48 protein-coding genes (1 of these 48 cut by a window edge) are annotated in these 57,671 nt (G+C 46.5%); 20 read left to right on the top strand and 28 right to left on the bottom strand.

Features of this window, described 5'->3' with window-relative positions; translation table 11 throughout:
* Window positions 1-246: 246 nt before the first annotated feature.
* The 4 genes from H6G00_RS36540 (at window position 247) to H6G00_RS04450 (ending at window position 1,521) form a co-directional block, all read left to right on the top strand.
* Window positions 247-504: a KGK domain-containing protein gene (locus tag H6G00_RS36540; protein WP_190795815.1), complete on the top strand. Its 258-nt coding sequence runs from the start codon at window positions 247-249 to the stop codon at window positions 502-504.
* Between the two features lie 6 nt (window positions 505-510).
* Window positions 511-819, top strand: coding sequence for a KGK domain-containing protein (locus tag H6G00_RS04460; protein ID WP_190795784.1), 309 nt, complete (start codon window positions 511-513; stop codon window positions 817-819).
* A gap of 89 nt (window positions 820-908) precedes the next feature.
* Window positions 909-1,238: a KGK domain-containing protein gene (locus tag H6G00_RS04455; protein WP_190795783.1), complete on the top strand. Its 330-nt coding sequence runs from the start codon at window positions 909-911 to the stop codon at window positions 1,236-1,238.
* 46 nt (window positions 1,239-1,284) lie between these two features.
* Window positions 1,285-1,521: an HNH endonuclease gene (locus tag H6G00_RS04450; RefSeq protein WP_190795782.1), complete on the top strand. Its 237-nt coding sequence runs from the start codon at window positions 1,285-1,287 to the stop codon at window positions 1,519-1,521.
* Window positions 1,522-1,648: 127 nt separating this feature from the next.
* Here the strand turns inward: H6G00_RS04450 and H6G00_RS04445 are convergent, their stop codons facing one another.
* From H6G00_RS04445 to H6G00_RS04400, 10 genes are all read right to left on the bottom strand, one after another.
* Window positions 1,649-2,509: an alpha/beta hydrolase gene (locus H6G00_RS04445; RefSeq protein WP_190795781.1), complete on the bottom strand. Its 861-nt coding sequence runs from the start codon at window positions 2,507-2,509 to the stop codon at window positions 1,649-1,651.
* A 4-nt stretch (window positions 2,510-2,513) separates the two neighbouring features.
* Complete coding sequence (locus tag H6G00_RS04440; RefSeq protein WP_190683395.1) at window positions 2,514-2,936, bottom strand: thioesterase family protein; 423 nt, start codon at window positions 2,934-2,936, stop codon at window positions 2,514-2,516.
* A 74-nt stretch (window positions 2,937-3,010) separates the two neighbouring features.
* Window positions 3,011-3,292 (bottom strand): DUF6679 family protein, encoded by a 282-nt coding sequence (locus H6G00_RS04435; protein WP_190645612.1) that lies wholly within the window; start codon window positions 3,290-3,292, stop codon window positions 3,011-3,013.
* Window positions 3,293-3,468: 176 nt separating this feature from the next.
* Window positions 3,469-4,386, bottom strand: coding sequence for a glycosyltransferase (locus H6G00_RS04430; protein ID WP_190795780.1), 918 nt, complete (start codon window positions 4,384-4,386; stop codon window positions 3,469-3,471).
* A gap of 72 nt (window positions 4,387-4,458) precedes the next feature.
* Window positions 4,459-5,922, bottom strand: coding sequence for an MOP flippase family protein (locus tag H6G00_RS04425; RefSeq protein ID WP_190795779.1), 1,464 nt, complete (start codon window positions 5,920-5,922; stop codon window positions 4,459-4,461).
* On the bottom strand, window positions 5,919-7,139 hold the full coding sequence (locus tag H6G00_RS04420; protein ID WP_190795778.1) for a glycosyltransferase family 4 protein: 1,221 nt from the start codon (window positions 7,137-7,139) through the stop codon (window positions 5,919-5,921). Before H6G00_RS04420 ends, H6G00_RS04425 begins: the two co-directional genes overlap by 4 nt.
* A gap of 12 nt (window positions 7,140-7,151) precedes the next feature.
* Complete coding sequence (locus tag H6G00_RS04415; protein ID WP_190795777.1) at window positions 7,152-8,207, bottom strand: glycosyltransferase; 1,056 nt, start codon at window positions 8,205-8,207, stop codon at window positions 7,152-7,154.
* Window positions 8,208-8,259: 52 nt separating this feature from the next.
* Window positions 8,260-9,753 (bottom strand): NAD(P)/FAD-dependent oxidoreductase, encoded by a 1,494-nt coding sequence (locus tag H6G00_RS04410; protein ID WP_190795776.1) that lies wholly within the window; start codon window positions 9,751-9,753, stop codon window positions 8,260-8,262.
* Between the two features lie 92 nt (window positions 9,754-9,845).
* Window positions 9,846-10,901, bottom strand: coding sequence for a glycosyltransferase family 2 protein (locus H6G00_RS04405; RefSeq protein WP_190795775.1), 1,056 nt, complete (start codon window positions 10,899-10,901; stop codon window positions 9,846-9,848).
* A gap of 496 nt (window positions 10,902-11,397) precedes the next feature.
* Window positions 11,398-11,694 (bottom strand): hypothetical protein, encoded by a 297-nt coding sequence (locus H6G00_RS04400; protein WP_190795774.1) that lies wholly within the window; start codon window positions 11,692-11,694, stop codon window positions 11,398-11,400.
* A 7-nt stretch (window positions 11,695-11,701) separates the two neighbouring features.
* Between H6G00_RS04400 and H6G00_RS04395 the strand changes: the two genes are divergently transcribed.
* Window positions 11,702-13,117, top strand: a complete 1,416-nt coding sequence (locus H6G00_RS04395) for a hypothetical protein (RefSeq protein ID WP_190795773.1) — start codon at window positions 11,702-11,704, stop codon at window positions 13,115-13,117.
* A 72-nt stretch (window positions 13,118-13,189) separates the two neighbouring features.
* On the opposite strand, the gene H6G00_RS04390 is transcribed toward H6G00_RS04395, so the two are convergent.
* From H6G00_RS04390 to H6G00_RS04345, 10 genes are all read right to left on the bottom strand, one after another.
* Window positions 13,190-14,878, bottom strand: coding sequence for a hypothetical protein (locus tag H6G00_RS04390; RefSeq protein ID WP_190795772.1), 1,689 nt, complete (start codon window positions 14,876-14,878; stop codon window positions 13,190-13,192).
* A 60-nt stretch (window positions 14,879-14,938) separates the two neighbouring features.
* A complete protein-coding gene (locus tag H6G00_RS04385) occupies window positions 14,939-18,484 on the bottom strand; it encodes a glycosyltransferase (protein ID WP_190795771.1) in 3,546 nt (1,181 codons plus the stop codon).
* A gap of 51 nt (window positions 18,485-18,535) precedes the next feature.
* The gene (locus H6G00_RS04380) at window positions 18,536-19,591 is read right to left on the bottom strand and encodes a glycosyltransferase family 4 protein (protein ID WP_190795770.1); all 1,056 of its coding nucleotides are present in this window, start codon (window positions 19,589-19,591) and stop codon (window positions 18,536-18,538) included.
* A 6-nt stretch (window positions 19,592-19,597) separates the two neighbouring features.
* Window positions 19,598-20,533: a glycosyltransferase family 2 protein gene (locus H6G00_RS04375; RefSeq protein WP_190795769.1), complete on the bottom strand. Its 936-nt coding sequence runs from the start codon at window positions 20,531-20,533 to the stop codon at window positions 19,598-19,600.
* Between the two features lie 49 nt (window positions 20,534-20,582).
* Window positions 20,583-22,841: a glycosyltransferase gene (locus tag H6G00_RS04370; protein WP_190795768.1), complete on the bottom strand. Its 2,259-nt coding sequence runs from the start codon at window positions 22,839-22,841 to the stop codon at window positions 20,583-20,585.
* Window positions 22,842-22,857: 16 nt separating this feature from the next.
* A complete protein-coding gene (locus H6G00_RS04365) occupies window positions 22,858-25,287 on the bottom strand; it encodes a glycosyltransferase family A protein (protein WP_190795767.1) in 2,430 nt (809 codons plus the stop codon).
* Window positions 25,288-25,379: 92 nt separating this feature from the next.
* The gene (locus H6G00_RS04360; protein WP_190795766.1) at window positions 25,380-26,648 is read right to left on the bottom strand and encodes an ABC transporter ATP-binding protein; all 1,269 of its coding nucleotides are present in this window, start codon (window positions 26,646-26,648) and stop codon (window positions 25,380-25,382) included.
* Window positions 26,649-27,458 (bottom strand): ABC transporter permease, encoded by an 810-nt coding sequence (locus H6G00_RS04355; protein WP_190795765.1) that lies wholly within the window; start codon window positions 27,456-27,458, stop codon window positions 26,649-26,651.
* A 25-nt stretch (window positions 27,459-27,483) separates the two neighbouring features.
* The gene (locus H6G00_RS04350; RefSeq protein ID WP_190795764.1) at window positions 27,484-28,581 is read right to left on the bottom strand and encodes a glycosyltransferase family A protein; all 1,098 of its coding nucleotides are present in this window, start codon (window positions 28,579-28,581) and stop codon (window positions 27,484-27,486) included.
* 310 nt (window positions 28,582-28,891) lie between these two features.
* Window positions 28,892-30,109, bottom strand: coding sequence for a hypothetical protein (locus H6G00_RS04345; protein ID WP_190795763.1), 1,218 nt, complete (start codon window positions 30,107-30,109; stop codon window positions 28,892-28,894).
* Between the two features lie 274 nt (window positions 30,110-30,383).
* Here H6G00_RS04345 and H6G00_RS04340 point away from each other — a divergent pair, with 274 nt between their 5' ends.
* On the top strand, window positions 30,384-30,878 hold the full coding sequence (locus H6G00_RS04340) for a GNAT family N-acetyltransferase (protein ID WP_190795762.1): 495 nt from the start codon (window positions 30,384-30,386) through the stop codon (window positions 30,876-30,878).
* On the opposite strand, the gene H6G00_RS04335 is transcribed toward H6G00_RS04340, so the two are convergent.
* The 4 genes from H6G00_RS04335 to H6G00_RS04320 form a co-directional block, all read right to left on the bottom strand.
* A complete protein-coding gene (locus H6G00_RS04335) occupies window positions 30,862-33,957 on the bottom strand; it encodes a tetratricopeptide repeat protein (protein ID WP_190795761.1) in 3,096 nt (1,031 codons plus the stop codon). The genes H6G00_RS04340 and H6G00_RS04335 overlap by 17 nt on opposite strands.
* A gap of 416 nt (window positions 33,958-34,373) precedes the next feature.
* On the bottom strand, window positions 34,374-35,075 hold the full coding sequence (locus tag H6G00_RS04330) for a hypothetical protein (RefSeq protein WP_190795760.1): 702 nt from the start codon (window positions 35,073-35,075) through the stop codon (window positions 34,374-34,376).
* A gap of 35 nt (window positions 35,076-35,110) precedes the next feature.
* A complete protein-coding gene (locus H6G00_RS04325) occupies window positions 35,111-35,893 on the bottom strand; it encodes an actin-binding WH2 domain-containing protein (protein ID WP_190795759.1) in 783 nt (260 codons plus the stop codon).
* 15 nt (window positions 35,894-35,908) lie between these two features.
* Window positions 35,909-36,919 carry an alpha/beta hydrolase gene (locus H6G00_RS04320; protein ID WP_242042119.1) on the bottom strand — a complete coding sequence of 337 codons (1,011 nt, stop codon included), beginning with the start codon at window positions 36,917-36,919 and terminating at the stop codon, window positions 35,909-35,911.
* 138 nt (window positions 36,920-37,057) lie between these two features.
* Between H6G00_RS04320 and H6G00_RS04315 the strand changes: the two genes are divergently transcribed.
* The 6 genes from H6G00_RS04315 (at window position 37,058) to H6G00_RS04290 (ending at window position 42,963) form a co-directional block, all read left to right on the top strand.
* A complete protein-coding gene (locus H6G00_RS04315) occupies window positions 37,058-37,258 on the top strand; it encodes a hypothetical protein (RefSeq protein WP_190645590.1) in 201 nt (66 codons plus the stop codon).
* Between the two features lie 484 nt (window positions 37,259-37,742).
* Window positions 37,743-38,795, top strand: a complete 1,053-nt coding sequence (locus tag H6G00_RS04310; RefSeq protein WP_190683334.1) for a two-component system response regulator — start codon at window positions 37,743-37,745, stop codon at window positions 38,793-38,795.
* A gap of 142 nt (window positions 38,796-38,937) precedes the next feature.
* Window positions 38,938-40,308 (top strand): bifunctional UDP-N-acetylglucosamine diphosphorylase/glucosamine-1-phosphate N-acetyltransferase GlmU, encoded by a 1,371-nt coding sequence (gene glmU / locus H6G00_RS04305; RefSeq protein ID WP_190795758.1) that lies wholly within the window; start codon window positions 38,938-38,940, stop codon window positions 40,306-40,308.
* A 216-nt stretch (window positions 40,309-40,524) separates the two neighbouring features.
* Window positions 40,525-40,905 carry a hypothetical protein gene (locus tag H6G00_RS34595; protein WP_199318299.1) on the top strand — a complete coding sequence of 127 codons (381 nt, stop codon included), beginning with the start codon at window positions 40,525-40,527 and terminating at the stop codon, window positions 40,903-40,905.
* Window positions 40,906-41,511: 606 nt separating this feature from the next.
* Complete coding sequence (gene aroF / locus H6G00_RS04295) at window positions 41,512-42,408, top strand: 3-deoxy-7-phosphoheptulonate synthase (protein ID WP_190795812.1); 897 nt, start codon at window positions 41,512-41,514, stop codon at window positions 42,406-42,408.
* Window positions 42,409-42,549: 141 nt separating this feature from the next.
* The gene (locus H6G00_RS04290; protein WP_190795757.1) at window positions 42,550-42,963 is read left to right on the top strand and encodes a hypothetical protein; all 414 of its coding nucleotides are present in this window, start codon (window positions 42,550-42,552) and stop codon (window positions 42,961-42,963) included.
* Between the two features lie 18 nt (window positions 42,964-42,981).
* On the opposite strand, the gene trpA is transcribed toward H6G00_RS04290, so the two are convergent.
* The 3 genes from trpA to H6G00_RS04275 form a co-directional block, all read right to left on the bottom strand.
* Window positions 42,982-43,779 (bottom strand): tryptophan synthase subunit alpha, encoded by a 798-nt coding sequence (trpA, locus tag H6G00_RS04285; RefSeq protein ID WP_190795756.1) that lies wholly within the window; start codon window positions 43,777-43,779, stop codon window positions 42,982-42,984.
* 50 nt (window positions 43,780-43,829) lie between these two features.
* Window positions 43,830-44,195 (bottom strand): DUF3007 family protein, encoded by a 366-nt coding sequence (locus H6G00_RS04280; RefSeq protein WP_190795755.1) that lies wholly within the window; start codon window positions 44,193-44,195, stop codon window positions 43,830-43,832.
* Between the two features lie 136 nt (window positions 44,196-44,331).
* A complete protein-coding gene (locus H6G00_RS04275; protein WP_190795754.1) occupies window positions 44,332-44,553 on the bottom strand; it encodes an NAD(P)H-quinone oxidoreductase subunit L in 222 nt (73 codons plus the stop codon).
* Window positions 44,554-45,981: 1,428 nt separating this feature from the next.
* Between H6G00_RS04275 and H6G00_RS04270 the strand changes: the two genes are divergently transcribed.
* Window positions 45,982-47,397 (top strand): hypothetical protein, encoded by a 1,416-nt coding sequence (locus tag H6G00_RS04270; RefSeq protein WP_199318298.1) that lies wholly within the window; start codon window positions 45,982-45,984, stop codon window positions 47,395-47,397.
* A 14-nt stretch (window positions 47,398-47,411) separates the two neighbouring features.
* On the opposite strand, the gene H6G00_RS04265 is transcribed toward H6G00_RS04270, so the two are convergent.
* A complete protein-coding gene (locus tag H6G00_RS04265; RefSeq protein WP_190795753.1) occupies window positions 47,412-49,115 on the bottom strand; it encodes an ATP-binding protein in 1,704 nt (567 codons plus the stop codon).
* 290 nt (window positions 49,116-49,405) lie between these two features.
* Here H6G00_RS04265 and H6G00_RS04260 point away from each other — a divergent pair, with 290 nt between their 5' ends.
* The 7 genes from H6G00_RS04260 to H6G00_RS04230 all read left to right on the top strand — a co-directional run.
* On the top strand, window positions 49,406-51,475 hold the full coding sequence (locus H6G00_RS04260) for a GAF domain-containing sensor histidine kinase (RefSeq protein WP_190795752.1): 2,070 nt from the start codon (window positions 49,406-49,408) through the stop codon (window positions 51,473-51,475).
* Between the two features lie 24 nt (window positions 51,476-51,499).
* Window positions 51,500-52,180: an SRPBCC family protein gene (locus tag H6G00_RS04255; RefSeq protein ID WP_190795751.1), complete on the top strand. Its 681-nt coding sequence runs from the start codon at window positions 51,500-51,502 to the stop codon at window positions 52,178-52,180.
* Entirely contained in the window at window positions 52,177-53,064 is an 888-nt protein-coding gene (locus H6G00_RS04250; RefSeq protein ID WP_190795750.1) for a sugar ABC transporter permease, read from the top strand. Before H6G00_RS04255 ends, H6G00_RS04250 begins: the two co-directional genes overlap by 4 nt.
* Entirely contained in the window at window positions 53,054-54,667 is a 1,614-nt protein-coding gene (locus H6G00_RS04245; RefSeq protein ID WP_190795749.1) for a glycosyltransferase family 39 protein, read from the top strand. Before H6G00_RS04250 ends, H6G00_RS04245 begins: the two co-directional genes overlap by 11 nt.
* A 138-nt stretch (window positions 54,668-54,805) precedes the next feature.
* Complete coding sequence (locus tag H6G00_RS04240; RefSeq protein ID WP_190795748.1) at window positions 54,806-55,768, top strand: isopenicillin N synthase family oxygenase; 963 nt, start codon at window positions 54,806-54,808, stop codon at window positions 55,766-55,768.
* Window positions 55,769-55,929: 161 nt separating this feature from the next.
* On the top strand, window positions 55,930-56,988 hold the full coding sequence (locus tag H6G00_RS04235; protein WP_190795747.1) for a BMP family protein: 1,059 nt from the start codon (window positions 55,930-55,932) through the stop codon (window positions 56,986-56,988).
* 147 nt (window positions 56,989-57,135) lie between these two features.
* Window positions 57,136-57,671, top strand: the start of a protein-coding gene (locus H6G00_RS04230; protein WP_242042118.1) for an ABC transporter ATP-binding protein. It continues 1,012 nt past the right edge of the window; only the first 536 of its 1,548 coding nucleotides appear in the window; its start codon is at window positions 57,136-57,138; the stop codon falls past the right edge of the window.

Genomic DNA, 57,671 nt, shown 5'->3' with positions numbered 1-57,671 from the left:
ATTTCCGCCCGAATGCTACGCCCTCTCCGGAGAAATTTGCTTCAACTACACTCACCTTTCAAGCATTTATTTGTAACTGAACAAAATTACCATGAGTGAGAAGTTTGAAAAATGAAACTGCGGAAATGACGATGTGTTGGTGTTGGGCGATTCCACATACGAAGTTGGGGAATTTAAGAAAGCAGTAGATTTATCAGTTCTCTGGCAAGCCAGTTTAGCAATGAACTTAAAAGTAAAGGAATTTAAATAGATCTAAAAATTTTAGTTCTCAATAATAGAACTGATGATCATAACAGGTGGTTTGATTCCGGCATAAAATGCGAAATTCTTCAGGTTGGTTCTGACAGTTGGAAAGTAGGAAAGGTTCGAATTAAAGTCGAGGTTGAATTTTATGTAGAAGAGCTTGAATTCTTAGAAGAAGATGAAAGCGATATTTCGGAAACTATTCAGCCAGAATCATCTTTGGACAGCATTCGTCAAATGATAGTTGAAGACAAAGAATAGAATTTTATGCAAGAAACCCAACACCAAGACAACTTTGATCTACTGAACCGTGACGAAGTTTTATCAGTAGAATCTGCTAAACTTTTGCAGTATTTGGATTTGCCGCCAACTCTTAGAGTCACTGAGTTTGTGAAGGCGATCGCCCAACGGTTACTATCTCATGAAGAAGGCCACCTATTCTCACAAGGAATGTCCTGTGAAGTCCTGAAATTTGGTGAACGAAACTGGCAAAAAGGGAAAATTAGAGTCAGCATAGGATTCTGCCTGGATGTCCCTGAATCTCCCCTAGACGACATCCGCCAAACCATCCTCTAGTAGGTTGGGTGAAGCATAGCGTAACCCAACAGAACCAAAATTGTAAAACACTTTCAAGAATGAATCATCACTGAAGTCCCTAGAGGAAAATGAACAGTAAATTCAAAAGACTAGATCAAAATGCAGTAATTTCTTCTAAAGAAAATGTCAGTAGGTTAATCTATCACACCACATTCAAAGTAACAGAGTTACTAGAAGCAATACAAAATCATACTGGAGAACATAAAGAGTGGTTGGGTGAGGGTATGGACTGTGAGGTTTTGAGTTTAAATCAGGGTTGGCAAAAAGGAAAAGTTAGATGGTCTTTAGAATTTTGTCCTGATGAACCCGACTTGACTAATCCTTCAGGAGAAAACGATGAAACAAGTTCTCAACCTGAATCACCGCTTGATGATATTCGACGAACTATTGTTGATTAGGGCGATCGCCATCAGCACGTTAGAACTCTAAATTCTTAATTTCAAGATGAGTAAAACGTCCCGAATTTCGATTCCGTTAGAAGTTAGGAAATACGTGCTGGAACGCGATCAGCACCAGTGTAAAAGCTGTGGTTCTAGCACCAAACTTTCGGTAGATCACATTATTCCGCTTGCCAAAGGTGGTTCCAACGACATCAGCAACTTGCAAACGCTTTGTTGTTCTTGCAATTCGAGTAAGCGACACAAATTTGACCCACGGTTTCGGCGTGGGTTTGATTTTTGAACCTGCTTAATTGCGGGTCTTCTAATTTAAGCTGGGGGCTACAGTGCGGAATTTAGGCGATCGCCTCGGTCTCTTTGGGTTACGCTTTGCTTCACCCAACCTACGGGGAGTAATGACTGAGATCTGACTAGCTAGCCAGGTATTCTCGTATGTATTGATTTACCAGGTCAGGGCGTTCTTGCTGCACCCAGTGGCTACAGTCGGGAATATAGCGGATTTGAAAGTCTCTGACATAGGCTTCCGTACCATAGGTCAGTTCTTTGCCCAGAGCCGTGTCGTTTTCGCCCCAAATCATCAGAGTTGGCACATCCAAAACGCCCCATTCCTGGTTGACGATTCCCTGCTGAAATGGATTGCGGTAATAGTTGATCATGGCGGTCAGGGCACCGGGCTTAGCGGCGGCTTCTTTATAAGCAGCTAAATCTGCGTCAGAGAAGGCACTTTTGTTAACAGCCATTCCGGTTAGGGCCGCAGTAACTATTTGGTAGCCAGAGGCTTGCACCAACAGTTCGGGTAGCCAGGGAATTTGGAAGAAGAAGATGTAGGAACTGCGAAGAAGCTGCTGGGGGGTGCGTAGACCTTCAGCAAACTTGGCGGGATGGGGTAGATTCAGAATGATTAGCTTTTCTACCAATTCAGGATGGGCGTAGGCAAAATTCCAGGCGATCGCCCCACCCCAGTCGTGCCCCACTAACACACAGCGATCGTAGCCCAGCCCACGAATCACGCCTTCTATGTCTTTGATAAACTCAGACATGACGTAGGCAGACTGGTCTGTGGGTTTTTCGCTATCATTGTAACCCCGCAGATCGAGTGCCACGACTTTGTAGTCTTGAGCAAACTCGGGAATCTGCTTGCGCCAGGAGTACCAGAATTCAGGAAAGCCGTGCAGCATTAGCATCAGCGGACCTTCCCCCTGAGTCACATAATGCAGCCGAATCCCATTACTGATGATGTAGTCGTGTTGCCAGGTTTCTAGGGATTGCATTGAGTTACTCCTTGGCTGCGGGAGCAAGTTGCCCAAAGGCGGCAATCAAAACATCGGGAATTGCGCGTGGACGCATGGCGATCGCATCGACCCAGACCCACAGTGCCTCTGCTTTGAGCAATAGGTCATCACTACCCTGCTTACGAATCTCATAACGCCGGATAGCACGAGTCCCGCGCATTTCCTGAAGCCAAGTGGTGACTTCGAGGATGTCGCCTGCGATCGCCGGACGCAAATAGTCAAGCTCCACTCGTCGCATCACAAACCAGCCACCCAGTTCGCGATAGCGATCGAGGTTAAGCCCCAGGTGTTCTGAGTGTTCGATCGCCGCCTGTTCTAGATAGTGCTGGTAGACGGCGTTGTTGACATGCCCCAGTGCGTCCATTTCGTGGTAGCGCACCCGTAGCTGGGTTTTATATGGCTGCATGGACTGGCTCAGTTGCCCCGTTTCAAGGATTGCCCTCCCATGCTACCGAAGATGCGCTACTACGAGGTCATATCTTAGTCTTGACCCAGGAGATTAGATAGTCTGTCTTTCAGCGCGGTGACTTGAAGGTCTTCCTTGGGAAGGGACAACAGCTTCACTTCGATTTCGGAGATATTCTTAATCCGTGTGGTCTTTTCCCAAGTCCGCTTCTCGCTTTCAGATTCGTGCTCGTAGCGGAATGTGACCGTTTTATTGACCACCTCTAAAATCTCCGCATTTTTGACCCAGCCTTTGCTGCTCTCAATGTAAAGCCAGACGTTGGACTGTCCAATCAGCTCTTTTAGCTTGTCTTCCATAAGGGTGAAATTACCTTTAGCAAAAATCTGTCCAGGGATAGATTACCCAAATTGTCAGTTGGTCAATCAGTATATCCGATCTGCTGAAGGTTTTTGGGTCAATTTTTAGCGAAGTTGCCAAATCAGTTCTAAATTTGTTGTGAAATGAGTAGGTTGTAAACCCCTTTTAGCTAGATTTACAGCCTGTTTGGAATAACTACGGGGCGAGTTCGGGTCACCTGAGCCCGCTCCCAAAGAAAGCCAGTGATGTTTGCTAGCTGCGACAGAAGAAACAAGACTGAAATTAGTAATCCCTGAAGTGGAGAGGTTTGTGATAGCGGATAGGTCAAAAGGTTGAAGTAAAAGGACAGCGGTTCGACTTTGATTTGTTCTACGTTGCGTCGAGCGCGGGACTGGTGAAAGCAGAATGCGCCTCGCCCGTAGTTGAAATGCTGTTGCCAAAACTTGGGTAAGGTGAGGCTGTGAGCATGATAGACCTGCACTTCTGGGGCGTAAAGCATAAGGTAGCCGTGATGCAGCCAGCGATCGCAAAATTCTCGATCTTCTCCCGCTGCTAGGGAAAAACTCGTATCAAAGCCACCCAGGGCCCGAAACTGGTCAGCAGGCAGGGCAATGTTGTTAGACGCAAAAAAGCTAGAGCGATCGCCTTCAACGCTGTAGTACTTGTACAAATAATCAATCAGAACCTGACTGGCGGTGGAATAGAGGTTGTTGGGCAGAGCGTTGAGGGTGCGGCCTCCAATGATGCAGTTAGGGGTCGTGGTGAAGCGGGACTCTAAGGCTTTTAACCAGTCCCGGACGGGAGCGCAGTCGTCGTCAGTAAAAACTAAGAACTGCCCGTTTGCTTGTTCTGCACCCACGTTGCGGGCTTTGGCGGGGCCCGCATTAACTTGTTGAATCAGCGTCAGGTGTAGTTGATCGCGAAAGGGAGCAACTACCGCCTCCATTGAAGTTGGGCTACCGTCGTCTACAACAATGACCTCAAAGCGATCGCCTGGGTAGTCAAGCTGGGCGATCGCCTGCAGACAGTTTGTCAACCGCTCTGGACGAGCGTAAGTGGGAATGATAATCGAGAAAATTGGATGCTGTGTCATAGAACTAGGTTTAGTGTTGGATGTAGCTGATGGATATAACCAAAACTTACGCAGCAAACTAACGAAATTTGACTAAGCCCCTTGGCTCTTTGTTTTTGACAAAGCTAAGTGAAGAATACCCAGCAGTTTTTTAAATAACTTTGGCGAAAGTAATCGGATACTCAGGCTATACGTTATTGCTCCGAGCAGAATGCAAACGACTAAGAGTGCTTGAGAGTTGAGTAAATTTTGAAGTAATTGTTTGGAGCCTAAGATAAAACCTGCCATTACTAACGAGCTAACAAGTGGAGCCGTAAACTGACTGAGATAAGTGAGCATTGGTGTTTTGATTAATCGGCTAACTGCCCATTGATTGATCGGAAAAATTAAATATCCCCGAATCGCGTAGGCAGAGGCAACTGCAACAATTCCCCATTGCACGGATATAGCAAAGCCAACCAAGTTGACTGCTGTATTTAACAAGCCAAACCAGAGTGTCCAGGCGGGCTTACCCATTGCAATAAACACAGATCCTTTAAAGAAGTTAATTGCCCGCAACATTCCGGCAAAACACAAAATTTGCAGCACGGGAATTGAAGGTAGCCACTGATTGCCAAACAGTAGTACAACTAGTTCGGGTGCAAGGGTAGCTACACCTAAAAATGTAGGAAAAGCAACTAGACTAGTGAGTTGAGTCGCAGTATAAAATACTTTACGGAAAAGCTCAGGTTCTTCTTGCAGTCGCGAAAAGGTTGGTAGCGCAACCTGGTTGCTGGTATTGACCAACAGTTGGGTCATTACACCTAATATTCGATAAGCGATCGTGTAATAGCCTAAAGCGACTGAACCTAAAAAATAACCGATGAGAAAGTCATCTGCTCGTGTATTTAAAAAATTTAAAAGATTGAACCCTAAAATACTGATTCCAAAACTACACAATTGCTGAAAATGTTTGAGTGAAGCTTTAAACCTTGGTCGCCAATCACTCGCAACCCACAGAATTAAGGTGCCAACCAGGTCTTGCACCAACTGCTGGCTCACGAGGCTCCAAACGCCAAAGCCATAAACTGCCATGATTACACCTACGCAGCCACCAGCTAAAGTTCCGACTAGCCAACGAATGGCGATCGCTCTAAAAGCTAGGTTCCGCTCCAACAAAGCTTGCTGAATGTTGCCAAAAGAAGTAACTAAAAACAGCAGAGAGAATCCTTGTACGATTGGCGTGAGCTGAGGCTGACTAAACAAGGCAGCAACCCGATCAGCAGTTGTTAACCCCAGAACTGTGAGTAAGATGCCGATTGCAAGATTAGTCCAAAAAGCAGTATCTAGGTGTTCTGGTTCTAAGTTCTGCCGTTGCACAATGACTTGAGCAAATCCCTGATTTAGGAAGATTTGCATAAATGCCAAAAATATATTGGCCAACGCGACTAACCCGAAGGCTTCAGGGGATAGCAAACGAGCTAGCACCAAAAAAACAATTAGTGATCCTGCCTGGCTACCCCAGCTTTGAATAGCAGACCAGACTACACCTTTGATCGCTTTTTGTTTGATGCTCATGAGATAGCTTTGAATGGATTCAATCCCTGGGAGTGCTTTCCTGTTGCTTGAATCTGCTGATAAATCTCTACAAAGCGATCGGTGCGTCGATTTTCACTAAAGTGAGTGAATGCATGTTTGCGTCCAGCCTGTCCCATTTGTTCTGCTAGAGATGGATTTTGCAACAGACGCAATAGTGCAGCAGTGAGTGCATGAACGTCATTCGGTGGCACTAAAAAGCCCGTTGTGCCATCGCTGACAATTTCTGGCTGTGCCCCAACAGCACTGGCAATTACTGCCGTTCCGCGCATCATTGCCTCGGTTGACACATTACCAAAGGGTTCTTCCCACAAAGAAGGTACAACTTGTACCCAGGCTTGCTCAAATTGTTTCTCAAGCTGAGCGTGAGGTAAATGTCCAAGCCAGGTTACACAATCCTCTACTTTGAGTTGTGCCGCCAAGGTTTGCAAATTCATTGCTTCAGTACCCTGTCCTGCAATCCACAGTCGTGCATTGGGCACTTGCAGTCTAGCCTGAGCAAAAGCTTGCAGTAGAACGTTCACCCCTTTTTCTGGTACTAACCGTCCGGCAAACACTACAGTCGGAGGGTGAGTGAGGGGCGATCGCATAGGACGCTCAGATACGCCATTGTGTACCACTTCAACCGGTCTAATTCCCTCTGCTTCCAACTTTGCTTTCATTGCATGACTGAGGGCGACAACCAGGTCAAAAGCATCCTTCCAACGTAACCAAAGCTGTCGCTGCAACATCAAAGGCACCCAAGCCTGAGGTGACAGACAGTGCTGCAGGCAACTGACTCCTGCTGTATGCTGGCAAGGTTGACCATCGGGTAAAACTTTAGTTCCTAGCGGACAAATCGCCTTGTAGACTGCTGTTTGATAGAGGCAGGGCACAGATTTGAGTAGAGGGAGAATGAGTGGCGAAAGTTGCCACATGAACATGCGGACATGGACAACGTCAGGGCAAAAAGTATTTAAGGCATGACGCAGGTTTAAGTAGGCAGAAACATTAGCAGTTTGAGACAAGACTTGAAGCCGCGTGTTGCTGCCAAAGCAATGGTAGTCAGAGAGTAATGGGCTCCCTGACACGGGTATGACTCGACTGGAGAAAAGACGTACATCGTGTCCGCGATCGCGCAATCCTTGCCGCAGAGACAACATTTGCAGTTCAGCCCCTCCCGTCGCTGTACCGTAATCGTGGAGCAGAAGAATCTTCATTCGGCTACGTAGCTAATTTCTGGATGTAGCTGTCTCTAAGATTTTAGAGTGTGTGGGAGCTTGAACTTGTTGCTGCTGCAAATGTTGCTTAGCGTACTGTGTCGTGAGATAGCGATTAAGCCTCTTTTCTACAGGAGCAAGCAAGCCATACATCAAAACCTTTTGGAGAAATCGATGTTTAATACCAAAGGTAATTTTCTGAATGAGGGGCAAAAGGATTGTATCGCGCCTTCTCCAACCCAGTGCCTTGTACTTTTGCTTAAAATAGCTATCCTCTGCTAACCCCCACTTTTCTTGCATTCGGCTAAGGCTAGCTAACTCCCAGGCATCACTCCAACGCAGCATATAGAAGTGCAAATCTGTCCACTTTAGGGGTTTGCCGGGTACGTAAGTTGCAACACTGTCTGGTTCAAAATACACAGTCCCCCCTACCTGAGCAACTGCCATACAGAAATCTACATGCTCTTTAGTGTTAAGCATGGCTTCATCGAAAAAACCAATTTGCCTAAAAACTTCAGTTTTCACTAATGTGCAGTGAAACTCTGATAACTCTGTTTGAGTGCGCTGAAGTTGAGGACGAATATCTGCAACGCGTCGCCCTTGCTTATACATTTTTTCGCGCAAGCGAAGTCTCCCTTTGATGTCGCAAATAATCCGTGACTCACCGCCCGCAAAGTGAATCGTCTCATGAACAGGTTCTTCTTGACACACTAATGGCCCGACAACGGTAGCACCAGTCTCCTCCGAGCATTGAATTAGTGCTTCTAGCCAGCCCGAGGTTACGATGACATCATTATCTACAAACACGACATACGGAGTCTCAACCCGTTCTAGTCCTAGGTTCCTGGAGCGGTTAGGGAAAAGGTAGTAGTTAGTACGAATAATTTCAAAACCCTTTTCCTGTGACTTTGCTTCCAGATATTGTCGAATTTTTGTCGGGGAATTGCCATCTACATACACAAGTTTGAACGGAACTTTTGTGTATTCATAAATGCTCTCTAACGACTCACGAGTATGGCTAAATCGCTCACGAGGTGTAACTACGATCGTAACTTGCGGCTCTGACATGATGTCTACGCTCCTTGAATCGTTAGTACAACTATTTAAGGGATGTTTGATTTCAACTAGGAGTTACCACTGTTGCTTCAATGGGCGATCGCCCCTCCTTAAATTGCTCCTGAACGCTTGACCACTGCTGCTTTGTAAACTCCTCGTGGTATGACCGTTCCGTATTTACATTCCACAGATCGTGCTTTTCACCTAGAATGTTCCGGACTGCCAACATCGCTGTCAGCATCGAGTGGTCTTGATTGTTGTAGCGGTGCATTCCATTGCGACCAACCGTTTGCAGGTTTTCAAATGTTTCCAAGTAATCTTGAATCACCTGTAAGTGTTGGCGATACTCCCCGTCGTAAACCGGATAGGCTTTGTGTTGGCGAATTACCGTTCCATCTTCCACATCACCCTCATTGACTCCTAACCCTAACTCAACCGCCTCATGGCTTGCCAGCTTGATTAAATCTGCATCTGACATTTCCCAAAGGTCGTCTCCTTCGCTGCAAAAATATTCCATGCCCAAGCAGGTCTTCCTGCTGTCAGGCACCATTTCTGGACTCCAGTTTTTAAAATTCTGAATTCTGCCAACCTTAAACTCTGGGCTATGAATATAAATCCAGTTATCAGGAAATAGATCTGGTTGGTTGACGACCAGAGATACAATCAAAAAGTCCCGATATTTTAACCCTCTAGCAGCCTCTAGAACCTGCTCAGGCGGGGGTGGATCAAGCCGATGCAACAGTGCTGTGACAGGCATAGTGGAGACAAAATGATCTGCCTCAATTTGAAAGGTCTGATCGCCTCTCTGCGCTGTAATACTTTTGATGCGGGTTCCTTCGCGCTCTACCCGAAGTACCGATGTGTGTAGCTCAACTGGAGAGCCTTTGCTATCCAAAATTTCCTGACAGCGTTCCCACATCATGCCTGGACCAAGCCGTGGATAGTCAAATTCTTTGATTAGGCTCTTGGCGTTTTGACTGCCAAATACTGCGTTGATTACCGCTCTTTTGAGAGACATCCCCTGAATTCGCTGAGCAGCCCAGTCTGCCCGAATTTTGTCGCATGGAATGCCCCACACTTTCTCGGTGTAGGTTTTAAAGAAGATGCGGTAAAGGCGATAGCCAAAGCAGTCAATTACCCATTCTTCAAAAGTTTCTGGTTCGTTTCCAGGTCGCAGCTTTGCTTTTAGCTTTGCCTTGAGATAACTCACCAAAATCATGAAACTGGTGACAACACCAAGATTACTTAGTGCGTTAAACAAAGAGAGCGGATAGTTATAAAACTTGCCCTGATAATAAATTCGGGACAGTCGAGGAACTTTGATGAAGTCGTCTGTCAGAATTTCGTGCCAAAATTGCTCAACCTCAGTCACTTTAGTGAAAAATCGGTGCCCACCAATGTCAAACCGATAGCCCTTATAGGTTTCGGTTCTGGAAATTCCACCAACCTTGTCAGACCTCTCTAACACAACAGACTGGATACCTTGCTTGACTAATTGGTATGCAGCAGTCAACCCAGCTGGACCGCCTCCCAGAATTGCAACAGGGTAATGCTTCATCAATCCTTCTCCAATATCCTTTAAAGTTGACCAGCGTCGAGCGTAAAACCTTGGCGAACATCTAGTCTGAATTTGTAGAAATGGATGCTTATTCAGACTGATGCTTTAGATTTGAGGGAACTTGGCTTTGGCAATCTGTACTGGCGGATGTGGTAGCGAATAGTGCCAATTGCAAAAGCAAGTCCGCTGTAGAGAAAATAAAGCCAGTGCCAGGGAACGGTCCGCACGGCAAACCATAATCCCCGCTTGTGTTGAAAGAATTGATAAACAGAAAAATTTAGCAGCAGCAAAGACAAACTCAGAATACCTGCCAAACCCAGTGCAGGTAGCCACCAGAAGCTTGCAGCCAGAGCAACCAATAGCCCATAAGTCAGTACTAGACTGACGCGACTTGAGGTTTTGAGATTTAGGTCATTGACAAATTGGCGATCGCGCCATAGCAACTCAGTCCAGGGCAAGGCACGGTAGAAGAATTCAGCCTTCAACAGAGAGACGGGTCTCCAACACTTTAAGTGCTTGACCTGCACATTTTTACAAAGCCAAATTTGATGTCCCGCCCGTTTAAGTCGATAGCCTAACTCAATATCTTCAATGGAAGGATAGCGATACGCTTCGTCAAAACCGCCAATCTCTAAAAATACATCTCGTCGAATTGCACCACAGGCACCCCAAAATGTAGAGGCTTCTTCACAACCCGTTTGATGAGTATAGTGATGAAACAAGTTTTTATATTGGGATAGAAAATTAGTTGCGCCAGGAGCATCATCGTAAGAGCCAATCAGGGCTGCAAGATTGGGATAGGTTTGGAAGGCGATCGCCACCTGCGACAACGTGTCAGCACCAATGGTGACATCTGCATCGACAAAAAACAGAATGTCACCTTGAGTTGCCTTCGCCCCTGCATTTCTTGCTCGGGCCGGGCCACCTGCAGTCGGGAACTTAATGACCTTTGCTCCAGACTCTTCAGCTAAACGCCAAGAATCATCCGTTCCACCATCTACAACAATGACAACTTCTATAGAGTTAGGAACAAATTTGGTTAAACTAGACAAACATTCGCGGAAGCTTTCACCGCCATTGTGAACCGGAATCACGATTGAAATTGCTGGTTCTATGGAAGAACGTACATCTGAGTTGGTCAAAGTCATTACAAGTATTCACTCGCCTCCAGATAGGACCTGGAAAATGCCACTAGGTACTTCCAAATTTTTAAAAGTCTCTGCCAAGACGTTCTACTAACAAACCACTTATCTATCCGGATAAAATCACGTATCTAATTTGCTATCTCTAATTTTTTGAATGGGTAATCCCCTTGCTTGAGCTGAGCCACAAATTGACTGCACTGAACATTCCTCGTGAAGCGTGATACCCGGAAGGGATAGAAAATTTTGCTGAAGATAAGGCAGGTAGATGAGGTGGGAATAGTGCCTAGGGAATATCTCTAACGTGTTAATTAATACTAATACTTGTATGTCTACTGTGTGTTAAACAATCGCCGCCTTTATGCACTCTTTAAAGAGTATCTCTACACTTCTCGCTAGTCATATTAAGCCAGTACAAATATTTTACTAACTAGCCTTTATTATCTAGAAAAAGCACTTAATCTTGTTAAGCTTGGTGTGTTTAATAGTCTAGATTTATGCTCTACTTTATTGCTGTTTGGGCTCTTTTAAGTATTGTTTGCTGGTTAACTGGCACAGCCTTGCTGAATAGTTTGAAGGCAAACATTTTCACGAGATTGGGCGATCGCTCAATCATTTCTCTTTGGTTGGGCGTTGTTTTCCTTTCTATTGCGCTTTTAGCAACGTCTTTTATCTTTGCTTTATCGCCCTGGGTAGGAGGATTAGTAGCTGCGATACTAGGCTTCCTGTCCTTGCTGTTCCCAAAGGTTCGATGTGAAATCGCAATACTGCGATCGCACTTGACCCCCAGTGTACTCATAGGAATCTTGACGCTGTCCGTTGGAGTTGCCGCCTTAACCACACGCCAAGTGACCTGGATTGATACAGGTCTTTATCACTATGGTGCAATCCGTTGGTTATCAGAATTTGGTGCAGTTCCCGGTATTGCCTTGCTTTCAAAGCAACTTGGTTTTGCCTCCGCCTGGTTTGCTCTTGCCGCACCTCTCAATGCCGTCTTCCTGGAAGGTCGAGCTAGTGCCGTAACAAATGGTTTTGTTATATTTCTGGCATCCTTGCATTGTATAGTCTGTCTAACTCAAGGCTTTACTAAAAAATCAAAAATTAGTGACTGGTTTATCGTATTTTTCTTGTTTATAGTTATTTCGGGCAGTGTTGCGACCCGGCTTTTATCAACTGTTTTAATCTCTCCCTCTCCTGACATTCCAGTTATCTTTTTGACGGGTGTGGTTGCTTGGGTGATATTAGTAAGTTCCGATTCCATTAATTCTACTCAGTTGAAGCATCCAGTCCTTTATGCTGATTTGATTCCCCTAATATTAGCTATTGGAGCAACATCAATTAAGCTTACAGCCCTGCCTCTTCTGTTTGTCACTAGCCTAGTGTACTTATTTGGTAGAAGATTTAGTTCAAGGCGATTTTTGGTGGGCAGTGTAGTCAGTATTTTACTCTTACTACCCATACTTTTCTTTGGAGCAACCAATTCTGGTTGCTTGCTATATCCTTCTCCTTTGCTATGTCTTAACCTGCCCTGGGCAATCACTTCTCACGAAGCTCAAGCGCTTGGTGAAGTAACTCGTGGCTGGGGCAGTTGGTTTGGACCTCCGCCCTCTCAAGTCAACTCCAATCTATGGCTGTTTTGGCAATGGTTTAACTCCATCAGCTCAAGTAAATTAATTGTGCTATTAGTCGGTATATCTATTGCATCAACGGGTTATGTCATCAAAGAATCACGAGCAAAACAGAATTTCAGTTACTGTTGGATTTTAATCTTGGCGTTTGTTGGAAGCGCTTTCACCTTGTCGCAAGCACCTTTGTTGAGGTTTGGTATAGGATATTTTGTTCTTTTGCCTACTTTGCTGACTGCTATCCTATTTCAATCACAACTCCAAGTTAGTTTGGCGAGAATTACTAACCGGCTGCTGTCTTCATGGCAAGTTAAGAAATTACAGCACCAAAGTCTATTCATTTCACTATTGTTGGCTGCCTTGGTTGGAACCAGCTTGACCAGTCAAGGAGTGCGATCGCGCCTCCTTTTACCGCCTCGGGTTGTTCAAGTAGAAGTGGTAGAAAAACAAATTAATGACGTAACCTACTTCTCTCCAAAAAATCAAAAGGGGGCTTGTTGGGCAGCAGAATTACCTTGTACAAATCAACCGGATAGAGCAATTCGATTACGGAATCCAGAGCATGGTGTCCAAGCCGGATTTTCGCGTCAACTTTGACCATCTGCTTGTAAAGAGAAGCAGACCTCAGAATGAATTGTTGCTAACCAGATTGAATGGGAAAATAATAGCTTAGAAAATTCTTACGCCATGACCTTCTCTTCCTTTGGGGCAATTGTTGTCATAGTCAGCATTAAAAGTTTGAAAATAGCGATAAGCTGCATCCGCATCCGTTATCTCATGAACTAATTTGTCTTTAATGTTGTAAATCAATAGATTTTCGTAGGGATAATGACTCACTAGTGAGCCGTAGTATAAGGCTGTGGTAAGTCCATCCTCATTCACTTGTAAATTAGGCGTCACGACATCAGCTTTCAAAGTGTAGGTTTTATAGATTATCCGCAATGCTCCTGCTAAATCCCAATTGGACTCAAAAACGACTGCTGGTCCGGAATAGGGACAGATCCCGTCAAGAATCAAAGTAGCATCATCCTTTAAAGATGGCAGGTGTTGTTGAATATCAGCAAGGATATTCTGTTCTTGACGGTAGGCATCAGCCCAATAGGAAGCAATGGCATTGTTGATTATAAAACCACTACTACAGAGTAAAGCGATTAGCAGGCAAAAAAGGACTTCACGTGAGCGATTTGTACGAATAAAACTGCTTGCCAGTCCGATTAAGCCTACGAAAGTAAGTGCTACTCCTATTGCCGAGGCTATAGCGATACGGTTGCTAATGCCTGCGGCTGAGTTTTGGGCGTTTTGCGTAAGCAAAAATATTGAATAGCCTGCTGCAAAAATAAAGAAACTAACTAGAGTTAATTTGAGTCCGTTGGTGTAATTGAGCAGGTTGATGTTCTGTGGTTTAACGATATAAAATAGATAACTGAATACAGCCAACCCTACCAAGCCACTTAATATTAATATTGCCCAGTTAGTTTGACTATAAATAATACTGCCTACAATCCGAGGTAATTTGAATCCGTAATCACCATAGCTAATTGAAACTGCGTCCTTAAGAAGTTGAAAAAGCCAACCTAAATGCTCCTTAAACTCAATTTCTCCTTGACGAGTTGTTGTCACCTTCTTGAAGAGAAATACGAATACTATGCAAGGGAACGTGCTTCCCATTAATAATATTAATTTTGGCTTGCTGAAATAGCTTAAAATTGATTGATTGAGTAACCTTCCCCTATACCAAGATAATAAGGGGTTAAATAGAAACCAGGGCAAAAAGATTTCATAGGCTAACCCACTAATTAAAAGGCTTGCAATACTGATCAACTTCCAAGCCCATAGTCCTAATGTCGTTTTGGTACGTACTGCTACAAGGTCTGCATATAAACTTAGAAAGTATAGGGTCATGCTTAAAGTAATTTGAAAAGCTGCTACCCAAAATCGGTTCGTTGAATAGTGAGGAAGTAGCGCATATACTAACGGAATGGATAGTGCAAGAAAGCGTGGCTGCTTTAATTCTCTAAGAATCAAGTAGAAAAAGACGATTCCCAAGCTAAGAAATACACAATTAATTAGATGATATCCCAATGGATTTAAGCCAAATAACCAATAAAGACCTGCAATGTAAAGAACCTGCACAGGTCGCATCTGGACATTAGGTTGATGTAGATAGACAGATTGAAATAATCCTAGAAAAGATTGATCTGTAGAGAGACTAAGAGGTGCTAAGAATGACCAGTCGTCACTATAAAAACCAAGAGACGGAATATAAAGAATTAAAGAGGTTAGGACAACAATACTCAAGAAGAAACAATCTGAAAAAAGTTGTGAGCGTATGATCTTCTGCTCTGTTATTGATTCCATGATTTTCGATTTAACTGGCACCGATTTGTGTTCTTAAGGTCCAAGAGCGATCGCTATTCCTCATGGATTTAGCTTTGCAACGAAATCACGCAACTTATCAGAACCAGTGATTTCAATGCGAGGCAGAGCGAGTAGAGGTTCCTGTAGACCACACAATCCCGATCGGCAACTTAATCCAAAGGAGTAGCCACAAGCTCCTATTAGATGCTGGATGACTCGATCTTCAGCACCGTGAGGATAGGCAAAGGTTTTGACGAGGTGTCCCAGTTCCCGCTCCAAAATCATACGTGAGCAAATTCCTTCTCGGATTACTGCCTCATAAGGAATTGTGGTTAGCGGATGATGGTTTGCAGAGTGTGAGCCAAATTCAACTCCTTCACTCTCTAGTTGTCGAATTTGCTGCCATTCAAGGAGGGGAATTTCTTCTCCGTAAGCCTGGTCCCAAAGATTGGTTTTGCCTACTAAACTTGCAACCAGAAAGACAATCGCTGTGAATCCATACTGCTTCAGAATTGGCCAGGCATAGGTTTGAAAGTCTTGATAGCCGTCATCAAAGGTAAACATGATAGCTCGGCCTGGTAATGGTCGGTGAGCTTTCATTGCGGCGTGCCAATCCTCTAGCGTAATGCTGTAGTATCCTGCGTCATATAAATAGCGAACCTGTTCCTCAAAGGCAGCCGGACTGACACGATAGCGAGCTGACTCCGACGCACCGCTAGAGGCAACCCGATGGTACATGAGAATCGGGAGATGATAGGTTGAAACAGATTGAGCTGTCTGATTGCGAGGCGTACCTCCATTCCACAAAACATCGGCTGCAACTTGAGGTGGGGGTGGTGTAGGTTGCGGCAATTTCATCAACTCTGGAGCGGTTTGAGAGAAGAACCACCGAAACTGCGGGCTACGTTGAAAAAGCTGAATTCGATAAAGTGGAGTCCAGATTTCCCTAACTAGGTGAAGGGAGGGAGTGGTTGCTAGTATTTCCCCAATTACTTTTGCCCCAAATGGAAAGTTCCAGTTAAAGCCAGGACAATCAGGTTCATCAACAACTAGGTTTGCATGTGCCATTAATAAGTAACCACCGGGTGCAAGGGCATCCGCAAACTTTTGAGCCACGTCCTGAAGGGTTTCTCGCTCATTGGCAAAGTAAAGTACTTCACTACAAATAATTAAATCGAACGGCTCAGGCAGTGGTTCCTTCATGAAGTCGAGATGCATGAAGTCAACGTTTTTCAGGTCAGCGCACCGTTCAGCCGCTTGCTCAAGGGCAATTTGAGAAATATCTGCAGCAGTCAAATGTTCAACATGAGGAGCCAGCTGCGCGGTGAAGTGTCCTTCAGCGCAAGCAAGCTCAAGCACTCGTACGATTGGCTTGGGGGGTAGCAAGGAGAGCGTTTGCTCATACTTGGTTTGTTCATACTGGTTGGTGTAATTCCAGTGAGTTGGACCGGTTGCAAAGGTCGTTTCAAAGTAGCTGCGATTATAAAGCGGTACCTCAACTGCTTGTTTTGTGTTGGAGCGGAACGTATGTGTGGAAGAGGGTTTTTGCTTTTGAACGGGACACCAAATTAAATCAGGCGCATAGACTACATGAGCAGCTTGTTCACTTGACTCCAGCACATGTAAAACAGGTTCGCCAGCCATCAAAGCACAATCACTCAGTTCACGGGCTACTGTGGCGGGAAACACCGCCCTGCGAGAAGCGCTCGTCCCAAACTCATTAAAGGTACGTCGCCCTAGCACCACACCTCTCTCATTGGGTGATAAGACGCGGTTAAGAGCATCAGTAGGCGAATTGTGAGAAGCTGCTTCGAGGAGTCTATCTCGGAGAGAGGTTGGCTCTGTAACAGGTCTGCCAAGAAGCCCTTCTCGGACGGCTGTGCAGCAGAGTTCGTATCCTGCGGTGGCTGTAAGTGCTGCTCTAAGTTCTTGCGATCGCACCACATCATCTTTAACAGGTACCGGGACAACTCCAATAGCAACTCCACCTACTGTAAGAACTACGTCAAGCTGTTGTCCTGCAACTTTTACGTCTGGCAATGTTTCACTCACTTCAAGTGTGAGCCAACCGTCACTTAAGCAACACTTTGTGCTCGGCTCTTCTGGCGCTTGAGGATCATAAAAGCTAGCCTCTGGCAAATCTGGACGTGCCCAAATCTCTTGTAGAAACACTGTCCAGCCAATCTGATTATGAATTTCTGACCAAACGATAGGTTGTTCAGACGGTAATTCTGCAAGGCACAGGTTTCCTCGTCGAATGGATGAACGAGTTTCCTGTGTTTCAATACTCAAGGAGGGATAAACAGTGTGCTCAAAGAAATGCCCTATAATTTGCCAGGCAAAGTCAGCGGCGATCGCATCAGTCAACACATAACTATGAACATACCCTTCAAAAACAGGAAGTTCTAATGTGCCAAGACAAGTTCCTTCTAGTTCAATGGTGCAATGAAGGCGTTCAACCCCTTCTGGCAAGGAAAGGTTAGGTATGGGTTCTGTAATCTCAAGCTGAATAGTATGTGAAACTTTAGTTTCCATACGTTCTGGTATTGCTAATGGCTCTGAGCAGTGCTGTTCAAGAGCAGTATAAACATCGTGATGTAATCCTGAAATTTGAGTTTGTTCCTCTAAAGCAAGTAGGAAATTGTTAACTTGCGCTTGTATAGTAGCCCAAAGTTCATTCCACTCACTTGGAGTTTGGCAGGTAGGTAAAAGCGATGCTAGGAAGAGATTTTGGACAATGTTTTGCGGATCTAGCTCAGGAGCAGGTTCATCTTTGAGAACTTCGAGCAGCGATCGCGCATCGCTACCGCTGCCAATCATGAGTCCAGCAATCCAACAGGCAAAGTAATACTTTGTGCTGGAGAGTTGGTCTGTGGGTAATCCGTTTTGGTAATTGGGATCCGGGTTCGAGATGCGTGGATCAGTTGAATGCCCTTGAGTGATTACCTGCAAACCATCTGTAAAAACTTGGAAACTGCTCATTGAAGCTGAATCCGGTCTCATCCGATACAGTGCAAGAACCTTGTAAACGGCTGCAAAAGAAGCCCCTGTGCGAGCAATCCGTTGCCACAGATCCCAATCCTCACAGGTTTTGAGCGAAGGATTAAATCCCCCAACTGACTCAAACAGTGAGCGTCTGAAGATGCAGGTGTGAATTGCAAAAGCACAGTATTTTGCAAATACCTCAAATAGGTTGTCTGAGCAGGGACAGCAGTACTGGTCAATATATCTTCCATCTGGGGCAACTCGTGCCCAACCACAGTAGACCGCATCTACTTCAGCGTTTAACTTCAGCACGTTTGTCAATAGCTCAAGACAAGGAGGCAAGAGCCAATCGTCCGCATCTAGAAAAAGTAACCAGTTGGACTGAGCTAAACTAACTCCTCGATTTCTAGCTGAACTGACCCCTCCTTGAGGTTGGCTCACTACCTGAATTCGGGCATCTTTTGCTGTAAATTGAGCCGCGATCGCTGCTGTTTCGTCGCTTGAGCCGTCATCAACAACGATTGCCTCCCAGTCCAAATAAGTTTGACATAGGAGGGAATTAAGCGTTTCAGCAATTGTCCCTGCTGCGTTATGGGCAGCGATCACGATGGATACGTTCACGTAATCTCCAGATTTTTCTTTACTTTGCTGTTATGTTTATTGCCGCACAAGCTAACTATTCATGGCTTGAGAATAGAGAGCTTCATACTGAGAAGTAATATTCTTCCAATCCAGTTCTCTTGCTCGTCTGCGAGCTTCTGCTCCCATTACTTTGCAATCTACTGGATTATCAACCAAATCCAAGATTGTATTTGTGAGTTGTTTTGGATCGTTGTTTTGCACTAGGATGGCTTCTTTCCCTGGCAGGTAAGCTTTTACAGAAGGTAGATCAGTAGACACTACAGGTAAACCGCAGGCTATGCCTTCTAGTAAGGCATTATTAGCAGTAGATTGAGTTAATGGCAGAAATAGTAAATTAGATCGCTGGTAGAGTTTTAGTAAACTGGCATCATCGATACCTTGATGGATGGTGACGTTCGCTAAGTCTTTAACTTCATCTGCGTTTGACGAAACAACGTGAAATTCAATGTCTTTGCGCTCGCTGAGTGCTTCTGCAACGGCTCGTAGTGCTACAAAATCTCTTAAATATTTACCAACAGTGATACATCTAAATTTGTCTTCTTTGGGCTCATCACCTGGATGAAAGTAGTCTGTATCAATGCCATGTAGAATTGAGGAAACTTTATCAGCTCCGATCAAATCACTAAAATAAGCAACTTGTGCAGGGGATACTACCGTAACAAAGTCCAGCAGTGGAATGACTGAACGATCGAGAAGTGAGTCAAGCAGTTCAGGGGGTTGGTGGAAGGTGGCGATGACCTTAGGACGCTTTTTCCCTAATAGCTTGAGCAGCCTGGGTAGAAACTGTGGTGAGTGCTCTCCATCCAAGTAATGGACAATATCAACTTGTTGCTTCCAACACTTTTGCAGAGCTTTATACTCTGCGGTGAGGTCACTTAATTTGTACCACTGAATTCCTCGCATTTGAACTGCGTGGCGCAGCACATCTCGTAACCCTGAATGTTGTAGAGGAAAGTCTTCATCGCTGTCTGAAGCGACCCACGTATCTATGTCATATTTGTTTTGATCGATGTATCGAACAAACTGGTGGATACCAGAGTTTCCACCCCAATGCGGATAACGGGTACGAATTAAATGAATATGCATGGCATTTTATCTTTGTACTGCTCCTAACAGTCCGACGATGTGGCCGACTTCGATCAGTGCAAAACACTTTTCTGTAAATTGTTTTGGATCTTCTCTAGGCAACAACAGGTGAGAAATTTTTTGGGGCGATCGCAACAGATTTATTGCTTTGAACACGGCAGCTTTCAGCCGTCCGATTCCGGAAGGGGATTGCTCAATCAAATGAGTTGCAGCATCAGAGACCCCTTGCCAGTAATATCTCCGGAGAAACCACTGACGATCTAATCTGGTTTTTTGAATGTGATGACCAATGGCCATTTTAGGATGATAGAAGCAGGAATATCCTGCTTGCATGATTTGCTTCTCTAGAAAAACATCGCCTCCAGATAACAAGTTCTTGCCTGCTCGGTCAAGACCTGGGATAAATCCGTCAATCTCCTCCAGTACTTCTTTGGGAAATGCCATATTTGCACCGACTAACCATTCTTGGGATAGATCGGAAATGGGATGCGGAGTATCTGACCAATCAATTACAGTCAAGCCCGTGACCAACTCATCAGAAACCCAGTCTGGTCTTGGAGCTTCCCAGATCGCTTCTGCTTTTCCACCGATGCATCCGGGTCTTGGAGTTACGGTCTCAAATACCTCAAGAATCGTGTTGAGCCAACCTGGATGGGCGATCGCATCATCGTCTAAATAAGCAATGTACTTCCCTTCGGAGCTACGCCAGCCCGTGTTACGTGCATAGGAAAGTCCTAAATTTGGTTCGTAAATGTATCGGATAGGGTTTTTTGCTGAAAATTGCTCTACTACATCTTTTGTAGTATCTGTTGAGCGGTTATCAACTACGACAATTTCGTATTGATCCTTAGGCATTTGCTGATCGAGCAAACTTCGAATTGCTTTGCCTAAATACCGATCTCGATTATGTGTACAGATGACAACAGATATTAAGGGATTCATACAGGTCTAAATCAAAAATGAACGACTTGGTCAATTAGATAGAGATTCCTCAAACTGCCTGTTTTCTGATTGGTTTCAGAAAAGAGGACAAGACTTGAAGGACAGTGCTTTTGACTTTTCCAAGAATCCGCAAAGTTGCTTCTTTGAATGAAGAAAGAATGATTTGAGTCAGAAATTGCTTGCCTTGAGGTGTAGACAACTCCTGTTGAATAGACGGTACAGGGTTCAAACTACTCAGGAGCGCAATTTCTTGGGCATCACGAGCAACCAAACCTGGAAACCTTTCCAGCATTTCTCGACGCATTCTGCCGTGAGCGTGAATGCTAGGCATATTGAGAACGGAACTGTTGCCCGACCAATCATCGGCAAGGATTTCGGGAAGTGTCACAGCAACCCATCCTGCCGCTAGAATTGCATTGAGCAAATCCCAGTCCTCATATCCTTGATGCATTTCTGCTCTAAATTGATTGACTTCATGCAGTGTTTCTGTTCGGACGACACTGAACGGAACTGCTTCATTCGTTAGCCATTGATAGGGAAAACTAGGACAAGGTTTCACCCAAGCTTGTTCACTACCACCCTCTCGTGCCCAACAGGAAACAACTCCAACTTCTGGGCACTTGCGGAGTGTTGATTCACAAGTTTCAATGAAGTTGGGGTAGAAGATGTGTTTCGCTTCAAAGAAGGCAAATCCTAAAGGCTTACACTCAGACTGCAAGATAGTCTTGATGCCTAGGTTTTTGGCTGAAACTGGATCTCCCTTCTTGTTTTGAATAATTTGCAAGCCATCCCATTCTGCCTGCCGTAGCCCTTTCAGCGTTTGTTCATCAGTTGAGCCACTGTCTACTATGACTATTTTTATTGGCTTTTGAGATTGATTCGCTAAACTTTGCAGGCATTTATCAAGGATTTCTCCATCATTGAAACAGGAGACTACAACTGCAATTCCTTCAGCGTCAGTTTTAGCAACTCGGTGAGCGGACTCATTAGATAATGGTTGTTTTTGCCAAGGGAGATTGACAGGCAAACATAGAGAGCGTTTTGCCTTGTGATCAACGAGCTGTTGCCGGAGTTCTAGATGTTTCTCCAGAATTCTCTCGTTGTCACACATTTGCCGAATTGAGAAGGCAGCTTTGTCACCCATCTCAGCCATTTCAGCGGATGGGGTTTCCAAGGCTCGTTTGAGAACTGTGGCAAGGCTTTGTGAGCTGGCGCTGTTTGCTAGCCAACCTGTTTCACCATCTTTGATCATCTCTACCATGCCACCCTCTGGGGAGGCAATCACGGGCAATCCTGAACACATTGCCTCCACACAAGTGTTGGGAAAGTTTTCCCAGCGGGATGGCACGACAGCAACACGCGATCGCCTCAGAAAACGCGGCAAAACGGAACGGTTTTGCCTACCCCGAAAATGAAATCTTGCTTTGAGATGATCTGGAATTTGCCGTTCAACAAATTCTTCTCCACTGATTCGATGAGAACCTAGGCAGTTGGTCCCAATAAATTCAAACTGAGCTGTTGGATAGCTCTCGGCTACCTCCACCGCAGCCTCAATCCATTCCAATACGCCTTTTCGTCGCTCTAGCCGTCCTATATAAGAGATGTTGCCTTGCTGCCAGGTTTCTGAGTCGCGCTTTAGCGTTGGATTATCACCGATTGGTAGAGGAATGACTTGAATACTTCCTTTTGTTAATCCGTAATGAGTTTCTGCTTGGCTAGCAAAGTATTGACTGGGGCACAGCAATGCATCCGCTGCCCCAATGCTGTAGTCCTCCAATCGTTTGGCGGTCAACAGATTGGGCAAACTGATATCCCAGTCGTTATGCTGAGCAATAAATTCTGTGGGAGAGTGTAGGTGAATTAAACAAGGGGGCGTTTGTTTTGGTCCGAGTCCTAATGCTCGCCGCAACTGGAAGTAGTAGAGAGGAGCCTCATAATCCTGTGCCTCGATCAGATCAATACCCTCTTCTTCAACCAGTTGTTCTGCGAGTAAGCTTGCCTGCCAGGAAAAGGCTTGAGCCGGAAAGCAGGACTGGGAGAGCGCCTTCACTTCTTTTGCTCGTTGCTCAGAATTGGGGCTTCGTAGGAGAAAGGAGTCCCAATCATCAAGCGGTACACGGTGAATAATGAGTCTGCCCTGGCATTTCTCCTCAATTTGCTTGGCGGCACCTGCCCAAAGCTGCGTAATTACATGTACCGTCTCGCCACTTTCGGCAAGCAGGCGGGCAATGTGCATGACGTAAGTTCCAATACCTCCGGGTGGAAAGGGCGCAGGAGGATATTCACCACAGATAATTAGGTGTTTCATAAAGCAATTAAAATACTTAAGTTCTCTTGAAGCGACTGACGAACCGTTGGATAACCGCTAGATACTTAGGAATCGGGGTAGATGCAAGAGCAGTGTACAGATTGCTCACTTGCGTTAATACAGGTGAGTTAGAAGGTGGCTCTGCATAGGCAAGTTGTTTCCACTGGTGCTCTAGCTGCATGGCGATCGCTACTGCAAACTTAGCGACCACATCTTGATGAGTTGTCAAAAACAGTTCTCGCATTACCTGGTTTTGCACGTCCGTCATGCTGCGATAGAGCGAGTCTTGACGGATGCGATATCGCATCAACTGCATTGGAATAGTGACAATCATCCACCCTGCTGCCAACATCCGAACGCTGAGTTCCCAGTCTTCATAGTTATATCTTTGGCGAGTGTCGTAGCCACCAAGCTGTCGGAGGAGAACAGTACGAGTCAAGCAGGGAATAAATACACTGTTTTCGATCAGCAGAAATGGTAGTTCTGGTTGAGGGGAGTTCCAGAATCCATCTGGGGTACCTGTCCCAAAGATAGAAGCCCAGGCTGCAACACCACCCAACAGAGGATACTGCTGAAGCAGGTGTTGAGCGAGCGAGTAAAACTGTGGTTCAATCAAGTCGTCGCCATCTAGAAAAGAGATAAATTCTCCGGTTGCCGCTGCAAGTCCAGTATTTCTGGCAGCCGCTAGCCCCCCGTTACGTTTGCGAATTACCCTTAGGGGCAATCCTTTGCTAGAAGCGATCGCTTCTAATTCTTGAATAGTTGTAATGGTTTCTTCGCCCTGTGACCCGTCATCAATAATGAGTACTTCATCCGGGCCTCGCTCAGACTTCCAGATGCTCTCTATCGCTTCCTTGAGCATGGCTCCCATCTCATAACAAGGCACAACTACAGACAACGTGCCTGGCTGAATGTGAGAATTGCTTTCTGGTAGGGAAGGGGGTTGATTTTGTTGGGCAAGGGTTTGTAAAGGGAAACGGCGATCGCCCAATAGCAGCGCGACTCTCGACAAATCCTGTGGAGGAGGAGGACTAGCCAGGAGTTGCCCTAAGCTGGTAGCAGTTTCATCAAGCAACCGCTGTCTTCCTTCACCTCGATGAGCTTCAACAACTTGGCGGCACAGGTTTTGTCTAATCTGATCTAGCTGCTGCAAATCTGCTTGTGTAATCCATTGCAAGTAATTTGCTAAAGTCTCTGGGTTGGGTTCTCCCTGAATCAAGACCTCTTGGGGTAAAGCTGTTCCGGCTGCAAGTCCTTCGGCTGCTGCTGGGGACAACACCACAAAAGAGCAACGGGCTAGTTCTGCCCAAACGTTCGGTAAGTACTCAAAATTACTGGGATATAAACGAACCCGGAAACCTTGTGTAATTTGTGGATAGTCCCGCTGCCATTGCCATTGGCGATCGCGCACCAGTTCTCGCACAAATCCGCGTGAAGACCAGTAATGTGTAAACTCCCTAGGCTTCATGGGAGCAAAAGTCATTTCAGGCCCGGAACTTATTACAGGTTGTTCTAGTCTTAATTCTTGACGGTTTACCTGTGCAACCGCGTCTAATGTATTCAGCACTCCTGATGCAGCTTCCTGCGGTTCATAGAGAAAAAACTGGAGAGACTGGTAACTCTGGGCAGGATGGTTCGCTGCGTAGGCGATCGCATCCAAACAAGACGCTTCTACAAATCGAGGGGCTAAAACAGGAAGGGAAGCTTCAGGTAGTCTTCCGGCGATCGCCGTTTCTTTTCCTCTCAGTCCAAAAGCTAGCGTCAGGTCGGCGAGTGCTAGCGATAAGTCTTCCATTTGACGGCGGATGACGGCATGACGGAGCCATTCCCCTTCTTGGTTGGCACGTCGACGGGTAAGTGAGGGATCTGTTACGACCACGCCGAAGGGCACATCTAGTTGATTTGGAGCATGGGTTGCCCGTGCCATTTGAGAGACATAGCCAACTCCGCCCCACATAGGCAGAATTACAGCTTGAAAAGGATCTTGCTGATGAAGTACTTTGAGTTCTCTCAGAAGACAGTAGGATGCGAAAAACAATAAGCCACTGTCGTTGATGAGTCCATGCGATCGCGGGCTTAAGCCACACTCCTCAAACGGCAACCCGTAGTCTGGATCGATTGCAGGAAGTGAGACTTGCTTAACTCGCTCTGATTGAAAATCAACCTGCATGTGGCTAAAATCAGGTGGCGTACTTGGGCGAGTAGCTGGCGTAGGTGTCCACAGTTTTCTAACTTCATAATTTCGCCACTGATCCCAACTCAGAACTGTAATGCGACAATCTAGTTGCTCTGCAATTTCTGCAACAGGAAGCCCTAACCCTCTAGCGGCTTTTATCTCCTCTGGCTCGTCTGCATACAGCTCCGCTATTCCTTCATATGCCTCGACGATCACGAGATGAAGGTTGCTGTTCGATGCCGGATTTTCAGAAGTTGTCGAGTAAGCCATATCTGTCATCTCGCAATAGGTAGCACGGGCAGCCTCGTAGTTAATGCACGTCGTACTTCAGATTTGTCTCGAAACAGTTTCACTAAATTGGTCTAATGACCTCTGTGTGCAAGGGTTTGAGCATTGTTAAACTCCCACTGATGAGGCACACTCAATATTCCCTTCTCATAGCCACTCTGCCGAATCAGCAAAGGATAAACATGCCAATGGTGATCGTAGGCATAGTTCCACTCCGACTCGTAAATGCTCACGTTGACGTAGTACTGCCCGCTGTTAAGATCCAATCTTTTTAGGTGAAGCGTGATTTTCCCCTGTCCCTGAATTGTTGGTGTCGCTTGTCCAGTTGCCGCTGTGTTTGTGTCGTAACAAGCGAGTTGGTCTTCACGGGTTATCGTTACTCCAAAGATGGGGGAAGCGATCGGCTGAGGCGCTGAATATTCAATCTCGATTTGTAGTGCGTCACCACTGTGCAATTCTTTAACGGGGAACCCTGCTGCACTTAGCAATCGCACATTTGTAATCTGCATTTCCAGAGAACCAAAGCGATTTTCGTGTAGCCTCAGTTCAATGCCGGACTCTGTAGTTGAAGTTAAATGTTCTTGTGGTGTGCGTTGATGTGTTCGATTACTGATTTCGGCAACATATTGTCCGATCACAATTTCGGGTTCACCATGCGCGACCAATTGCCCCTCACGCAAATAGATGACTTCATCACAAAGCTGCTGGATTTGAGACTCATCATGGGAAACTAGGATGATGGCGCATCCTTCTGCCTTAAACTGGTTAATTCGCTCCAGACATTTTCGCTGAAATGAGAGATCTCCTACCGCGAGCACTTCGTCCAGGAGCAAAATTTCAGGAGAAGTATGCACAGCGATCGCAAAGCCCAGTCGCAGTCTCATCCCTGTGCTGTAAGTACGTAGAGGATTATCAATTGAAGACTCTAGCTCTGCAAATCCCACGATTGAGTCAAAGCGTTGCTGCACCTCACGTCGCGTTAGCCCAGATATCACGCCGCTCACAAAAACATTTTCTCTCCCAGTCAGGTCAGGATGTAATCCCACACCCAAGTCGAGCAAAGCCCTAACTTTACCGTAAGTTCTGATTTTTCCCTTGTCAGGCCGCCCGATTCCCCCCAAAAGCCTGAGCAACGTTGATTTGCCCGACCCGTTGCGGCCAATTAGCCCCACCATCCGTCCCGGCTCAATGCTAAAGCTAACATCACGCAGTGCCCAAAACTGGTCGATGGGTTTCATGCGACGCAGTCCGCGCAAAATTGCTTCTTGCAGCGTCGTGGGTTTATTTGCATGATATCGAGTGAACTGCTTGTATAAACCCTGCGCGAGAATGGCGTGCTGCATTTACAATTCCTCCGCAAAACGGTAGCTTGCTCGTCGGAAGATCCGATAAGTACCAAACAAAAGACCCAGAGACATCAAAGCCAGGAACAGAAGTGGTAGCAAGCCCGGCAGCGCGCCTTCAAGCAAGACAGTACGATAAGCCTCGATCAAATAAGTCATCGGGTTGAGGTGAAACGCTTGAAGGTATTGGGCTGGAATCGTATCCGTGTCATAAAAGATTGGAGTTAGGTAAAAAACCAGATTAAGAAGAACTCCTAAGATGTGTTGAGTGTCGCGAAACGTGACGTTAATAGCAGCAACCAGATAAGTCAGGCTGAGAGTCAGTAAGAACTGGATCAAGATGAGAATAGGAAGCAGTGCAAATGCTGGCTTAAGCCAACCTCCCTCATTTCCTAAAAACAGGAGCAGGATCGGGAGAGATAACAAAAAATTTACAAGATTAGTCGTGACAGCAACAATCGGTAGAATCGCAACCGGAAATCCGGGCTGCCGAATCAGTTCCCGACCATCTGTAATTGAACTAGCTCCCCGGAACAAAGAGGCTTGAAACCAAGTCCACACCAACATGCCGCTGAAGGCGAAGGCTGCGTAATTAGGAATATCAAGGGACAGAACTAAGCGAAAGATGAAATAATAAACCACTAATTGCATTAGTGGCGTGACAAAAGACCATGCAATGCCTAGCATCGATCGCTTATATTGCAGCTTAATATCGCGACCAACCAACTCACGAATCAAATCGTAAATGTATTGAATCTGATGAACTTGATCACGGCGCAAAGACTTTTTGCTGTATCGGCTAGATGCCATGGTTTTCTCTCCCTCTCACTAAACCTTAGATCGCCAACAATAGGCGGTGTAGCACGTGCCCAGCAAACAGCTTGAATTTGATGCTAAAGTGCCTAGATTGAAGCTCTGCGATGCTTATCAGATGGGGGCTTTGTCCAGATCTGCGATAGATCTGATCTGGACTATTTAGGGAGAATATAGATTTCATGGATCGGATGCTTAGCCTTAACAGACTTTTCAGGCTAAGCGTATATAGTCCATAGCGTATTAGTGGAGTGATGTAGTCTGCCTTTAAAGCTTGTACAAGCCAAAATAGAGTACCGCAGTCATTGCCATATTGACTGCTCTGCCGAGCAAGGTACATGTAAAAACTGCTGCTAGAGAGTCGATAAAGCAGAGTGGGCATTTCTGGATGTTTGTTTTGGACTGTTTGCAGCATCAAGGCATGAGATCTTGCCATCTTCTTAAAGTTGCCTGACATGCTGCTGGAAATCTTGCGATAGCCGATCAAGAATTCTGGAATAGCCCGAAATTGATAATATTCAGCAATTCTTAGATACAAATCCCAGTCTTCACAACCTTCAGCTCCTTGCTTTCTTAGCTCCTGATTGTAGTAGCCTACTTTTTCCAGACAAGTTCGACGGATTAGAGAAGCACTAGCATTCCCTAAAAAGTTATGACAGATTAGTGCTTTGTAAATATATCCTCCGATGTTTGCGGCTCTAAATTCGCCAGTCGGGACATCTTTCTCGTCAATATCTACTGACCAGGAATATACTAGTCCGACGGTTTCATCAGATGTCAGAAAGCATTGAACTTGCTTTTCAATGTTTTGGGGATACCAGATGTCATCGGCATCGAGGGGAGCGATGAACTCACCTTTGGCATGTTTGATGCCCAGGTTACGGGCAGCGGCTACACCGGAGTTAGGTTGCTGAAGTAGGTGAATGCGGCGATCGCCCTCAGCCATTGCTTGAACAATTTCAACGGTGCGATCGGTGGAACCATCGTCAATGACTAGGACTTCCAGGTTTTTGTAGGTTTGAGATAAAACGGAAGTGAGAGTTCTCTGAATAAAAGCTTCTGCGTTGTATGCTGGAATGATGACTGAAACTAAAGGCGAAGCCGTTGAAACACTTTTCATCTAAGAATTCCTTAACTACCAAAGGGGGACTTTGCTGGGGGTAGTAATGCTTAAAACTTGGATTTCAAGTTCTGAGTTACAGATATAGAGCGATTAATTGAATGATTAACTGAGGGAATGTGCAGGGGCAATCAGGATCAATTATTTTCGTTAGTCTGCACAACCGTAAATGCTCTAGGTAGTACGTAGCAAGCCCTGTAGAATCACTTATGAGTATCATACGTTACCTGCAATTAGTTGTGTCGCAGAGTGTGCAGACTTCATTTATTCTTTATCTACTGCTAAACAACTCCGTGTTTTTACTTTAGAACTACAAAGATTGCCTAAACAAACCACTATCTTCCGGAGTAGCAGTCTTAGCCTTTTGAGAATCGTTTCCTGTATCCTGAACTTTACTATCTAAGATGTTGGTTGATTTGAAGTACCAAAATACTACAAGCAACGGCAGCGCATATTTGTCCCAAGGGTAGGCTTTGAGCATCAGTCCGCAGTTGACAAATAGCAGCCAGAAGGCAAGGTTGGCTCGCGAAAAACGTACACAAGTTAGAAAAGCCAAAACATAAAATACTGCCAGCACGACTGACGGAGCGGGCAAGAAATTCTCAATTTTAATGAGTAATCCGTGTGCTTCTAGAGGTGGAAAAAATACAAAGGCAGGTAACAAACCAAGCATTAAAGCAACATTTCTAAAGCTAAGAATTTGTTTGAAGCTGAAGCTTCTGCTAAACAAAATCCACTCTGGAATGACAAAGTAGAGTCCGATGCAACTCAGGAAGTATAGGCTAGGACTGAGCGAAAATGACCAGGTTGCCTGCTGTACAGAAGGTGTGCTTTGGGTGGCGATCGCTGCTTCTGGTGCGAGGCCTTTAAACAGCCAAAGCCATCCTAGAATCGTTGCTGCTGCTGCTATGGGTGCTAACTGTCGCGGACGAAATTGAAATCCAGCTTTAAGGGAAGACATTAGCTCATAGGCAGCTAGCGCTACTGGAAAAGCCAGCATGTATTGGCGAGATGCGATCGCCAAGATGAACGATACACTGCTCCACAAGTGCTGGTTACGGAGGTAGAGCCAGAATCCTAAAAAGACAAAAAAGGTAGCAATGATATCTGTATAAAGATGAGTACTTAACCAAAGATAATACGGAAAAATTAGTAGTCCACAAGCCGCTAGTATGCCGTTTTTGCTTTTTTGAGCAAGTGGAAATACAATTAGACAAACCATCACCAATGAGAGAATTAGGTTGAGCAAACGACCTGTGAAGATGCCGTTGCCAAACAGATACTCAAGTACGCCAAAAACAATAAATGGTAGTGGTGTGTTGAGCGCTCCATAGTTTCTAAGCTGGTTTAAGTCAGGAACAAGGCTTTGGCTAAACAGTAAACTTGCTTCCCAAAAGTGTTTCTCATCCCATATCAGCGGAAAACGGAGCTGATCGTAGAACAAAAATAGGGCAGAGTAGATAATGAACAGTCCTAAAAAAATCAGCCCTGAGAATTTTGGCGGTAGGATACCTTTTAATACATTCATTGCTAGCTGTTGAGCCCCTTGTTAAATCAACGAACTTAGCGTGGTATAAGGTTGACCACGTTACGCTAAATTTCTGTCTGAATCCTCATCTCCTTGCTTCAACAGATTTGTCGGACGGTCAGTGAATAACTGAACGGAGTTGTAGGGGCGATCGCCCCAGTTCAATAATTCACAATTCTCAATGTTCTTCCGGAGTATTCAGACAAAAGCTTTAACGGGCTACTCTATTTAACTGTTTCAGGGACTTTTGGAGCTTTCTAAGAGGATGAGCCTAATGAACGTTCGAGTCGCTCAAGAATCGGATTTGGCAGAACTGGCAGAGTTGTTTCACCAATCTGTTTTGTCTACCGCGCCTCAGCGCTACACTTCAGAGCAAACTATAGCGTGGGCTTCTACGGCAACCGATGCCGATCGCTTTCGCCAACTCATTTTGCAGTCAACTACCTATGTGGTGGTGGACAAAACCGGAATTCTAGGCTTTGCAGGCATTGCGGCGGATGGACATATAGCATCAACCTATGTTCGTAGCGATCGCATCCATCAAGGTCTCGGTTCTACACTGATGCAGGTGATTCTCGATCACGCTAGCCGCAACGGAATTCAACGCCTTTATGCAGAAGCTAGCGAATTTAGTTTAGGGCTGTTCAAAAAATTTGGTTTTCATCTGTATGACACTGAAATCGTTGAACGGCAGGGTGTACAGTTCAAGCGTTATCTGGTCAAACGACATCAAAATCAAATTCACACCCAAGTCACAACAGAGGTTTAATCACTTCAAGCAATCGCCCTACCTGCTTTTCCCAAGTCCAATCTTGCATAAAGTGAGTGGCATTGATGGCTCGCTGGTAAGCTTCCTGGCAGTTTGTATAAATCGCTTCCAATACTTCAACCAGTTCTTCAGGGTCAGACTCTCCCCATCCTGCAACACCTGGATAGGACTGTGTTGGTTTCACTTCACCTTGAGTCTTAAGTGAGTAACAGTGGTTTTCGCTAATTAAATCCAGGTGTCCTGTGTTGGCAGAGAGGATTGTTGGTACGCCACAGGCGAGGCTTTCCATCGCTGCCAGGTTTGTTCCTCCTTCACAGCGATTGGGGAAGACAGCCACATTTGCTTCTCGCAAAATTTGTCCCACCAGGTGATTAGGAATTAACCCCACATCGATGCAGGCGGTAGTCGGAATACCATTGTCGGCTAACCAGTCCTGAATTTGTAATCGTCCATCAGAACTCACTTTAGGTAAGCCAGCTACATGTCCAGTTTGTTCTAACTCTGTCATGGTTTGGGGCCAAAAGTTGTGCCACGCGGTAAGCAACAATGCTTCTGGGTGACGCGAGTGGAAGATGCGAAAGGCTTTGATTACAATATCTTGCCCTTTGCGATATTCCAGCTTACCCCCAGAAAAGATGACGAAGCGATCGCCCAACACACCCGACCGAGGTGCAGGATGAAAAATCGTCGGATCAATTCCCTGGGGCACCATGCAAACAGGATTGCAGCCGTAGCTCTTTAGCACCTCAGTATTCCAGCTTGAGCCTGCCAAGATTAGGTCATAAGAATTTGCTCGTGCCAGTGCAGTTTGGCTCAGTTGCGTATCTTCAAAAAAAATCACGCCGACATTATGTTTTCCGCTGACCCGTTCCAACTTTGGAGTGGTTTCAAACTGGTTGCCCAAAGCTTTCAGCAACAAAAAGTTTCCCTTCAAGGCTTTACCAGGATTTTGCTGAAGAATCTGCTCAATTCGCTGCGGCTCGTTAAATAGGGGACTTAAAAGTGCCTGATGCAACGGGTTGAAGTCCGCCGAGGTGAATGGAGGCAGTAGAGTAATCGGCTTGAACTCGCGAGTTTTAAGCAATTGCAGCGTCAGATTGGTGCCGTAGATGCCCCAGCCCGTGGCAGCGCTAAGTTCCCAGCCGATGCCGATGGAGTGGAGACTTGGAGCTGAGGGTTGGGGAGTGGAAGCTGGGGGTTGGGGATCAGGGGTTGGGGATTGGGGTCTTAGAGTTTTGGTTTTTAGGGTTTGAATGGTTTCGGTAAGGACGCTATCCCAATCACCAGGGGTGGGTTGGCGGAACAGGCGAAGGGTGGGGTACCAGGGGCTATCTGAGCGATCGCACATCCAGCGCCAGTCAGCAGCAAAAGATAGCAGCACCCAAACGGGGCGACCCAGCGCTCCAGCCAAGTGACCGACTGAGGTGTCAACGGTGATAATCAAATCAAGCTGCATCATTGCAGCGGCAGTGTCAGCAAAATCTTTTAGCTGAGGGCTCAGATCTTCGATAGTACTAGCGTTTGGCAGCTGCGTCAGGTCCGCTGTTCTTGCGCCTTTTTGTAGACTATAAAGCTGGACGTTTGGGACTTCCAGCAGTTTCACAAATTGATTGAGAGAACAGGAGCGATCTCGATCGCTGCGATGATCGGGACTGCCTGCCCAAACAATTCCCACTTTGAAGCGATCGGACGGTGCATCAAGGCGAAAATCAGAAGCAGGCGCTTTAAGGTAGGGAATCTGAGCTGGAATCGTATTTAACGTAGTCCCGAAAATGTGCGGCAAGCTGAGCAATGGCGCATGGACGTGGAATTCCGGTAGGGGAGTGCCTTTGGCAATTACCTGGTTAATTTCAGGAACGGTTTGCAGCAGCCTGATTAGCGCTTCCTGACACTCTACAATCACCCGCCCGCCGCGCTCAGCTATCAGCGGCGCGTAACGAATAAACTGAATCGTGTCACCAAAGCCTTGCTCGGCGTACAGCAAAATTGTTTTGCCGTTCAGGTAAGACCCATCCCATATCGGTTGAGTGAAGGCAGGAAGTGACTTGAAGTTTGGCCCTTTTACCTGCCAGCGCCACTCGTATTCCTCAAAGCCTTGGGCTAGCTCGCCTGCCAGCAGCAGTGACAATCCCCGATTGAGGTGAGCATCCGCATAGTCAGGCTGAAGCGAAATTACCTGTTGATAGGCTGCAACTGATTCAGCAATTTTGCCCTGTTCGCATAGCGCTAAACCTAGATTGTTGTAGGCATCCGCATAGTTGGGTTTGAGGGCGATCGCCTGACGATAACAGGTGACACATTCATCCAGTTTTTTCAAATCTTTCAGCGTATTGCCCAGGTTGTAATAAGCATCCGCATAGTCAGGCTTCAGCGTTAGCGCCTGCCGATAAACCTGCACCGATTTCGTTAACTGCCCTAACTCTTGCAGGGCTGCCCCCAAGTTGTTGTAGAAGGTGAAATTTTCGGGTTGCAACGCCAACGCTTTTTGGTAGCAAGCGATCGCTGCCTCAAATTTCTTCAGCCCCTGGAGGGCATTTCCCAAATTGTTGTGGATATCAGCATTGTCTGGTTTCAGCGTTAGGGCTTGCTGATAGTGAGCGATCGCCTGCTCAAATTCGCCCTGATCCTGCCGCACCATGCCCAGGTTGTTATGCGCTTCTGCATAGCGAGGTGCAAGGGAAATGGCTTGCTGATAATGGGCGATCGCCTGCTCCAAATCACCCGTTTGGCGAAACAGGTTGCCCAAATTGTTGTGAACTTCTGGGTAGCTGGGCTTGAGTGCCAAAGCTTGTTGATAGTGAGCGATCGCTAGATCAAACTGCCCCTGTGCCCGGTGAGCGACACCCAAATTGTTGTGAACAAAGGGATTGTCAAGCTTGAAACTCAACGCCCGCTGATAGCAAGCGATCGCATCGAGCAAGCGTCCTGCCTGGTGAAACGTCATTCCCAAGAAATGCCAGACCTCGGTGTAGTCAGGATGCTCTGCCAAAATTTGGCGATATGCCTGTTCTGCTTCAGCTAGCCGTCCAGATTGATAGTGCTGGTGGGCGATCGCTAGTGCATCAGAGAGGGAAGCCATTGGGGAAATGAGGGGTGAAGGATGAGAAGTTAGAGCGTACTGCTCTACCCTTCTTTCAGTCTGTTTCTAGCTCCGTCTGGAGTAATTTAGGCTGATTTCCACAGTGTAAACAGGATTCCATGAGAAGAATGAGGGGGTGTCCGCAAAATACGCAGCTTCTTTCTAACGAGTTGCTGATTTGGTCATGTAGCAACTGCTCTCGGCACTTTAAGCAATCAAAAAACTCATCCTGACTCTTAACCGCAAAATGGCAACAGTTCAGGCAGCGTTCAACTTTCCAATTCACACTCAGCATAGCTTTGAGCCAGACAACAAATCAGTTACAACAGTCTGGCACGAAAACTTGTCATCTGTCTGTAGGAAGATTCGCATAGTATCTATGGCTATTCTGGGCAATCCCCCGATTTCCAGTTCTCTTATCGCTCAAACTTTCTGATTTCCTGATGTACGCTCATGCCAATCTCAAGTGCTTCATTCAAAAGCTGCCCGTATTCATCTGCCTGGTTATTCACCTGCAAATTTTGCAGTGCTGCTAAATTGGTTTCGATGTTGTTGAACAACTCATGACGACGGGCAATAAAGCGCTTGTGTTTTCGCAAAATTTTTTCAGTCATTAATGCACAAACTAAGCTTTCTCTTGTAGCGGTAAGGGCAGCTAAAACTTCTTTCCGATCGATCAGGCTAATCGTTGAGTTTTTCACCGAACCGAGTTCGTCGATTACATCAACTGCTGCAATAATTTCATTGTGTTTATCCACTTCATCTAGCAAGTGAGCCAGTATTTTCATACTTTTTCCTTTCTGCCACATGTAGAGGTTCCACAGCAGGGCGATCGCCACCGACGCTCCAAAACTAATCTGTAGAAATTGTGCAGTGCTGCTAGCATCTCCCGTTAGCCCACCAAAGCTACGAGCTATGATTAAGCCAATTGGCAAGCAAAAAATTAGAATCAACCCAAACGTAAAAACTTCAGTCATTAGAAACGAAAGAAGCCTTTTGGGATAGCGAATAATCGAAGGTCGCCATGCACCACCTACAAAGACTTCATTCACATCTAGACCTGATAAGTTTTCCAATTCCTTTTGGGTAATTCTCAGTTCCTCCAGGTCTGACTGCATAAGTAACCTGCTCTTAATCTTGGCAACACTTAAAACTATTGAGGGCCCAAAACAGTGAAGATTATTCGAATCACCTGTTGATAAAAATTGCTCTCAATTTCACTGCGAAATAGCTGAAAAGGCTCTCCAGGTGCGCCAAAAAAGGGTCTGAGCGTCCACCCCAACTGGCTACCTACCAGAGCATAAAGGAATAACCAAAATTGCAGCAGCCTTGTTCGCATCCTTTGACTTTTATCCTCTACAGGAATCGCATCTTTCACCCTAACAAAATCTTCTGACGGATTTTCTGCTTCGTCCAGTTTAACCAACGGCTCTCTTGATTTGAACGTCTTGTAATTTGCTTCTGTAACAAATTGCATTCCCTGATAAAACAATTTCACGCCAATTACTCCAGTGAGTGCAAGGATAGCAATGTTTAGTAGCAGGAAGAATTCGTAATCTCGAATTGAAACCAGGAAAAACAGAGTAACTGGAGCAAAGCTAAATAGCAAAACACTGATTACTGAGACTGTTGTCAAAATCAAAGCAGCATATTGATTGAAAGCCAGTGTAGACCCAAACAAAATGTCAAAGAAAAACAGCGTCGGCAAACAGATAATCAGCGTAATTAGATACAGAGCCGGAAGTTTTACAGCCGATGAAATGACTTGAGGTAGGCTGCTGTTTGCGCCAATAATTGCGCCATAAATTGCAAAAAAGATCGAGCTTGAGATGAGCAGCGAAACGATTTTGCTTTCAATCTTAATACCTTGACGAATTTCTTCTAGAAAAAGCGTGCGATCGCGCAACAGCGTAATTAAAACGGCAAAGTATTTCACAGAAACTCCTGCTTATCATGGTGAGGGTTGATGAGGCGAAGCAGTAGATACACGGCTCAAAAATGGCAGGGTCAGTTCAGCCATTTCGGAGGCATAACCCTGAGGTAAAGCGTGGTCAGCACCGGGAATCACTACAATCTCAGCCCCCAAAATTTCGGAGGCGTAGGTCTGCGAGTGCCACAGTGGAATCGTTTCATCGCGATCGCCCGTGATCACTAGCGTCGGCACCCGCAACCGATGAATTTCCTTCTCAACTGTGTCAATCGCATCTTCAGGACGGAGCCGATCGACCAAAAATGATCGGGCCGCAGGTTGAGCATTTAGCTCCCGTCGAAACCAGCTAATCCGCTCCAGTCCTTCTCGCTGTCCAACAACACCAGCGAAGGGCTTTACCAGCCAAAGCATTCCATCCACCAGCGGAGTTTGCCACAGCAGTGGGCGTAGCGCATCATAGCGCCCACAAAAACTGTCGTCTCGAATCCCAGCTGGAGCCGCTAAAATCAAAGCTCTGATCGAGTTCTCGTAATCAAGCGCATAGGCTGAAGCGACCCATCCACCTAGCGAATGCCCCACAATTGCCACTGAACCCAGATTGAGCGTCTCCACAAATTGCCGCACAAAAGCAACCTGCTTGGCGATGTCATAGCGAATTTTGGGCTTAGACGACGCACCAAACCCCAGCATGTCTAAGCTGATGCAGCGATAGTGAGGCTGGAGCAGTTGAGTGAGCGATCGCCAACAGCTTCCTTCGCCCATAAAGCCATGCAGAAACAAGACAACTGAACCTTGCCCTGTCTCTGAATAGGCAGCCTGGTAGGGTAAGTCATTATTAGATTGGCTGTTCAGCGTTAGAATCTGCTTGTCGCTCATGGTGAGTGGAAACCTTAGAGTAGATGTTGACGAGTTAAGGGATGCTGGAAGGCGACAAATGTAGACAGGCGATCGCACCTGAAAATACTTCAGGCAAGTTCGCCCAAATTTTGGGAAAGTTTGCCGCCAGATTTCAATGAAGTTTATACTTCTCAACAGTTAATCCCAAAAGGATTACACTTCATTGCAAAACGCAAAACAAAGGAACGTTGAGATGATACGTTCTACATGTCAGTTTTTGACATCCTTTGACTTTGATACCCTTTGACGCAGAGTTTAGAGAGGAAGAACACTTTGGCTTCGCAATCCGAACAGCTTTCAAATCCTGCACTTCGAGAGGACTTCAGCGAGTACGTCGCTCACCTACAGCTTCACATGGCGTTACAGGCTCGTAATCTGGTTCCCACCCTGACGCAAACCATTGACAGCCGCGAGCAGCTGCTGCATCAGACCCAGGCTAATTTCGAGAAATTTGTCTCTCGTCAAGTTCTCTAGCCGTCGGCTTGCTTTCAGGGGCAATCTGCTTTCAGATATAACTTCCCAAATCGGAGCAATTTGTCTCCGATTTTTTGCTGTATTGGGATATTTCGCTGGTATGGATTAATAACGCTAAATTGCGGATTTATTAAGTTTCTCAGTCCTAATCTTGTTGAAGCTATACTAAAGGGCACTTCAGCAAGAAAATGTGTGCTGAGGGCAAAAGATTAAAGACGTTTCAAACTTAGCACTGAAGAAGATTACAGACTTCTTCAAATTAACAACTTGTCTTGTCAATAAAACCTGAACACCGGGAATCATAGGCTAGATTAATGCCCAAGCTTAATGAGCAAGGCAATAGGTAACTGTCAAACGGGCGTTTGCTCCTCTGTCCAAGAACTGTATTGCAGACGTTGCATCACTGCTGCACGGACCTACCAAGTTAACTAGCCCAACTAATTGAGCAGGTTGCTGTCGAGTTTTGTACGCCAGATATCAGGTGATGCTAACAAACGACAAAAAGCGAGTCCTTCTTGTGAACTGTCCTGACTCAGAAAAACCTAAAATTTTGGTTGTTGATGATCATCCCTCCAGTCGGATGACTGCTGTTGCTCTTCTCGCAGTAGAAGGTTATGAAGTTTTAGAAGCCAGCAGCGGCTCTACTGCTTTAGGCTGTGTAGTTGACGTTAACCCAGATCTAATCCTGTTAGACGTAATGATGCCAGGGATAGATGGATTTGAAGTTTGTCGTCGACTCAAGCAGGATGAACGGACCCGCTTAATTCCAATTGTTTTTATTACTGCTTTAAACGATCGCCGCGCCCGCCTAAGAGGAATTGAAGCCGGAGGAGACGACTTTCTGACAAAGCCTTTTGACCAGCTTGAGCTTTCTGCTCGCGTCAAATCTCTAGTTCAGCAAAAACGCCTCAACGAAGATCTGGATCATGCCAGTCAAGTCTTATTTTCGATTGCCCGTGCCGTTGAGAGCCGTGATCCTAATACCGGGAATCACTGTGAACGTCTGGTTCTTCAAGGCAAAGCATTTGGTGAATTTCTCAACCTTTCCCGAAATGAGGTTCGCGATTTAATGTGGGGTGGTTACCTGCACGATATTGGCAAAGTTGGCATTCCTGATGCAGTCTTGCTCAAGACAGACAAACTCACGCCAGAAGATTGGGAGTTAATGCGACAGCATGTGCTAATCGGCGAAAAAATCTGTCAGCCGCTAAGAACGATGCAAGGAGTCATCCCGATTATTCGCCATCATCATGAGCGGTGGGATGGTTCTGGCTACCCAGACGGTTTAGTTGGCGATGAAATTCCCTACCTGGCTCAGGTATTTCAGATCATCGACATTTTTGATGCCCTAACTCATAGCCGACCTTACAAAATTGCCCTCTCATTTGAGGAAGCTCTCAAAATTATGAATGCAGAAACTGCTAGGGGTTGGCGAAATCCTAAGCTGATGCAATTGTTTTCTGAGTTTGTTCTGACTCAAACTGGGTCCGAGAAGAGTGAAGTTGAAAAAGCTGAATTGTTCACGCATTTGAACTGAGCAATCGGTATTGCTGCGCAGCTTGATGAAGCTGTTTTGTAAGGAGGGTGCAGGCATCGCCTGCACCCTCCTTACAAAACAGCCTTTTGGAAAAAGCACTAGCAAGGTATACTCCGTGAGAATGGATTAGGTTGGGGAAAACATGGTAGCGGTAGCAATTCTGGCAGCGGGACGTGGGACACGAATGAAATCTCACTTACCTAAAGTCTTGCATCCTCTAGGAGGGCGATCGCTGGTTGAGCGAGTTTTGCAAAGTCTGGCAGAGATTCAACCATCGCGCCAATTGATCATTGTTGGCTATCGAAGTGATCTGGTGCAGGAAGCACTCAGCCTCTACCCAGATTTAGAATTTGTCGAACAGACGGAACAACTGGGGACTGGGCACGCCGTTCAACAGCTACTTTCCCCACTGGCAGACTTTGAGGGAGATTTGCTAGTGCTAAACGGTGATGTACCGCTGCTGCGTCCCCAAACCCTTAAGTCGCTGTTGCAAACCCACCAAACGAAGCAGAATGCAGCAACGATCTTGACGGCACAGTTACCAGACCCTAAGGGCTACGGGCGCGTGTTTTGTGATGGGCAAAACATTGTGACGCAAATCGTGGAAGACCGGGACTGCACCGCCGCGCAAAAGCAAAACCGCCGAATCAATGCTGGGGTTTATTGCTTTCGCTGGGCTGACCTGGCGCGAGTGCTGCCTCAGCTTCAGTCTAATAATGACCAGCAGGAATATTACCTGACGGATACCGTTAGCATTTTGGAACCCGTGATGGCGGTAGATGTAGAAGATCACCAGGAAATTTTAGGGATCAACGATCGCAAGCAGCTTGCCAATGCTTACAGCATTCTACAAACGCGGATTAAGGATGACTGGATGAAGGCAGGCGTAACGCTAATCGATCCCGATAGTACGACGATCGATGACACAGTGCAGCTTCAACCAGACGTGATCGTTGAGCCTCAGACTCATCTCAGAGGCAAGACCTTAATTCAAGCAGGCAGCCGCATTGGACCAGGTAGCCTGATCGAAAATAGCCAAATTGGCGAAAATGTGACTGTGCTGTATTCGGTGGTGACAGACAGTACCGTAGCAGCTAATACCCGAATTGGTCCATATGCTCATTTGCGGGGTCAGGTGCAGGTGGGAGATGGCTGTCGCATCGGCAACTTTGTGGAGTTGAAGAAAACTACTTTGGGCGATCGCACCAATGTCGCTCATCTGTCTTACCTGGGCGACACAACCACTGGAGAACGGGTAAACGTCGGTGCAGGAACGATTACAGCTAATTATGATGGCGTGAATAAACATCCCACTCAAATTGGCGATCGCACCAAAACCGGATCAAACAGCGTCTTGGTTGCCCCTATCACGGTTGGTGCAGATGTCAACATTGCTGCGGGTTCAACCGTTACTGAAGATGTGCCCGCTGATTGTCTGGTAATTGCCCGGGCGCGCCAGGTGGTTAAACCGGGCTGGCGGCTTAAATCCCGCTTAGAAGAACTTCCTCAATAACAAAATCAGTACTAATCTCAAGTGGCACAGGCAAGTTGCACCATTTGAAACGATTTACTAGACCTCAAGTGTGAAGGGCTTCAGGCAGAAGGTTTGCTGTTGGGAATTTATTAATTCCTGTTCTGTATAGAACCAAATAGTAACGACTAGTCGGTTTACTATCAGGATAAAGGCATAGCCCCAGAGTCCCTGTTGTATGACTGGTACTTAAATTTGATGTTTGTCACTTCGTCTGACCCTAACAGTAATTCGTCTCTGACGAAGTTGCCTGAATATAACTCCAAGGCATCGTTGCAGAAAAAGATTGGGCGATCGCCTCACCCCTTAGCCGCTGCTCCTACTCAACCTGATACGCGATTAGCAGATTGGGCGATTGATCCGGTTGACCTAGATCAGCCTCAGTTGCATCAAGGTTCTCTCAGAGGCTCTTCGCCCTCAACAGCTCTAAGAGGAAGAGATTTAGAGGCGCTAGAGGAATTGTTTGAGCATGAAGAAATAGAAGAAATTCAAGCCGATGTTCTCCTTAATCTGGAATGGATGAGTCCTGAACTTTGTTGGGAGGATGATCCCTTCGATTTCCTCCGTGAGTATCTCTAAAGGTAGTGGCATTTAGGTAATGATTTTTTGTTGTGCGGGCTAAACCTGCACAACAAAAAATTATTACCCTTTTGGAACTACCTCTCTAAGAGTTGAAATAGCCTTAACGACCGAAACCACCAAACTTTTTTACTCTGATGGAGTTTTTCCCTAAAGCGGAATGAATTCGTAAATCACCCGAAAGGACTCTTGACTCGTTCAGGTTTTGCCTGCTACGGTTGAAAGACAGTTGGAAATTAGCAAAAAACCGCTGCAACAGCCATGAGCTACTCAACTTCTTACTTTTATTTTTGGTTTATGGAGGTTCACCTGGGGTGAGTCCAGCTTTGCATGGAACCTCTGGTGAACCGCAGACTACAATCTGCGGTTTTTTGCTTTTTCAGAGTTTGTTTTCCGAGCCATTCATTCAGGAAGTAGAAATGCTGACCTATCTCAATAGCTGGTTTTACGGCTTTTACTTTTTTTGGTCCAGGGAAATACCCGGGTGAGATGGTCATGCAATCTTCTACCAACCCGGGACTTTAACGGTTCCGGGTTTTTTAATGGCTTGGATTTTTCTCAGTTGAGTTTCTCACAGTTCAATCTCTCCCAGTTCGATTTCTCGCAATTCACACCACTACGTTCTTTTTAAAGGAGTCTCCAGTGCAAAACGCTAAACTCGCTGCTAAAGCTAATCCCAGCCATAAAACCGTCGTTCAGCTTTCAGAACAAATTGCAGTCGGCGGACAAGATTTGCTGATTGTAGGCGGCCCTTGCTCGGTCGAAAGTCAGGCTCAAATGGAGGAAGTCGCCAGCCGCCTTGTCACAGCTCCTGTTCAGGCAATCAGGGGCGGTGTATTCAAGCCTCGCACTTCACCTTACGCATTTCAGGGAATGGGGCAAGAGGGGTTAGAAATTTTGGCATCTGTTCGCGATCACTCTGGACTACCTGTAATTACTGAAGTGATGGCAATCTCGCAGATTGAGGCGATCGCCACCTATGCCGATGCGCTACAAATCGGCAGCCGCAATATGCAAAACTTCGACCTGCTCAAAGCCGTTGGTGAAGTAGACAAACCCATCGTCCTCAAGCGTGGACTAGCCGCCACAATTGAAGAATTCGTCATGGCCGCAGAATACATCCTCAGCCACGGCAACCCAAACGTCATCCTGTGTGAGCGCGGCATTCGCAGCTTCGACCCCTATACCCGAAACGTGCTTGACCTAGGAGCAGTTGTTGCCCTGAAGCAAATTACTCACTTGCCTGTAATTGTTGATCCCAGTCATGCCGTAGGCAAACGTGAATTAGTTTCCGACCTTGCCAGAGCCGCTGTTGCCTGTGGGGCAGACGGCATTATGGTCGAGTGTCACCCTGAACCCGAAAAATCTGTCTCTGATGCTCGTCAAGCCCTTTCTCTCGATGACATGGTGAGCCTAGTTCAAAGCCTCAGACCTGTTGCTGCTGCTGTAGGACGCTCAATTCCTATGAAAGCCGGAAATTTGCCCCGGCTTTCACTCGTCTAAAGGACATGGATTTACATAGCAATTCTCAATTGCACGATATACAGCAGTGGAGCACCGCGCCACTGCTGTATGTTGTACTTTAGCTACCCAAGAACTGCTATAAACTTACCTACGCGGAACTTGTTCAACTAGGTCAAATCTATGCAGTTCGGTCCCGGCTTTGGCGTTACGTTTTTGTATTACTTCACTAGCACTGCTGTCCTATTCACCCTTGTCTCATCTCAGGCGTTAGGAACAGGCATGGGCTCTGGAATTCCCCAGCAGGTTGGACTGATGGGCGGACTGGTTGCTGGGCTGATGGGAGCATATTTCAACCGGACGACTACTCTCTCCGTTACGTTCAAGGGCAAAAAGGCATTCCTGTCGAACTTGAACAACGTTTTGGGTCAAATGGGCTATCAGCAAAAGTCAGAGGAAGATGACTTGCTGGTCTATGAGAGATCGGCGTTAGGCAAGTTTCTCTCGGGTAAAGTTTATGTTCAGCTTGAGCCAGAGAAAGCAACGATCGCCAGCCGCTCTATTCAGCTAAAGCGAATTCAAAAGCAAATTCAGTAGTAAATTACAACAGAGCCATTACTGACTGATGGCGATCTTTAAGCTACGGCAAAATGATTCGATCGCCTTCAAGCCTTGAGCAGGCGTGCCTTCTGCCAGTCGCTTCACGAATGCACTACCGACAATCACCGCATCTGCGCCCCATTCTCTTACTTGACGAGCCTGTTCCGGTTGCGAAATGCCAAAACCGACCCCAATTGGCTTATCAGTAACGTTCCGCAGATCTAGCAGCAAATCTTGTACTCGCGTTTCGACCTGAGAGCGAATTCCGGTCACACCCGTTACGCTGACCAGGTAAATGAAGCCTTGAGATTGAGTGGCGATCGCCTCGATTCGTTCTTTTGGGCTGGTCGGGGCCACTAACAGCGTCACGTCAATTCCTGCTGCCGCCGCTGGCTTGAGCAACCCTTCTACTTCCTCTAACGGCAAATCGGGAACCACTAGCCCTCGTGCGCCCGCCTCAGCAATCTGCTGCAAAAATGCCTCAATTCCCCGGTTCAAAATGGGATTGTAGTAGGTGAACAAGATGATCGGAGCTTTTAGTTCAGGGCTAACTTGCCGGACTACGTCTAGTACTTGCTCCAAACGGGTTCCCTGCTGAAGCGCACGGGTCGCTGCTGCCTGAATTACGGGACCATCAGCGAGTGGGTCAGAGTAAGGAATTCCCAGCTCGATCAGGTCAGCACCACTGCGATCAAGGGTCTTGAGCGCTTCTGCTGTTGTTTCTAAGTTAGGATCACCCGCTGTGATAAAGGGAATCAGCGCACACTGACCGCGATCGCGCAGAGCATCCATGCAATCTAGAACTAATCCCATTTGTGACCTTGCCGCTCCGTAGATTCGCTAAAAAATGACCGTTCCCCATTCTACGGCTCGTTGGTCGTCTGCGATCGCCTGGCTTCCTCAGTTGCTAGCTGTTTCTCCTGAGCTAACTGTTTTTCCTGCTCAATTTCTGCCTGAAGCTTGGCTAGTTCCTCTGGAGTCATCTCTTCCAAGCGCTTCTGCAAAACAGCATCCTCATAGTCCTGAAGTTGCTGATTGTAGGTCATATTTTGAGTTACAGCTCGAAACAGGTAGGTCAGCAGCCAGCCGACTAACCCACCAACTAAAGCAGCTTGACTCCAAATGCCAGCATCGACGCTATCCAGCCCAGCCCGTTGCAAGATCAGGTAGAGTAAGCCGCCTGCCGCAAAAATACCAATACCAATACCGATTACGTCAATTCGTCGCATCCAGGATCAACCTGAGTTATCTGTCAAAAATATTTCCCGTTGCAGCAAAGAGTCTAAGGGAAATAGCTTCTAAGGGCAAACTGCTGCTTGCCCTTACGGAGATTTCCTTAGTTCCACAGTCCAGCGCAACGGATCGCTATGTTTCAATTTGCCGCCGCTGTGGACGGAAGTTGAGAAACGGGCTAAGTAGCACCAGCCCAGGGAAGAACAAAAATACAAAAAAGTACATCAGTACCCGCTCTACTGAGCTAGCAATGTACCAGCGCTTTTGCAGGTAAAAGAAGGTGAGCGCCGGGATGACCAGCAAATATGCTCCTCCCAAGCCCAGATATAGCAATGGAACCAATGGAATTGACATAACCTTCACAAATAATTCAGCTGATTATATAGTCCTGACCTACCCAGTGCTGTCCCAAGCAGATCCCCTCTATATTACCGCTAGCTGTGGAAATCGCACTGTTTAAGCCAATTAACTCGACGAATCAAATAAATTACTAATTCTAATTTATGATGAAATTACTGATTCGTTCTTAAATATTCTATACTTAAATAACATTGCAGGTACTTAGTCTGTGAATATCCATTTAGCCAGCCGAGGAAGGCTATTAACCAAAGCAAAACGCTTGTAAAGCGTGTAATTAAAGTAACAAAAATCTGAATTCCATGGAATTTCCTGCTCCACAAGAATTTGCTGCAGCAAAATCAAACCTCCTGACGAAGGTGACCACGTAACCCACTATTGCAAAACCTGTTGCAAAACAGAGTGAGGAACATCGTTAACAACCCTGTACCTTGGCTCACCGCAATATTATTGGCACTAGTGTCACAAAAGAAGTTGCGTAGACTCGTAAATAGTGATGGAATAGACAAGTATCGACTGAGTAAATCAAAATCCTCAAGTTGAATCACGGGGGCGTGGCGGAATGGTAGACGCTGCGGACTTAGAAAACTGAGCCTTGGCGGGGAAACCCATCAAGTGGAAGCTCTCAAATTCAGGGAAACCTAAATCTGAAGCAACGGAAATAGGCTCTATGAGTGAGGCATTAGCTGCATCAGCAGTTGTCCTCAACCTCACAACCTCTTTCCTGTGCCTTAGACAAGGCAATCCTGAGCCAAGCCGATTAACAGATAAGGCAAAGTGCCAGACTCTGAGCCTGATCGGAAGGTGCAGAGGCCCGACGGGAGCTACCCACACGTTTTGTTGGCAGCTGAAAAGCTTCACAAAGCGCGGGTAAAGGGAGGGTCCAATTCTCAAAGCCTAATGATCTAGCACTAGATCGCTCAAGGCAGTAGCGAAAGCTGCGAGAGGATGAAAATCCGTTGACTGTTGAAGTCGTGAGGGTTCAAGTCCCTCCGCCCCCATATTCAGCTAAATATTCCCTTAGCGCTACTCCTGAAGCTTCTTCACAAGTTGATGCCAAGCTTGAAGCTTTTCTAGGCGATATGAGCGAAATTTGTGGCACCTAAATTTTGCTTGGCAAGCCATGTTGGGTGGAAAACTGCGTACCCCTACAGCATTTTCTGTCACAAATGCAAATCTACTTTAGACTAAAAAGCCGTACTTGCCCTTAATAGGTAACCTTAATGTATCCTAGAACCTTCTGGCGGATACGCCGGTGGGTACGCAGATGCAATGATTGACACAACATCTGACTCTCGTTGCCGGAATTGACTAGATTACGATTGAGGATTAGGGAGGAGAGCATTTTAAGCGTTAACTCGTCTGGGCTGGTAGGCACTGCCATTTTCTAGACATACTCAGTAAACACAACAGATTGCCAACTTTTTGAGTGAAGCGCTAGTCACTTTGGGTAATGTGATGATTGTGGATAGATTGACAGAAGGTCAGACTCCAGCAAAATCAAATCGGAGTCGGCGAGACGTCTCGCAGGCACAAGACATAATCTACAATCACCTCTTGGAGATTGTTAAAACATGGTCGCCTGAAGACGTTTTAGTAGAGTTTAGACATCTCTTTATTCACCATGTTGATACTGTCAGCTCAGATACGCTGCCAGCTTTATATGAACTTGTTTTTGCCAATCAAGAACAGGAATTTCGGAATACGCTCAAACGAGCTTGTTACATTTTGATTAACAACTGGGATATTGCTAGAAGCCACAAATCAATTCAGCAGCTAATTCAACTCTTTTCTGATCCAGTTCTTAATCGCCATACGCTATCTCCAACGCTGAAAAGGCTGCGTATCTGGCTCAAAAATTTTGTTGATAGTCCAGATTTTCAAGAACTTAAACTCTTTGCTGCTAGATATGAAAACCAGGAAGAACTTCACTGGAGCCAGCGATATACTTCCTATTTACTTGTTCCACAATACATCAACTTAAAGAATCCGATTGAGCAGCGTGAAGCTGCAAGAGCATTATCACGGCAACTGAAAGATAAGTTTAAATTTGAGTTGGCTCTTTATACTGCCCGTTGTGAAATCGCTGCGCCTAAAGAAAAGTTACCTAAAAATCCAACGAGTTTGGGTGATAACGGTTTGCGTTTAATCAAAATGATTGTAGCTAGACGAGGGAAATTCAGTTACGCTAATCTGGCTAACATTTTTGTTAATCAAACTAGAACTTTAACCTATCAGGATTTCAAGCGTAGCTTTGGGGAATATCTGCTTTTCTCGGTTGAGCATGACGATTTTGTGACAACGTTTAAGAAGCAGCTGTTGGAAAGACTAGATGCGCTATACACCACCCACAACGATAAGGTGATTACTGATGCGTTGCTGCTGCGGACTTCTAATCGAGTCATTGAGTATCTCACAACTGAAAACCAGCAAGAGCCTTCCTCTCTCTTTGTATTGCTACTTTCACAAGGTAATCCTCTGACTCTGGTAGTTGTCCTATTAAAGATTATTTTGGTTTGCAAATATGCACGTACGCACCTAGAAGCTCGTATCGCTGATTTGATCAAATACTACGAGAGCTTTTCTGAAGAAGACTGTCAATGGGTTGTCAATTTCTTTGAGATTTTCAATATTACGATGGCAATCTACGCTGAGAATGTTGAATACAATCTGGTTGACATGAACAATCACAATTCACCTCAGCGAGCAAAACTAAGCCTAGATGCCTGCCGAATTTTTTCTCAGTTTAAGCGGAATGGGGCTTTAGCTGATGAACCGGAAGCTTTAGAGGATACCTTAGAGATACTCATTGAAGAGGGTGAGGAAGAGTTGAGTAGCTAACTGTTTTAGCTGAACTACTCAATGCTGACTCCTCGGAAAGTTTGGGACCGCGATCGCCCCGCCACAGGAGCCTTCTCAATCTCTCTCGCTCTAACTTGGTGCTGCTGGAAATGCTTCTGCCATAGCTCAGGCGCATTTAACGTTTCACCACCATGAACCGTTCTGCGCTGTCGCACCTGACATAGAACAGGCGTATTGACACAAGCCCCTGCAACAATCACCTGCCCTTTGGTAAGGGCGGGTAACTCTTTCAGTAAGTCCCGTCCGGCTGCCTCTACACCATATTTAAGGCTGTCCTGATCAACAGGATTAACGATCCGCATGATGAACTGGCTCATGCACTGAGATAGAACATCTGAGTCAAGCTTGCCGGGACGTTGGGTAATTAGCCCTACCCCCATGCCAAACTTTCGTCCCTCACTCAGGATGGTTCGCAAAATCATCTTGCAGCGAGACGGCTCATGGGCAGGCGCAAAGCGATGAGCTTCCTCGAGCAGGACAAAGACGGGATAAGGCAGATAGTTCTCATCCTCGGATGTGATGTTGCCCTTTTCCGTATTCATGCGTGCATGGCTCGCTTGTCGTAACACTGCTGCACAGATAACTTGCTGTTCTTCCTGGCTAATCTCATTCATTTGCAGCACGGTCACTTGTCCCGGTTCAAACAAATCTTTGGGAGCAAGGTGATCAATTGAGTGGAAATATGCTGATCGATCCAATCGGTCGAGTTTCCATTCAATCGCAGGAGCAGAAGATCCGGTCTTTTCATTTCCTTCGTCATCCTGCGTTCGGTCTGCTTCATAGACCGCGGCAATCAAATCATTCACGCCCCAGCGATAGTCGCCCCGCTTGTGTCGCTTAAGAATAGTGAACGCTTTGTTGAGAATTGACTGCTGGCGATCGCTCATTTCTGGCAGCAGCGTCAAAATATCGTAGTAATCCAATGAAGAAACCCGAATCCGCACATCGTCTGGAGTCAGGACTTTAACCTTAGGGGCATAACCATCTGCGGCTGTAAAATCCGGATGCCCTCGCATGTCTGATAGCGTCCCATATTCTCCATGCGGGTCAAAAATCAGCACTGCGGCTCGGTTGTGGGGCGATAGCAATTCCTCAACCAAGACCCCAGCCGTATAGGACTTACCCGATCCGGTTCCCGCTAAAATCGCCATGTGGGTGCTGACTAATTCTTTGACATCCAGGGCGATCGGCACTGACGCAGTTTCTCTCAGCAACAGGGAACCAATATGGGCTGAACCGACTTCTCCAGGTTGCCGTTTATTCAAAACCTGCTGCAAACCAGCATCGTCAGCTAAATATACTTTTGCGCCTGGATCAGGCGTTTTACGTGGGTTCATAAAGCCCAGCGATCGATGGAAGTAGCCGATTACATCCACAGTGACTTCGTAGATCTCAGGGCTGGGATGGGTGAAACCAACTAAGGCAGCGATCGCCTCTGGGCTAATCTCGGTATCAGCAAAAATCCGATCAGGCAAATGATCAATTAAACAACGAGCTGAAATTTTACCTAGAATCTGTAGCGGCATTTGGAAGGCTTCCGCTGCAGGCACTTCATAGTAAACAAACTCACCAATCTTAACGTGACGGTTATTTGCCGTAATGAAAACATACTGATTTCCGTCTTCCCCCGGACCTTTAACCGTACCGATCGTCTGTGATGAGGAGAGTGCAACTGGTGCTGAAGTCACTGAAGTCATAGATTCAAAATGCAGAGGGAGTAAAGCCCTTTCCCTGTCGGTTATAGCAGGTATTAGCTTCAGTATGGGTTAGTAACCTTTGCCCTAAAGAATTTTCTTAACCTTGCAAGACATTGCATAACTAGTGCAAGCCCTGAGAATTGCGGAAGGCTCTCACACAAATTTTGAAAAACATTAGACAAGATTTAGTGGATCGTAGAGGAATCACGGATACTGTAAGCCTTTGACAACGTGTAATCTGAAGCAAGTCAAGATCACCCAGCCTCAAGGTAAACAACATATCAGATCAGATGCGGCAAAAACTGGCTCAAATTCTTTTGACAAGCGACACTAGTCAGTCAGCGCTGTTGGCGTTGAGCCAGGTGATTGGAGAAACGTTTTTGGCAGATTGTTGTGCGATCGCCCTTAATCCTGATGGAGCTAGCCATCAGTCCGTCTGCTGGACTCCTCAAAGTCAAGCGACTTTTCATCGCTATCAACCTACCTCACTCATCATTTTGCAAAAACGGCTCTTCAAAGGATCTGAAGAAACATCTGATTGTTCTCATTCGATTGCTTTAGCTGACATTCAAACTGATTTGCTTGACTACCAAGCAGCATCTGAGCTTCAGACAGAACCGCAATCTCAACCTTCATCACACATACCAGAAAGCCAAAAAATTAAGCCACTATTGCTAAACGTGCCAACACCAACCATCAAAGCGGTCTTGGCGAAAAGAACCCATTTCCAGGGGCGAATCAACGGAGTCATTATGGTGATGCGATCGCAATCTCATCGATGGACACAGGAAGAGGTTCAGCTACTCGAAACTGCATCAGAGCAAGTTGCGATCGCCATCTCTCAAGCTCAACTTGAGCGGCAAGTGCAGCAGCAAGTAAGGTATCAAGCATTTATCGATCAGCTAACTAGAGCTATCCGGAGTGCTTGGGATCTACCCCAAATCTTTCAACTCGTAACAGAAGGATTAATTACAGCGCTACAGATTAGTCGCAGTGCTGTTTTGTTGCTCAAATATTCTGACCACCCCCTCAAAAACCGCACCTTACAAATTCCAAAAGCTAAAGTAACGGTTGTTTGTGAATCACCCAGAGCTTGTGACCTGCTCAATTCTCCAACTGCTTCAAGCTCTGAGGAAATCATCAACTCAGAAACAGGCACTTGGTCTAATACCTCCTTTGAACTTTCTAGTTGTCAACTTTGTCAGCAAGCATTTATCAATGGTACCGAGCCTGTCGTCATTTCCACGGCTACCACCGATGTCTTAAACCCTCCTATTTCTGCTGACTTTATCGCCCCTGCTGAAAGTATTGCGCCAATCTTCAACCTGGAAGCAATGCCAGCTCTAGTTTTGATGCCGCTAGAAAGTCAAGGCACCGTACTGGGCTACCTAACTTTGCAGCACTCTCAGCCTTGTTCCTGGCAGCGAGAAGATATTATCTTTGCCAAACTAGTTGCAGCTCAACTCAGCACTGCCATCATTCAATCCCGGACACTGCGACAGGTACAAGCATTAGTCGAAGAGCGCACTGCCCAACTCAAGCGAAGCCTTGAAGTACAGGCAAAACTTTATGAAAAAACCCGTCAACAGGTCGAACAATTGCGCCGATTGCACCAGATTCGGGAAGAATTTCTTAGTACAGTCAGCCATGAACTGCGGACTCCCTTGACCAGTATGACTCTAGCGATTCGAATGTTGCGCCAGGCAGACCTACCACCAGAGCGCCAAGCTAAATACCTAGATATTTTGGAACAGCAGTGTGCTCAAGAAACAAGCTTGATCAATGACCTGCTAGCATTGCAGAAACTAGAGTCAAACTCAACGACTATTCAATGGCAGAAAATAGATTTCAAGGATTTCATTCAAGACCTGACCCAATCCTTTGAAGTAAGTCTAACCAGCAAAAAATTAACTCTAGTTGTCAATTTACCTTCTCAACCTTTGCCAGTTCATACTGATTTAGACAGCCTCAATCGCATTCTGACAGAACTGCTGACAAATGCCGAAAAATATGCAGATTACGGTAGTTCTATTCACTTGAACGCTCATCGTGAATTTAGTCATTCAGAGAACTGTTTGGTCCTGACACTCAGCAATGTCGGCTCTGCAATTTCTCCGGAGGAATTGCCGTACATCTTTGACAAATTTCGCCGGGGGCAGGGAGTCACTCAAAGAGCAATTCAGGGAACTGGGCTGGGACTCGCTCTTGCGAAAGGTTTGGTAGAACACCTCAATGGAACGATCGCCGTCTCTAGTCGTCCCCTAGAGCAGAGCCAATCCTGGGAGACTTGCTTTACCTTAACTCTACCTGTAGTTCATGGGAACTCTACCTACTCTGACCTTGACAGAACCCTAATCTAATTGAGAAATTGGGCATAGATACCTATGGAAGCCGCTAACCCTCAGTTCTTTTCTCCTAAATTCCCTGTTTATCCTGAAGCCGATCGACTGGAGTTACCCGTGACCGACGTGTACAACCTAAATTCGGAGCGTAGTCCTTTAGCCGCTCAGGATGCAGCAGCTCCTGAGTTGGTTAACGTTGACCTGCCTTATGAGCCAGCCTTGCTGGAGGATGTAGAGGTTGAGACGGAACGGTTGGATGGGCGGCAGCGCCGAATTTCTGCAAAGGTACAAATTCCTTATCCTGCTGAGCAAGTTTGGCAGATCCTCACGGATTACGAGAAGCTTTCAGACTTTATTCCAAGCTTGTCCAAGAGCAGACAGATTCCTCACCCGCAAGGCGGTATTCGGTTAGAGCAAGTAGGAACTCAGTGTTTGCTTAACTTCAAGTTTTGTGCGCGTGTAGTCCTTGATATGGTTGAGAATTTTCCTCAACGGCTTGACTTCAAAATGATTGAGGGAGACTTCAAGGTGTTTTCTGGGAGCTGGCAGCTTCAACCTATTACGTTAGGGAATCAAACAGGCACAGAACTTTGCTATAGCGTTCTGGTTTTGCCTCGCATGGCAATGCCTGTGGGACTGATTGAACGTCGGCTCAGCACCAATTTGGCGATGAATCTAGTTGCGATTCGTGAGCGGGCTAATGAACTGTTTAGCTTGTCATGACGCGATCGCCAAATGCCCTAAATGAACCGCAGCGCGAAGTTCTAGTTGCCTGGTTATTCCTGGCTCCAGCCCTGATTTTACTAGGGGCATTCCTACTGGGTCCGATTGTCTATCTGATCTATCTCAGCTTTACATCGGGCAGCTTTACCCGTGCGGGAATTCAGTGGGTTGGGCTGAGAAATTACTGGCGGCTATTCCTCACTCCAGATTTCTGGCAAGTTATCGGCAATACGGTTTATTTCACCTTGGCTACTGTAATTCCCAGTCTGGTAATTCCTCTAGGCTTGGCAGTGCTGCTAAATCGGTCGGTAGCGTTTAGAGGGCTGCTGCGGACTGCCTATTTTATTCCCTCAATTACCTCTCTTGTTGCAGTAGGGCTTGGGTTTCGCTGGCTATTTCAAACCGATGGTCCAGTGAATGCGCTGTTGGGCACTGTTGGAATAGAGCCAATTCCCTGGCTGGGCAGTGTCATCTGGACCATGCCTGTGCTGATTTTGTTGAGCATTTGGAAGCAGCTTGGCTTCAACCTGGTGGTGTTTTTGGCGGGGCTGCAAGCCATTCCTGCCAATCGTTATGAAGCAGCCGAGCTGGATGGTGCAAATGCTTGGCAGCAGTTTTGGCACATTACGCTGCCGGGGTTACGTCCGACGCTAATCTTTGCAACGGTGACGACAGCAATTTTTACGCTCCGCAGCTTTGAGCAACCTTATGTAATCACCGGCGGTGGTCCGTTAAACTCGACGAATCTGCTGGTTTTTTACATCTATAATCAAGCATTCGCTCAGTTTGACTTTGGCTATGCGGCTGCGGCTGCTACAGTGCTGTTGATGGTAACGCTAGTGTTTGTTTACTTACAGCTCCGAATTTTAGGAGATGAAAATTAAGCAGGATGATCGTCTGACGGATTGGCTGTGGCTGTTAGGGCTCTTTGCAGCAGCAATGTTGCTATACAGCATTAATTTGGGCGGCTTGCCCCTGCGAGATTGGGATGAGGGGCTAGTGGCACAAGTGGCGCGTGAGATTTGGCGATCGCCTCCCCATTCCTTAACCTGGCTCTATCCTACTTACTGGGGTGAACCCTACTTAAATAAGCCGCCGCTGATGCATTTGCTGGTTGCGGGAAGTTATGCGATCGCTGGCATCAACGAATGGTCAGCTAGACTGCCAGGGGCTTTTCTCACAGCGCTTTCGGTGCCCCTGCTTTACAGCATTGGACGAGAAGCTCTTGGGCAACGAATTCCTGCTGTTTTTGCCGCTTTAGTCTACTTGACATTTCTCCCTGTGGTGCGACATGGGCGATTGGCGATGCTGGATGGAGCAGTGCTGTGCTTTATGCTGCTGATGGTCTGGTGTTTGCTGCGATCGCGCCGGGACAGTCGCTACAGTCTAGGAATTGGCATCGGATTTGGTTTGATTTGCCTGACAAAAGGTGTGATGTTGGGCTTGCTGCTGGGAGCGATCGCCCTAATCTTTTTACTGTGGGATACTCCGCGATTAATCACTCTGCCCTACCTTTGGGCTGGCATCGGCATTGGCAGTTTACCCGTTGCCCTTTGGTATGGAGCACAATGGCTGCAGTATGGACAGCAGTTTCTCGGCGTTAGCGTCGTTGACCAGTCCTTTCGTCGCATCTGGACACCTGTAGAGAATCACGTTGGTCCGCCCTGGTACTACATTTTAGAGCTGCTCAAATATGGCTTTCCTTGGCTGCTGTTTTTGCCTCTAGCGTTTAAGCGGGTTTGGCAGAATCGAACCTTAAGTTGGGCAAAACTGGTTTTGGTTTGGAGTGGGGTCTACCTGATGGCGATTTCCCTCATGGCAACCAAGCTGCCCTGGTACATTTTGCCGCTCTACCCGGCTCTAGCTCTGGCTGTTGGCGCTCAGCTTGCTCAGTTTTGGGGAAGTCAGCCTATCGGCATGAAGCAGTCCCACAGTTCAACCTATTCCCGGGTTTGGATTGGAGTATTTGCTTTATTTGCAGTGATAGGTTGGGTTGGGAGCCTTTATTTCGCCAAGTTTAGTCTGCAACCTGAGCCTGACCTGGAGGTGATTCTGGCATCGGTCGGGGTTTCCATGACCACAGTTGCCGTTTTAATCGCACGACAAAATCCGCAGTTTCTCTCTGTTTTGATCTGGGGAAGCTATCTGTCGCTGCTGTTGCTAATGACTTCTGAGCATTGGGTCTGGGAAATAGCCGAGGCATATCCGGTGAAACCTGTCGCTGAAATTGTGCAGCAGGGTGTCCCGACTGATCAGCGTGTTTACACGTCCTACCCATACAATCGTCCGTCCTTGAATTTCTATAGCGATCGCCGCGTTATCCCTGCTTCTCAAGAACGGCTTCTAGAACTTTGGAACAGTAATCCCCGACCCTATTTTTTGCTTGACTCCAATGCTCTTAGAGATCTCAAGCTCCAGCCCAAAGCGATACTCAATGTGTCAAAGGGAACTGAGAATTGGATATTGATTACAAAAGAAGGCAGTTAGAAAACTAGTTTTCAGGAGTGACCAGCGCTACATAAACAGTTATCTTCGATACCACGGTGAGTTCATCTATCGGCGTTAATCGATGGAGTTGGGCGATCGCTACACCTGCTTGAGCGTGCTTCGGCAGTAAGAGAAATTATGCTAGTTGATGCTTGTGTTGAAATTCCAGTCATTGATTTTTCTCCTTTTGTCACAGATGACCTAGAGGGAAAACAGCGAGTTGCTCAAGAAATTTATCGTGCTTGTCATCAGGTAGGTTTTTTGTATCTGACTCATCATGGCATTCCACAAGAGGCGATCGCTCACGTATTCGACCAGTCACGTCGGTTTTTTGCCTCGCCAGATGAGGAAAAGCAGGCGATCGCCTGGTCAAACGAAATGAGCAATCGTGGCTATGTCGGCGTTGAGCGAGAACGACTGGACGAGACAAAGCCTGGTGATTTGAAAGAAGCTTTTAATGTTGGCAAAGAAGTGTCTGTTGAGGATGTGGGAACTGAGAATCCAGCTCTAGTGCTAAACCAGTGGCCCGCTGGTCAAGATGACTTTCGGCAGGCGGTGACAGAGTTTTTTGAAGTTTGCACGGAAGCTGCTGATCGGATATTTCGTGCGTTTGCGATCGCCCTTCAGATGCCCGAATCCTTTATTTCCGACAAACATCAGGCTCATAACTATACTCTCCGATTACTCCATTACCCACCTTTAGCTACTTCACCAAAACCAGGACAAATTCGGGCAGGAGCGCATTCTGACTACGGCACGCTGACGCTGCTGTTTCAAGATAATGTGGGTGGCTTGGAAGTGCAAACAACTACAGGCGAATGGATTTCGGCTCCTTCAATCCCTGATGCAGTCTTGATTAATACCGGAGATTTAACCCAGCGCTGGAGCAATGACGTGTTTCGCTCAACCAAGCATCGAGTGGCGTTGCCTCAGGGAGAAAATGTGGGGCGCGATCGCTACTCGATTGCCTTCTTCTGTCAACCTGATGCTGATGCTGAAATCGTTTGCCTGCCCAGTTGTCAGTCTCCAGAAAATCCACCCCGATACCCTCCAGTGACATCGGGCGAATACCTGCTTAGCCGCCTACAGGCAACTTACTAAAGAAGATAAATCAGTAACAAAACTTATAACAACACTTATTCGTCCTAAGTGACCGACAAAAATATCGCGTAGGTTGGGGGTAGCAAAGCAAAACCCAACATTTACAGGAGTTTAAGGGTCTTCACCACTCTACCTATCTACCACTCAACCCATTATTCAAAATGACTACACCGTTCACCTTTCGTCGGTTTCTACCAACACTACTGGGATTATCACTTTCCATTCCCCTCCTAGTACTGGGTGCCTGTGGTCAAAGCACAACTTCCACCGATGCTGAACCGACCGAGGCAGCGGACGCAACCGAGGCAGAAGATTCAGCAGATGCTTCTAGAGTGGCACTAGTGCTGAGCGGTTCCTCGACTGACCAATCCTGGGATCAGGCGGCTTTTGAAGCGGGTCAAAGGCTAGAAGAACAGGGGGTTGAAGTGGCAGTGTCAGAAGCGGTTGATCCAGCAAATGTCGCTGCCGTTTTGCGCCAGTACGCAGAGGAAGGATATGACCTGGTTGTGGCGCATTCCTTTAGCTACCAAGATGCCGTATTCGAAGTGGCAGAAGAATTCCCAGAGGTGAATTTTGCCTGGGCAGGTGGCATTGGTGAAACAGCAGAAAACGTGGCGGACTACGACCAACCCTTTTATCAAGGCGCATACCTGATTGGATTAGTGGCTGCTGAGCTAAGCGAAACAGGAAAATTAGGTGCTCTATATGGCTACGACATCCCCGTTTGTCATGCAATGGGAGAGGCAATGCTGGCTGGTGCGCAGCAGGTGCGTCCTGATGCAACATTAACCAGTGCGGCGGTAGGCGATTGGTATGACGTTGCTAAAGCTAAGGAAGCGGCACTATCTCAAGCAGAAACCGGAGTGGATTTCTGGATTGGCTGTGGTCAAGGGCCCACGTTGGGCCAGATCGAAGCGGCAAAAGAAGCGGGTGGATACGCTACTGGCTATGTTGGCGATATGTCGTCCCTGGGCCCAGAAGTAGTGGCATCTAACCTGATTTGGAATATGGAGCCATTGTTTCAGCAAATGCTGGACGATACGGCGGCTGATACCTTTGCCGATCAGTTCTACAAGTTGGCAATTCCAGAAGGGGTTATTCAAGTTGAGGTGCCGACTGATTTCCAGGATGAGGTCGGTGAGGGGGTACTGAAATCTGTGGAAGAGACGAAGGAACAAATTGCAGCAGGCGAATTAGAAGTGCCGTTTGTGCCAAATTAGGAATTCCGAGTCAGGGCGACGATTGTTCGCTCCTGGATGAGTTAAGTGGATAGGTCAAGCGATCGCCAAATATTCTCTTAATCCCACACCATTTAATCCCATACCATTGTGTTTACACGAGTCTATTCGGTTCTCTGAATTGCATTCATGGATCATCCACCATCACAATCTACCCTTCTACCCGCGGTTGATATGCGGGGCATCACTAAACGGTTTCCGGGCGTGACGGCGAATCAGCAGGTTGATTTTGTGGTGCAATCAGGGGAAATTCACGCGCTGCTGGGTGAGAATGGGGCGGGAAAAACCACGCTGATGAACATCCTTTGTGGGCTGTATGAGCCAGATGAGGGGGGGATTTGGCTGCGGGGTCAGCCTATGCGCTTTCAGCGTCCAGCAGACGCGATCGCCGCTGGCATTGGCATGGTGCATCAGCACTTTATGCTAGTGGAGCGGTTCACTGTTGCTGAGAATATTGCATTAGGGCAAAGGGGGCGAGGGTGGCAAGACGATTCACGCTTACTCCATCAGCGGCTCAGGATGCTTTCGGCTCACTATGGCTTAGGAATTGATCCGGCAGCACCTGTTTGGCAACTGTCAGTTGGAGAACGACAGCGGGTAGAAATTCTCAAGGCGCTCGATCGCCAAGTTGATGTCCTCATTCTAGATGAGCCGACGGCAGTCTT

Origin of the sequence: Leptolyngbya sp. FACHB-541, assembly GCF_014695875.1 — a bacterium.
Classification (GTDB): Bacteria; Cyanobacteriota; Cyanobacteriia; order Elainellales; family Elainellaceae; genus JAAUTN01.
The sequence above is the reverse complement of the archived record's forward strand: the minus strand, read 5'-3'. Positions and strand labels throughout refer to the sequence as shown.

Bases quoted from the DNA above. Each gene is read 5' to 3' on its own strand.
- H6G00_RS04425 (WP_190795779.1), bottom strand. From the start codon at position 5,922: ATGAGCATCAAACAAAAAGCGATCAAAGGTGTAGTCTGGTCTGCTATT.
- glmU (WP_190795758.1), top strand. From the start codon at position 38,938: ATGGTAGCGGTAGCAATTCTGGCAGCGGGACGTGGGACACGAATGAAA.
- H6G00_RS04430 (WP_190795780.1), bottom strand. From the start codon at position 4,386: ATGACACAGCATCCAATTTTCTCGATTATCATTCCCACTTACGCTCGT.
- H6G00_RS04370 (WP_190795768.1), bottom strand. From the start codon at position 22,841: ATGAAACACCTAATTATCTGTGGTGAATATCCTCCTGCGCCCTTTCCA.
- H6G00_RS04435 (WP_190645612.1), bottom strand. From the start codon at position 3,292: ATGGAAGACAAGCTAAAAGAGCTGATTGGACAGTCCAACGTCTGGCTT.
- H6G00_RS04235 (WP_190795747.1), top strand. From the start codon at position 55,930: ATGACTACACCGTTCACCTTTCGTCGGTTTCTACCAACACTACTGGGA.
- H6G00_RS04255 (WP_190795751.1), top strand. From the start codon at position 51,500: ATGGAAGCCGCTAACCCTCAGTTCTTTTCTCCTAAATTCCCTGTTTAT.
- H6G00_RS04310 (WP_190683334.1), top strand. From the start codon at position 37,743: ATGCTAACAAACGACAAAAAGCGAGTCCTTCTTGTGAACTGTCCTGAC.
- H6G00_RS04410 (WP_190795776.1), bottom strand. From the start codon at position 9,753: ATGAAGCATTACCCTGTTGCAATTCTGGGAGGCGGTCCAGCTGGGTTG.
- H6G00_RS04335 (WP_190795761.1), bottom strand. From the start codon at position 33,957: ATGGCTTCCCTCTCTGATGCACTAGCGATCGCCCACCAGCACTATCAA.
- H6G00_RS04420 (WP_190795778.1), bottom strand. From the start codon at position 7,139: ATGAAGATTCTTCTGCTCCACGATTACGGTACAGCGACGGGAGGGGCT.
- H6G00_RS04440 (WP_190683395.1), bottom strand. From the start codon at position 2,936: ATGCAGCCATATAAAACCCAGCTACGGGTGCGCTACCACGAAATGGAC.
- H6G00_RS04460 (WP_190795784.1), top strand. From the start codon at position 511: ATGCAAGAAACCCAACACCAAGACAACTTTGATCTACTGAACCGTGAC.
- H6G00_RS04355 (WP_190795765.1), bottom strand. From the start codon at position 27,458: ATGGCATCTAGCCGATACAGCAAAAAGTCTTTGCGCCGTGATCAAGTT.
- H6G00_RS04275 (WP_190795754.1), bottom strand. From the start codon at position 44,553: ATGTCAATTCCATTGGTTCCATTGCTATATCTGGGCTTGGGAGGAGCA.
- H6G00_RS04250 (WP_190795750.1), top strand. From the start codon at position 52,177: ATGACGCGATCGCCAAATGCCCTAAATGAACCGCAGCGCGAAGTTCTA.
- H6G00_RS04400 (WP_190795774.1), bottom strand. From the start codon at position 11,694: ATGAGTACACTGGGGGTCAAGTGCGATCGCAGTATTGCGATTTCACAT.
- H6G00_RS04240 (WP_190795748.1), top strand. From the start codon at position 54,806: ATGCTAGTTGATGCTTGTGTTGAAATTCCAGTCATTGATTTTTCTCCT.
- H6G00_RS04405 (WP_190795775.1), bottom strand. From the start codon at position 10,901: ATGACTTTGACCAACTCAGATGTACGTTCTTCCATAGAACCAGCAATT.
- H6G00_RS04380 (WP_190795770.1), bottom strand. From the start codon at position 19,591: ATGCATATTCATTTAATTCGTACCCGTTATCCGCATTGGGGTGGAAAC.
- H6G00_RS04365 (WP_190795767.1), bottom strand. From the start codon at position 25,287: ATGGCTTACTCGACAACTTCTGAAAATCCGGCATCGAACAGCAACCTT.
- H6G00_RS04455 (WP_190795783.1), top strand. From the start codon at position 909: ATGAACAGTAAATTCAAAAGACTAGATCAAAATGCAGTAATTTCTTCT.
- H6G00_RS04445 (WP_190795781.1), bottom strand. From the start codon at position 2,509: ATGCAATCCCTAGAAACCTGGCAACACGACTACATCATCAGTAATGGG.
- H6G00_RS04350 (WP_190795764.1), bottom strand. From the start codon at position 28,581: ATGAAAAGTGTTTCAACGGCTTCGCCTTTAGTTTCAGTCATCATTCCA.
- H6G00_RS04260 (WP_190795752.1), top strand. From the start codon at position 49,406: ATGCGGCAAAAACTGGCTCAAATTCTTTTGACAAGCGACACTAGTCAG.
- H6G00_RS04330 (WP_190795760.1), bottom strand. From the start codon at position 35,075: ATGCAGTCAGACCTGGAGGAACTGAGAATTACCCAAAAGGAATTGGAA.
- H6G00_RS04450 (WP_190795782.1), top strand. From the start codon at position 1,285: ATGAGTAAAACGTCCCGAATTTCGATTCCGTTAGAAGTTAGGAAATAC.
- H6G00_RS04290 (WP_190795757.1), top strand. From the start codon at position 42,550: ATGCAGTTCGGTCCCGGCTTTGGCGTTACGTTTTTGTATTACTTCACT.
- trpA (WP_190795756.1), bottom strand. From the start codon at position 43,779: ATGGGATTAGTTCTAGATTGCATGGATGCTCTGCGCGATCGCGGTCAG.
- H6G00_RS04375 (WP_190795769.1), bottom strand. From the start codon at position 20,533: ATGAATCCCTTAATATCTGTTGTCATCTGTACACATAATCGAGATCGG.
- H6G00_RS34595 (WP_199318299.1), top strand. From the start codon at position 40,525: ATGTTTGTCACTTCGTCTGACCCTAACAGTAATTCGTCTCTGACGAAG.
- H6G00_RS04390 (WP_190795772.1), bottom strand. From the start codon at position 14,878: ATGGAATCAATAACAGAGCAGAAGATCATACGCTCACAACTTTTTTCA.
- H6G00_RS04245 (WP_190795749.1), top strand. From the start codon at position 53,054: ATGAAAATTAAGCAGGATGATCGTCTGACGGATTGGCTGTGGCTGTTA.
- H6G00_RS04340 (WP_190795762.1), top strand. From the start codon at position 30,384: ATGAACGTTCGAGTCGCTCAAGAATCGGATTTGGCAGAACTGGCAGAG.
- H6G00_RS04280 (WP_190795755.1), bottom strand. From the start codon at position 44,195: ATGCGACGAATTGACGTAATCGGTATTGGTATTGGTATTTTTGCGGCA.
- H6G00_RS04415 (WP_190795777.1), bottom strand. From the start codon at position 8,207: ATGTCAGAGCCGCAAGTTACGATCGTAGTTACACCTCGTGAGCGATTT.
- H6G00_RS04360 (WP_190795766.1), bottom strand. From the start codon at position 26,648: ATGCAGCACGCCATTCTCGCGCAGGGTTTATACAAGCAGTTCACTCGA.
- H6G00_RS04265 (WP_190795753.1), bottom strand. From the start codon at position 49,115: ATGACTTCAGTGACTTCAGCACCAGTTGCACTCTCCTCATCACAGACG.
- H6G00_RS04345 (WP_190795763.1), bottom strand. From the start codon at position 30,109: ATGAATGTATTAAAAGGTATCCTACCGCCAAAATTCTCAGGGCTGATT.